General features: G+C 63.6%; 52 protein-coding genes and 1 riboswitch (2 of these 53 only partly in view). Of the genes, 34 read left to right on the forward strand and 18 right to left on the reverse strand.

The genetic code is table 11. The features are described 5' to 3' along the window. The 5 genes from I8J29_RS00275 to I8J29_RS00295 form a co-directional block, all read right to left on the reverse strand. Positions 1–5,433, reverse strand: the 5' portion of a protein-coding gene (locus I8J29_RS00275; RefSeq protein WP_240545798.1) for a DUF7507 domain-containing protein. The gene continues 1,242 nt to the left of window position 1, outside the view; only the first 5,433 of its 6,675 coding nucleotides appear in the window; it begins with the start codon at positions 5,431–5,433; the stop codon falls past the left edge of the window. Between the two features lie 108 nt (positions 5,434–5,541). Next, positions 5,542–6,180: a methyltransferase domain-containing protein gene (locus I8J29_RS00280; protein ID WP_208845597.1), complete on the reverse strand. Its 639-nt coding sequence runs from the start codon at positions 6,178–6,180 to the stop codon at positions 5,542–5,544. Positions 6,181–6,319: 139 nt separating this feature from the next. Then, positions 6,320–6,835 (reverse strand): C40 family peptidase, encoded by a 516-nt coding sequence (locus I8J29_RS00285; protein ID WP_208845598.1) that lies wholly within the window; start codon positions 6,833–6,835, stop codon positions 6,320–6,322. Between the two features lie 255 nt (positions 6,836–7,090). Further along, a complete protein-coding gene (locus I8J29_RS00290) occupies positions 7,091–7,543 on the reverse strand; it encodes a cupin domain-containing protein (protein ID WP_208846221.1) in 453 nt (150 codons plus the stop codon). A 175-nt stretch (positions 7,544–7,718) separates the two neighbouring features. After that, complete coding sequence (locus I8J29_RS00295; protein ID WP_090636250.1) at positions 7,719–8,276, reverse strand: superoxide dismutase family protein; 558 nt, start codon at positions 8,274–8,276, stop codon at positions 7,719–7,721. A gap of 202 nt (positions 8,277–8,478) precedes the next feature. Here I8J29_RS00295 and I8J29_RS00300 point away from each other — a divergent pair, with 202 nt between their 5' ends. The 5 genes from I8J29_RS00300 (at position 8,479) to I8J29_RS00320 (ending at position 13,174) form a co-directional block, all read left to right on the forward strand. Then, positions 8,479–9,450 (forward strand): Gfo/Idh/MocA family protein, encoded by a 972-nt coding sequence (locus tag I8J29_RS00300; RefSeq protein WP_208845599.1) that lies wholly within the window; start codon positions 8,479–8,481, stop codon positions 9,448–9,450. A 150-nt stretch (positions 9,451–9,600) separates the two neighbouring features. Further along, entirely contained in the window at positions 9,601–10,029 is a 429-nt protein-coding gene (locus I8J29_RS00305; RefSeq protein WP_208845600.1) for a DUF2203 domain-containing protein, read from the forward strand. A 205-nt stretch (positions 10,030–10,234) separates the two neighbouring features. After that, on the forward strand, positions 10,235–11,329 hold the full coding sequence (locus tag I8J29_RS00310; RefSeq protein WP_208845601.1) for a glucosaminidase domain-containing protein: 1,095 nt from the start codon (positions 10,235–10,237) through the stop codon (positions 11,327–11,329). A gap of 62 nt (positions 11,330–11,391) precedes the next feature. Further along, a riboswitch (purine riboswitch) is annotated at positions 11,392–11,488 on the forward strand. 105 nt (positions 11,489–11,593) lie between these two features. Next, a complete protein-coding gene (locus tag I8J29_RS00315) occupies positions 11,594–12,559 on the forward strand; it encodes an EamA family transporter (RefSeq protein ID WP_208846222.1) in 966 nt (321 codons plus the stop codon). A 75-nt stretch (positions 12,560–12,634) separates the two neighbouring features. Continuing rightward, positions 12,635–13,174: a DUF1697 domain-containing protein gene (locus I8J29_RS00320; protein ID WP_208845602.1), complete on the forward strand. Its 540-nt coding sequence runs from the start codon at positions 12,635–12,637 to the stop codon at positions 13,172–13,174. Between the two features lie 165 nt (positions 13,175–13,339). Here the strand turns inward: I8J29_RS00320 and I8J29_RS00325 are convergent, their stop codons facing one another. Next, positions 13,340–13,510, reverse strand: a complete 171-nt coding sequence (locus I8J29_RS00325; RefSeq protein WP_208845603.1) for a hypothetical protein — start codon at positions 13,508–13,510, stop codon at positions 13,340–13,342. A 209-nt stretch (positions 13,511–13,719) separates the two neighbouring features. Between I8J29_RS00325 and I8J29_RS00330 the strand changes: the two genes are divergently transcribed. Further along, complete coding sequence (locus I8J29_RS00330) at positions 13,720–14,424, forward strand: SDR family NAD(P)-dependent oxidoreductase (RefSeq protein WP_208845604.1); 705 nt, start codon at positions 13,720–13,722, stop codon at positions 14,422–14,424. Positions 14,425–14,645: 221 nt separating this feature from the next. On the opposite strand, the gene I8J29_RS00335 is transcribed toward I8J29_RS00330, so the two are convergent. From I8J29_RS00335 to I8J29_RS00345, 3 genes are all read right to left on the reverse strand, one after another. After that, positions 14,646–16,109: a DHA2 family efflux MFS transporter permease subunit gene (locus I8J29_RS00335; RefSeq protein ID WP_208845605.1), complete on the reverse strand. Its 1,464-nt coding sequence runs from the start codon at positions 16,107–16,109 to the stop codon at positions 14,646–14,648. Between the two features lie 208 nt (positions 16,110–16,317). Continuing rightward, positions 16,318–16,935, reverse strand: coding sequence for a thymidine kinase (locus I8J29_RS00340; RefSeq protein WP_090636262.1), 618 nt, complete (start codon positions 16,933–16,935; stop codon positions 16,318–16,320). A 118-nt stretch (positions 16,936–17,053) separates the two neighbouring features. Continuing rightward, entirely contained in the window at positions 17,054–17,341 is a 288-nt protein-coding gene (locus I8J29_RS00345; RefSeq protein WP_208845606.1) for a hypothetical protein, read from the reverse strand. Between the two features lie 210 nt (positions 17,342–17,551). Between I8J29_RS00345 and I8J29_RS00350 the strand changes: the two genes are divergently transcribed. The 7 genes from I8J29_RS00350 (at position 17,552) to I8J29_RS00380 (ending at position 28,116) form a co-directional block, all read left to right on the forward strand. Further along, a complete protein-coding gene (locus I8J29_RS00350; RefSeq protein WP_208845607.1) occupies positions 17,552–18,667 on the forward strand; it encodes a threonine aldolase family protein in 1,116 nt (371 codons plus the stop codon). A gap of 430 nt (positions 18,668–19,097) precedes the next feature. Next, positions 19,098–20,651, forward strand: coding sequence for a spore germination protein (locus I8J29_RS00355; RefSeq protein ID WP_208845608.1), 1,554 nt, complete (start codon positions 19,098–19,100; stop codon positions 20,649–20,651). Next, the gene (locus I8J29_RS00360; RefSeq protein ID WP_208845609.1) at positions 20,648–21,766 is read left to right on the forward strand and encodes a GerAB/ArcD/ProY family transporter; all 1,119 of its coding nucleotides are present in this window, start codon (positions 20,648–20,650) and stop codon (positions 21,764–21,766) included. The genes I8J29_RS00355 and I8J29_RS00360 overlap by 4 nt, the downstream gene beginning before the upstream one ends. After that, entirely contained in the window at positions 21,754–22,884 is a 1,131-nt protein-coding gene (locus I8J29_RS00365) for a Ger(x)C family spore germination protein (protein WP_208845610.1), read from the forward strand. Before I8J29_RS00360 ends, I8J29_RS00365 begins: the two co-directional genes overlap by 13 nt. 97 nt (positions 22,885–22,981) lie before the next feature. Then, positions 22,982–23,785, forward strand: a complete 804-nt coding sequence (locus tag I8J29_RS00370; protein WP_338112999.1) for a DUF2935 domain-containing protein — start codon at positions 22,982–22,984, stop codon at positions 23,783–23,785. 157 nt (positions 23,786–23,942) lie between these two features. Continuing rightward, positions 23,943–25,499, forward strand: a complete 1,557-nt coding sequence (locus I8J29_RS00375; RefSeq protein ID WP_208845611.1) for an ABC-F family ATP-binding cassette domain-containing protein — start codon at positions 23,943–23,945, stop codon at positions 25,497–25,499. A gap of 217 nt (positions 25,500–25,716) precedes the next feature. Beyond that, positions 25,717–28,116, forward strand: coding sequence for a glycoside hydrolase family 95 protein (locus I8J29_RS00380; RefSeq protein ID WP_208845612.1), 2,400 nt, complete (start codon positions 25,717–25,719; stop codon positions 28,114–28,116). Between the two features lie 1,127 nt (positions 28,117–29,243). On the opposite strand, the gene I8J29_RS00385 is transcribed toward I8J29_RS00380, so the two are convergent. After that, complete coding sequence (locus I8J29_RS00385) at positions 29,244–31,496, reverse strand: ABC transporter substrate-binding protein (RefSeq protein ID WP_208845613.1); 2,253 nt, start codon at positions 31,494–31,496, stop codon at positions 29,244–29,246. 147 nt (positions 31,497–31,643) lie between these two features. Between I8J29_RS00385 and I8J29_RS00390 the strand changes: the two genes are divergently transcribed. The 4 genes from I8J29_RS00390 to I8J29_RS00405 all read left to right on the forward strand — a co-directional run bounded on the left by I8J29_RS00390 (position 31,644) and on the right by I8J29_RS00405 (position 36,467). Continuing rightward, on the forward strand, positions 31,644–33,188 hold the full coding sequence (locus I8J29_RS00390; RefSeq protein ID WP_208845614.1) for a DUF4153 domain-containing protein: 1,545 nt from the start codon (positions 31,644–31,646) through the stop codon (positions 33,186–33,188). Positions 33,189–33,316: 128 nt separating this feature from the next. Next, entirely contained in the window at positions 33,317–33,697 is a 381-nt protein-coding gene (locus I8J29_RS00395; RefSeq protein ID WP_208845615.1) for an MmcQ/YjbR family DNA-binding protein, read from the forward strand. 383 nt (positions 33,698–34,080) lie between these two features. Further along, entirely contained in the window at positions 34,081–35,817 is a 1,737-nt protein-coding gene (locus tag I8J29_RS00400) for a proline--tRNA ligase (RefSeq protein WP_208845616.1), read from the forward strand. A gap of 191 nt (positions 35,818–36,008) precedes the next feature. Further along, positions 36,009–36,467, forward strand: a complete 459-nt coding sequence (locus tag I8J29_RS00405; RefSeq protein WP_208845617.1) for a GyrI-like domain-containing protein — start codon at positions 36,009–36,011, stop codon at positions 36,465–36,467. 413 nt (positions 36,468–36,880) lie between these two features. Here the strand turns inward: I8J29_RS00405 and xerS are convergent, their stop codons facing one another. Next, complete coding sequence (gene xerS / locus I8J29_RS00410) at positions 36,881–37,963, reverse strand: tyrosine recombinase XerS (protein ID WP_090637102.1); 1,083 nt, start codon at positions 37,961–37,963, stop codon at positions 36,881–36,883. A 361-nt stretch (positions 37,964–38,324) separates the two neighbouring features. On the opposite strand from xerS, the gene I8J29_RS00415 reads away from it, so the two are divergent. From I8J29_RS00415 to I8J29_RS00440, 6 genes are all read left to right on the forward strand, one after another. Beyond that, the gene (locus tag I8J29_RS00415; protein WP_208845618.1) at positions 38,325–38,696 is read left to right on the forward strand and encodes a GntR family transcriptional regulator; all 372 of its coding nucleotides are present in this window, start codon (positions 38,325–38,327) and stop codon (positions 38,694–38,696) included. Next, the gene (locus I8J29_RS00420) at positions 38,693–39,586 is read left to right on the forward strand and encodes an ABC transporter ATP-binding protein (RefSeq protein ID WP_208845619.1); all 894 of its coding nucleotides are present in this window, start codon (positions 38,693–38,695) and stop codon (positions 39,584–39,586) included. Before I8J29_RS00415 ends, I8J29_RS00420 begins: the two co-directional genes overlap by 4 nt. After that, positions 39,583–40,269 carry a hypothetical protein gene (locus I8J29_RS00425; RefSeq protein ID WP_208845620.1) on the forward strand — a complete coding sequence of 229 codons (687 nt, stop codon included), beginning with the start codon at positions 39,583–39,585 and terminating at the stop codon, positions 40,267–40,269. The genes I8J29_RS00420 and I8J29_RS00425 overlap by 4 nt, the downstream gene beginning before the upstream one ends. A 129-nt stretch (positions 40,270–40,398) precedes the next feature. Continuing rightward, positions 40,399–41,058, forward strand: a complete 660-nt coding sequence (locus I8J29_RS00430) for a cell wall hydrolase (RefSeq protein ID WP_208845621.1) — start codon at positions 40,399–40,401, stop codon at positions 41,056–41,058. A gap of 233 nt (positions 41,059–41,291) precedes the next feature. Continuing rightward, positions 41,292–42,695 (forward strand): immunoglobulin-like domain-containing protein, encoded by a 1,404-nt coding sequence (locus tag I8J29_RS00435; protein ID WP_208845622.1) that lies wholly within the window; start codon positions 41,292–41,294, stop codon positions 42,693–42,695. 140 nt (positions 42,696–42,835) lie between these two features. Beyond that, entirely contained in the window at positions 42,836–43,399 is a 564-nt protein-coding gene (locus tag I8J29_RS00440; protein WP_208845623.1) for an NUDIX domain-containing protein, read from the forward strand. Between the two features lie 98 nt (positions 43,400–43,497). Here I8J29_RS00440 and I8J29_RS00445 read toward each other — a convergent pair whose 3' ends face one another. Further along, a complete protein-coding gene (locus I8J29_RS00445) occupies positions 43,498–43,983 on the reverse strand; it encodes a C40 family peptidase (RefSeq protein WP_090636294.1) in 486 nt (161 codons plus the stop codon). Between the two features lie 271 nt (positions 43,984–44,254). On the opposite strand from I8J29_RS00445, the gene msrB reads away from it, so the two are divergent. Further along, complete coding sequence (gene msrB / locus I8J29_RS00450; protein ID WP_208845624.1) at positions 44,255–45,241, forward strand: peptide-methionine (R)-S-oxide reductase MsrB; 987 nt, start codon at positions 44,255–44,257, stop codon at positions 45,239–45,241. Here msrB and I8J29_RS00455 read toward each other — a convergent pair. From I8J29_RS00455 to I8J29_RS00465, 3 genes are all read right to left on the reverse strand, one after another. Continuing rightward, the gene (locus I8J29_RS00455) at positions 45,238–45,570 is read right to left on the reverse strand and encodes a hypothetical protein (RefSeq protein ID WP_208845625.1); all 333 of its coding nucleotides are present in this window, start codon (positions 45,568–45,570) and stop codon (positions 45,238–45,240) included. The two genes, msrB and I8J29_RS00455, sit on opposite strands and share 4 nt — an antisense overlap. 84 nt (positions 45,571–45,654) lie before the next feature. Then, positions 45,655–46,173: a Ger(x)C family spore germination protein gene (locus I8J29_RS00460; RefSeq protein WP_208845626.1), complete on the reverse strand. Its 519-nt coding sequence runs from the start codon at positions 46,171–46,173 to the stop codon at positions 45,655–45,657. Next, complete coding sequence (locus I8J29_RS00465) at positions 46,170–46,328, reverse strand: hypothetical protein (protein WP_208845627.1); 159 nt, start codon at positions 46,326–46,328, stop codon at positions 46,170–46,172. The genes I8J29_RS00460 and I8J29_RS00465 overlap by 4 nt, the downstream gene beginning before the upstream one ends. 86 nt (positions 46,329–46,414) lie before the next feature. On the opposite strand from I8J29_RS00465, the gene I8J29_RS00470 reads away from it, so the two are divergent. Beyond that, positions 46,415–47,569, forward strand: coding sequence for a glycerate kinase (locus I8J29_RS00470; RefSeq protein ID WP_208845628.1), 1,155 nt, complete (start codon positions 46,415–46,417; stop codon positions 47,567–47,569). 150 nt (positions 47,570–47,719) lie between these two features. On the opposite strand, the gene I8J29_RS00475 is transcribed toward I8J29_RS00470, so the two are convergent. Continuing rightward, positions 47,720–48,760: a hypothetical protein gene (locus I8J29_RS00475; RefSeq protein WP_208845629.1), complete on the reverse strand. Its 1,041-nt coding sequence runs from the start codon at positions 48,758–48,760 to the stop codon at positions 47,720–47,722. A 148-nt stretch (positions 48,761–48,908) separates the two neighbouring features. Here I8J29_RS00475 and I8J29_RS00480 point away from each other — a divergent pair, with 148 nt between their 5' ends. Next, positions 48,909–49,385: a MarR family winged helix-turn-helix transcriptional regulator gene (locus tag I8J29_RS00480; RefSeq protein ID WP_208845630.1), complete on the forward strand. Its 477-nt coding sequence runs from the start codon at positions 48,909–48,911 to the stop codon at positions 49,383–49,385. Between the two features lie 56 nt (positions 49,386–49,441). On the opposite strand, the gene I8J29_RS00485 is transcribed toward I8J29_RS00480, so the two are convergent. Beyond that, positions 49,442–50,104 carry a uridine kinase family protein gene (locus I8J29_RS00485; RefSeq protein WP_208845631.1) on the reverse strand — a complete coding sequence of 221 codons (663 nt, stop codon included), beginning with the start codon at positions 50,102–50,104 and terminating at the stop codon, positions 49,442–49,444. Positions 50,105–50,234: 130 nt separating this feature from the next. Between I8J29_RS00485 and I8J29_RS00490 the strand changes: the two genes are divergently transcribed. The 3 genes from I8J29_RS00490 (at position 50,235) to I8J29_RS00500 (ending at position 51,552) form a co-directional block, all read left to right on the forward strand. Continuing rightward, a complete protein-coding gene (locus tag I8J29_RS00490; RefSeq protein ID WP_208845632.1) occupies positions 50,235–50,501 on the forward strand; it encodes a hypothetical protein in 267 nt (88 codons plus the stop codon). An 84-nt stretch (positions 50,502–50,585) separates the two neighbouring features. Beyond that, the gene (locus I8J29_RS00495; RefSeq protein WP_208845633.1) at positions 50,586–50,891 is read left to right on the forward strand and encodes an MTH1187 family thiamine-binding protein; all 306 of its coding nucleotides are present in this window, start codon (positions 50,586–50,588) and stop codon (positions 50,889–50,891) included. 76 nt (positions 50,892–50,967) lie between these two features. After that, positions 50,968–51,552, forward strand: a complete 585-nt coding sequence (locus tag I8J29_RS00500; protein WP_208845634.1) for a YdeI/OmpD-associated family protein — start codon at positions 50,968–50,970, stop codon at positions 51,550–51,552. A 57-nt stretch (positions 51,553–51,609) separates the two neighbouring features. Here I8J29_RS00500 and I8J29_RS00505 read toward each other — a convergent pair whose 3' ends face one another. Continuing rightward, positions 51,610–52,491 (reverse strand): LysR family transcriptional regulator, encoded by an 882-nt coding sequence (locus I8J29_RS00505; protein ID WP_208845635.1) that lies wholly within the window; start codon positions 52,489–52,491, stop codon positions 51,610–51,612. Between the two features lie 127 nt (positions 52,492–52,618). Between I8J29_RS00505 and I8J29_RS00510 the strand changes: the two genes are divergently transcribed. The 5 genes from I8J29_RS00510 to I8J29_RS00530 all read left to right on the forward strand — a co-directional run. Next, the gene (locus tag I8J29_RS00510) at positions 52,619–53,503 is read left to right on the forward strand and encodes a DMT family transporter (RefSeq protein ID WP_208845636.1); all 885 of its coding nucleotides are present in this window, start codon (positions 52,619–52,621) and stop codon (positions 53,501–53,503) included. A gap of 316 nt (positions 53,504–53,819) precedes the next feature. Continuing rightward, positions 53,820–54,485 (forward strand): FusB/FusC family EF-G-binding protein, encoded by a 666-nt coding sequence (locus tag I8J29_RS00515; RefSeq protein ID WP_208845637.1) that lies wholly within the window; start codon positions 53,820–53,822, stop codon positions 54,483–54,485. A gap of 205 nt (positions 54,486–54,690) precedes the next feature. Beyond that, on the forward strand, positions 54,691–55,125 hold the full coding sequence (locus I8J29_RS00520) for a MerR family transcriptional regulator (RefSeq protein WP_208845638.1): 435 nt from the start codon (positions 54,691–54,693) through the stop codon (positions 55,123–55,125). Positions 55,126–55,149: 24 nt separating this feature from the next. Continuing rightward, entirely contained in the window at positions 55,150–56,613 is a 1,464-nt protein-coding gene (locus I8J29_RS00525; protein WP_208845639.1) for an MFS transporter, read from the forward strand. Positions 56,614–56,646: 33 nt separating this feature from the next. Then, on the forward strand, positions 56,647–57,145 hold the 5' portion of the coding sequence (locus I8J29_RS00530) for a DMT family transporter (protein ID WP_208845640.1). It continues 413 nt past the right edge of the window; only the first 499 of its 912 coding nucleotides appear in the window; its start codon is at positions 56,647–56,649; the stop codon falls past the right edge of the window.

Below are 57,145 nucleotides of genomic sequence, written 5' to 3' on the forward strand. Positions count from 1 at the left end.
CGGATCGGCGCCGGCCTGCGGCGCGCCGTTCACGACGACGCTGTTCGGGACGAACGACGTGCCGGCGGGAACGTTGTCCGAGAGCGTCACCGTCGCGGGGTAATTGCCGGTGTTGCTGGTGACGACGGAATAGGTGATCACGGAACCGACGCTGGCGGTCGCCGTGAGCGTGCTCTTGACGAGTCCGATGACCGGCTGATAGACCGGCGTCGTGACGGTATTCGAGAACGTGACGGCCGAGAAGGCGCCGGACGTGAAGCTGACGGACGAGCGGTTGCTGATCGCCTGGCTGTCGGGCACGGCGTTGACGGTGACGCTGAAGGCGACCGTGACCGAGCCGCCCGCCGGAATGGCGCCCAGCGAGAAGCCCGCCGCCGGGTTGGCCCCCGGCTGCGCGACGCCGTTGATCGTGACGCTGTTCGCCAGGAAGGACGTCCCCTGCGGAATGGGATCCGAGAAAACGACGTTGTCGACCGGCGCGATGCCGCCATTGGTGACGACGGTCGTGTACGTCAGCGTGTCGCCGATCGTGAGCGCCGTGCTGCCCGTGCTCTTCGCGACCCGAACGTCCGGCGGCGATACCGGGAACGACAGCGTGTTCGAGACGGCCGAGCCGGTCAGCGTCCGGTTGTCGGGGAGCGTGTACGCGTACGACGCGGTCGCCGTGTTGGACAGCTGCTGGCCGGCCGGCAGCGAATTGATGACGACCGAGAACGTGACGACGGTCGTCGCGCCGGGCGCGATGACGTTCAGCGGGATGCCCGCGACGGGATCCGCGCCCGGCTGCGGCGTGCCGTTCACGATGACGCTGTTCGGCACGAAGGACACGGACGGGTCGATCGTGTCGGTCAAGGTCGTCAGCGCGACGTAGTTGCCGGTATTGGAGACGTTGAACGTGTAGACGACCGTGTCGCCGACGGTCGCGTTCGTCGTGTTCGCCGACTTCGCGACGCCGATGACCGGCTGGAAGACGGGTATGTTGACTGTGTTCGAGAACGCGAGGCCCGAGAAGGCGCCGGACGTGAACGATACCGACGACGTATTCGTGATCGTCGGCGGGGCCGGCACGGAGACGACGGTCAGCGAGAACGCCACCGTCGCGCTGTCGCCGCTCGCGATCGTGCCGATGTTGACGCCGACGGCGGGATTGCCGCCGGGCACCACGATGCCGTTCACCGTCACGCTGTTCGGCACGAGCGCCGTGCCGGCGGGGATGCCGTCGATGAAGACGGCGTTCGCGACGGGGGCGATGCCGGTGTTCGAGACGATCGCCGTGTACGGAATGACGTCCCCGATCGACACGGCCGTCATCGTCGACGATTTCGCGATCTGGACGTTCGGCGAGGAGACCGGAATCGACAGCGTGTTGGACAGCTGCGAACGCGTCAGCAGCCGGCCGTCCGGCGGCGTGAACGTATACGTCGCCGTCGCCTGGTTGACGAGGAACTGCGGCGTGGGCAGCGAATCGATGACGACGGAGAACATGACGAATACCGTGGCGCCGGGATTGACCGTGCCCGCGTTGATGCCGCCCGTCGGCGTCGCGCCCGGCTGCGGCGTGCCGGCGACGATGACGCTGTTGGCCACGAAGGTCGTGGTCGGCGGAATCGTATCCGTCACGGTGACGTTCGCGGGCAGATTGCCCGTGTTGCCGACGGCGATCGTGAACGTCACGGTATCGCCGACGGTCGCGTTCGCCGTGTTCGCCGTCTTCACCACGCCGATGACGGGCTGCGTGATCGGCGTCGTCGTGACGTTGGACGACGACGTGGCGGCAAAGGTGCCCGACGTGAAGCTGACCGTCGACTGATTGAGAATCTGATCGGAAACAGGCATGCTAATATTCACCTCATAGGTCACGGTCGCAGAGGCGCCTGGCGCCAAGGAACCGATCAGAATCCCGGCGGTCGGATCCGCCTGGGGCCTTGCCGTTCCGTTCACCGTCACGCTGCCGGGAACGAAGGTCGTGCCTGGAATCGGAGAAGCGACGAAGACGACGTTGTTGACGGTCGCGATGCCGTTGTTCGTCACGACGGCGGTATACGGGACGTTATCGCCGGTAACGGCGTCGATGGCGGTCGTGCTGAGCACGACCGGGACGTTCGGCGCGGAGACGGGAATCGTGACGATGTTCGACGGCGAGCTTCCGTTCACGACCCGTCCGCTCGGCAGCGTGTACGCGAACGTCGCGTTGCCTTGATTCACGAGCTGCTGCGGGTTCGGCAGCGAGACGACGGCGACCTCGAACGTGACGACGGCCGAGCCTCCCGGGGAGATCGTGAAGATCGGGATGCCGGTCGGCGGCGTCGTGCCGGGCTGCGGCGCGCCGTTCAGCAGCACGGAGTTCTCGGTGAAGACCGTGCCGGCCGGAATATTGTCCGTCAGGTTGGCCTGGACGGAGATGTTGCCCGTATTCTGCACCTGCAAGGTGTAGACGACGGTATCGCCTAGGGTCGTCGCCGACCGGTTCGCGCTCTTCTGGACCGTAATGACGGGCTGGAAGACCGGGATCGCGATCGTGCTCGAGAACGACGTGCCCGTGAACGCGCCGGAGGTGAACCCGACCGCCCCGCGGTTGGTGAGCGCGCCGCCGGCGGGAACGGAGACGACGGCGACCTGGAACGACACCGTCACGGAAGCGCCCGGCGAGAGCGTGCCGACGGCGATGCCCGACGCGGGATTCGCGCCCGCGGCCGGCGCCCCGTTCACGAGCACGCTGCCGCTGACGAACTGCGAACCGGCGGGAATGGGATCCGACACGATGACCTGGGTGACCGGTTGGAAGCCGTTGTTGGTGGAGAGGAGCGTATACGTGACGATATCCCCGACGGCGGCATCCGGCTCGCTGGCGGACTTGACGATCGTCACGTTCGGCGCGGACGCGGGAATCGAAACCGGGTTGGAAGCGATGCTGCCGTTGAACGTCCGGTTATCGGGCAGCGTGTACGCATACGAAACCGTGCCCTGGTTCACAAGGTTCGGCGGATTCGGCAGCGACTGGAGCAGCACCGAGAAGGTGACGGTTGCGGACCCGCCGGCAGCGAGAACGCCGACCGAGATGCCGGTCTGCGGCGTTTGGCCCGGGCGCGGCGAACCGTTGACGGCGATGCTGCCTGCCACGTAGGCCGTGCCGGCGGGCAGCGGATCCGTCAGCGTCAGCAGCGCGGCGTAATTGCCGGTGTTCTGGATCGCGAACGAGTAGGTAATCGTGTCGCCCACGGTCGCCTGCGTGAGGCTGGCCGACTTTTGCGCGGCGATCGCCGGCGCGGCGGCCGGGACGTTGACCGTGTTCGACAGCGACACGCCGCTGAACGTGCCGGAATTGTAGGTCGTGGTGGACCGGTTGCTGATCTGGGCCGGATTGGGAATCGACGTGACGAGCACCTGGAAGACGACCGTCGAAGAACTTCCCGCGGCGATCGTCCCGAGCGCGATGCCGGCGGGCGGCGACGCGCTCGGTTTGGAGACCCCGTCGACGACGACGGAGCCGGAGACGAAGGCGGAGCCGGTCGGGATCGGATCGGTGAACACAACGCTCGTAACGGCCGCGACGCCGGTATTGGAGACGACGGTCGTGAAGGTGACCGTATCGCCGATGGTCGTGTTCGCGCGGTTCGAGCTCTTCGCCGAATTGACGTTCGGCAGCGTGACGGGAATCGTCAGCGTGTTGGACGCCGCGGAGCCGCTCAGCGTCCTGCCGTCCGGCGGACTGTACGTATACGCAGCGGTGGCCTGGTCGGTCAGCTGCGGCGGCGACGGCAGGCTGTTCACGAGCACTTGGAACGTGACCGTTCGCGATCCGCCCGCGGGCACGGAGCCGATATTGACGCCCGTCGCCGGATTGGCGCCGGACTGGACGACGCCGTTCACGGTGAAGCTGTTCGCCACGAACGTGCTGCCGGCCGGAATGTTGTCCGTGAACGTGGTGTTCGCGGCGATGGTGCCGGAGTTGGCGACCACGACCGTGTACGTCACCGTGGAACCGACGGACGCGTTCGCGGTGCTGCCGGTCTTGGTCATGCTCAGGACCGGCGCGTAGACCGGCGTATTGACCGTGTTCGACGGGATGACGCCGCTGATGGTGTCGCCGCCGGCGACGCTTTGGAACGTGAACGCGGCTTTCGCCTGGTTCGAGATTTGGCCGGAAGCGGGCAGGGACGTGACGTTGGCGCGGTATGTAAGCGTCACGGAGCTGTTCAGCGCCAAGGTCCCGATGGCCACGCCCGCCGTTATGTCGGCTTGCGGTCGCGGGATGCCCGCGACGGTCACGCTGCCCGCGACGAACGTGGAGCCTGCGGGAAGCACATCGCTGACGACGACGTTCGCGGCGTTGGCGGTGCCGGCGTTGCTGACGGTGACGGTATAGATGATCTGGTCGCCGATGACCGTCCCGGCTACGTTCGCGCTCTTGGTCACGCCGACGTTCGGCGAATTGATGTTGACCTGAATGGCAACGCCGTTGACGACGTACGCATCCCCGGACGTCGTCAGCTGAAGGACGGCGGACGACTGGTTGTTGACGAACCGGGAGGAGACGTCGACATTCGTGATGTCCCAGCCCTGCCGGCCGCCGATGATGTTGCTGCCCGGCGCGCCGTTCGTCTGGTTGCGCGTGCCGAAGGTGCCCGTGGTGTCGAGCTGGCCCGCGTCGTTGTTGATCTGCGACGCGAAGAAGTTGTTGGCGAAGTTGTTCGGTCCCGACAGCGCGACGAGCGAACCCGTGGTCGGACCGAGCAGCGCCTGGTCGCCCGACCGGTTGGCGTCGCCTTCCTGCGCGCTGAGCAGCGCTCTGGCGCCAAGCGCGCCCGACGTCGGCGTGGCAAAGCCCGTGATCGTCGTATTGACCGGTCCCGAATCGGCTTGGATGAGTACGGCGCCCGCGCGCAGCGACATGTTGCGGAACGGCAAGGACGGGTTGGCGTAAATGACGCCGAGCGTCCAGCCCGCGTGGTTGACGGTCGGATCGGTCACCGCGATCGTGCCGACGACGCCGCCGACGTTGTACGTCCCCGCGCCGCCCTGCTGAATCAGCGAGGTGACGTTCGCGGAACGGGTATAGCCGAGCGAGCCCGAGTTCAGGTCGTACGTGTTGGCGGTGGCGGGATCGGGCGTGACGCTGAAGCTGGCGCTGTTCGGCAGCGTGAGCGTGACGGGATTGTTGATGGCGGACGACAGATTGACGCCCGGCACGACGTACGTGCCGCCCCAGATCAGCTCCGCGTAGACGACGGAGCTGCCTGCGGGCATGACGAGATTCGCGGACGCGTTGTTGACCACGTAGTTGTTCGTCGTCCCGAACGGATAGGTGCCGAATCGGGAGGACGTATTGGTCGTGACGAACGCGCCGATGCTGTCTTGGGTGCCGGGAATGCCTTCCGTCGTCGAGCGGCTGAGGCCGAGCGTGTTGCCCGTAAAGGTAATGGCGCCGGTCATGTTCACGGTAGCCCGAACTACGAGAGGAATGTTTCTCACCCCCTATGTGCCAATCTCGCGGATTGCACTATAGGAGCATATGCGGGTCCCCGACGGCATATGAAGCGTTTAATCGGGAGCAACTTGTCGATTTCGCAGTTGGAGGACGGCGTGCGGCTCGGACGGTTCCAGCAGGCAGAGGCGCCGCCACTCGTCGTCGGACAGGGCATCCTTGACGATGACGAAGCGGTACAGGATTTCGTCCACGACGTTCGCCTGCAGCTCCTTGAGCAGCTCGAGCTCTTCCGGCTCGTACAGCGGCGGGGAGAAGGCCGGCTCGTAGAACAGCTCCATGCGAAGCAAGCGGAAGTCGTAAGGGAGCGGAGGGACGTAATCGTAAGGCGCGATCGGGGGACAGCGCAGCCCTTCATCGGGCTGCATGAAGCGGGGGGTCAAATAACGGGGCGTATGTTCGTCGAAGCGGTGTTTCAAATACGGGTTGGCGCCGTGGCGGAAGTGATGCGCGTACGGGCAGAGCAAGGTCAGGACGGTCCCGTGCCGGCCGATCCGGTAAAGCTCCGCGAGCGCGGCTTCCAAATCGTTCGCGTACGGCAGCATGCGGCATACCGCGATGTCGTCGACGGAATCGTCCGGGAACGGCAGCGTGCCGTTCAAGTCGCCGACCCAGTTGACGCCGGGCATCGCGATGCGGTCGATGCCGTAGTAATCGGGGCGCTTATGCGCGCCGCAGCCAATGTCGAGTTTCATCGCCCATGCCTCCTGATAGCGGATCGCCGCTTGCTACCATAGTGTATGGGGCGGCGAATTGACAGGTCTCTACGCTTGCCCATCCGCGCAAAAAAGCGGAGGCCGGTGCCTCCGCGTTTACCGTATTTATAGGAAGTTTCTACTTAATGACGCGGCGCGCCGTGACGAAGTGGCGGTCCCACGCGCTGCCCTTGAACGTCGAGACGGTTACGCCGATGCCGACCCGGTACGTATGCAGCAGCTTGCCGTTGCCGATGTACAGGCTGACGTGATTGATGACGCCGTCGCCGTTCGTGTCGGAGAAGACGAGATCGCCGGGCTTCAGCGCGCTCTTGGATACTCTCACGCCGGCCTTCGCTTGCTGCTGGGACGAACGCGGCAGGCTGATGCCGTTCTTCTTGAAGATGTACTGCGTGAAGGACGAGCAGTCGAATGCGCTGGTAATGCCGGATTTCGCGCCGAATTTGTACGGCTTGCCCAAATATTTCATGCCCGTGGCTTCGATTTTGGCGGCCAGCGACGTTTTGGACGCGGACGACGACGTCGCGGCGTGCGTCGTGTGCGGCGTAAAGGTTAATGCGCCCGTGAAGGCGATGGAAAGGCCCAAGGTCAGCGTAAGCGCGCGTTTGGCGAAGCGGGATGGCAAATTAATCATAGGAAGATTTCCTCCAGGCGGTAAGTTTGTGGTTGTCTTGGCTGTCATTGTCATGTCCTAAACCGACTATAACACGCCGAAACTTTCCACCACTTACCAATGTAAACGGAAGTCCTTGCCTGCCATGGAGAAAAGCCGGTTTCTTAGAAATAAATGAGAAAGTATTCATGAAACCGGGGTTGACAATAAGAAAAAACCAACCAGCATCTGCCTGGTTGGCGATTACGATTCCTTTTCTTCTATATTAAGGTACTGTTAACGCGCGATCAGCCGGAAATCGTCGTAATGGAAGCCCGGCGCCACCACGCAGGACACGAGCACGGGCTCGTCGCCGAGCGGCTTCGCCATCTGCCAGGCCTTCGCGGGAACGAGCGCTTGCGGGCGCTGGCCGTTCGCGATATCGGGTCCGACGACGATTTCTTCCTCGGTCGCGGGGTGCTCGCCCGTACCCCCGAGCGTCAGCAGCAGCGGGCTGCCGGCATGCCAGAGCCACAGCTCGTCCGACAGCACGGTATGCCATTCGGAGAATTCGTCCGGGTGCAGGACGAAATAAATGGAGGACGCCGCCGCGCGATCGCCGGAATACGGCTCCCCAAGCACCTCCCGCGGAATCGTGAAGCCGGCCTTCCATAATTCTTTATACCAGCCGCCCTCCGGATGGGGGGTCAAATCCAGCGCCTTGACCCAGGGCGACAGTTCCTTCGTAATCACGCCGTTGCTCATGTCTCTCCGTGCTCCTTCGTCTTCGAATTTCTCTCTTCCGCTATAGCCATGACTCGCGAAACGCAACTCTACCAATGTACCGGATTTGCGCGGGCGTGTAAACGAAAGAAACCACGGCGGGAGGATTTCCCGGCCATGGTTTCGTCGAAGCGCCTTGCTATTATTGAATGACCCCGCACGCGATCCGGTCGCCGGAGTTGCCCGACGGGTCGGTCACGTAGTCGTCCGCTTTGTCGTGAATGACGAGCGCCGTGCCGCCGTCCTTCAGCAGCGAATTCGGCTGTCCCTTCGCAAGCGTCACGACCTTGGTCTCGAATTCGGCTTTCGCGTTGCCGGCGGCGTCGACCTTCAGGTTCGGGAGGTCGCCGTTGTGGAAGCCCTTCGGATTATTGAAGCCGTGCATTCTCGCGGCCGGGTTGAAGTGCGCGCCTGCCGACGTGAAAGCCGGCGCCTCGCATTTGCCGGTCTCGTGGAAATGAAGGCCGTGCTCGCCCGGCGTCAGCTTGCTCGCTTCGACGCGCACGAGCACCTGATCGTCCTTCTGCATGAGCGTGGCGGAGCCGATGGATTCGCCTTTCGCGTCGATGATCTTCACCGTCACCGTCTGGGATTGCGTCTCGTGATGATCGCTCGCGAGCGCCCGAAGCGGGCTGACGGCCGCGAGTCCGGCAAGCAGCGCGACGGCTGCCGTTCCTTTTAACAAACGTGCGTGTTTCATGATCGGTAATCATCCTCCTGTTTGCAGCTCCGTGTAGTCGTGTTCCTTGCTTAGCTTTGCCTACAATCCCATTCGCCAAACATTGCGATTTTTGGGATGCGCGCGGCCGCAGGTTGGCGCGATATTGGATTGGTAGCGCTTGCCGATTGTGCTACGTTAAAGGAGAAAGAGCCAATTTCACGCTCATCAGGAGGCGAAGCAGTTGAACGCAATTCGCATGGGGATCATCGGAACGGGCGGCATCGCCGGCTGGCATGCGCGCCAGCTGAAGGAACTGCCAGAGGTCACGATCACGGCGCTCGCGGACACGAGCGCGGAGAATCGCGACCGGTTCATCGCGAACCAGGCGCTCGAAGGCGTCAAGACGTATACGGATTACCGGGAGCTGCTGGACGGCGGCGAAGTCGACGCCGTCGTCGTTTGCTCCCCGCATACGCTTCATTTCGAGCAGGCGAGCGCCGCGCTGCAGAAGGGTCTGCACGTGATGCTGGAGAAGCCGATGACGTGCTCGTCGGTCGAAGCCGCGCAGCTCATCCAGATCGCGGCGGATTCGGGCAAGCTGCTGCAGGTGTCGTACCAGCGCCATTTCCAGCCTGAGTTTCTGTATATCCGCAATGCCATCGCAAGCGGCGAAATCGGCAAGCTGACGTCCGTCACCGCCTCGCTGTACCAAGAATGGAAGCAGGGCACGAGCGGCTCGTGGCGCCAAGATCCGTCCTTGTCCGGCGGCGGCTTCCTGATGGATTCCGGCAGCCACATCATCGACGTGCTCTTGTGGACGACGGGCCTCACGCCGGTCGAGGTGTCCCCGCAGCTGCAAATGCACGGCACGCCGGTCGAGATCGACACCTTCACGTCGATCAAGTTCGCCGAGGGGGCGGTCGCCGGCTTGAACCTGGTCGGCAACGCGCCGTGCTGGCACGAGACGTTCGTCTTCTGCGGCGAGACGGGCGGCATCTTCTACGACAACGGCAAAATCACGCTGCGCCGGTGGAAGCAGGAGCCGGTCGTGCCCGAGCTGCCGCAGGCGACCACGAACCAGGACAAGAGCTTCGTCGACGCGATCCTGGGCCGGCACGAGGTGCTCGTTCCGGGCGAATTCGCGCTGAAGGTCGTGAAATTGTCGGAAATGATCTACGAAGCGGCCGGCTATTCGCCGCTCGCGAAGGTGTAATCCGCTTGATCGCATGCATGGCCGGAGGCTCCCGTAGAGGAGCCGCCGGCCGTTTTTCGTTCGCGGGACCGGGCCGCGCGGGACCTTCGCCCAAATGGCGTTTTGTGCCGAATTGAAGTAAACTGGCTGTAGAGGAGTGGATGTCTACACATGAAGCCGGTTACGTTTACGATCGAGGAAGCGAACGCGCTGCTGCCCGAGCTCCAGGAAGACTTGATCAAGCTGCAGCTGCTCACGCAGCAATTCGAAATGAAGTTCGAGCTGCTTCATCAATTGACGAAGCAGCGCAGGGAAGGCACGCTGCCCGAAGGTCCGGAAGCGTCGGATCCGTTCTTCGAGCTCGAGACCCAGCTGGAGTTCATGCGGATGGAAGTGGAGCTGGCCATCGGCAACTTCGAGCGCAAGGGCGTCTTGCTCAAAATGATCAATCCGGGGCTGATCGATTTCCCTTCGGTGCTCAATGGTGAGGAAATTCTAATCTGCTGGAAGCAAGGCGAGGAGCGCGCGGCCTATTACCACGGCTACGAGGACGGCTACAAAGCCCGGAAACGCTATCCCGACGCGGGTTTGGCGAATTGAAGAGGAAACCGAAAAAACATTGGAAATTTCTCATTTTCGAAGCCTGAGCAATCAGGCTTCTTTTTATTTCGCCAGAAGAGGCATGTCCGTCGACAAAAGTTCATACGATTCGTACAGAAGCTTTGACATGCTTCTCGTTAGACAGCCTTTACAATCAGACTCATATCGGAAAGGCCCCTAAAAATCCAAGGAAGAGGTGCAAGTCATGACCCGGAGTATCCAGTGGAATGCAGTGGCTTATTTGATGATCGCGGCGCTTCTCGCGTCTCTGTTCTTCTCGTTTAACCTGTTGACGAACGAAGGAAGCAACCGTTCCGCCGACATGGCGTACGGCTTCCCGCAGTGGCACGGCACGGCGTCGGCCGCGCCGGCTTCCAGGATCGCGGCGCCGGTAGCGCCGGATCAGCCCAAGTCGCTCTTTCAACCCGCGACGGTCATCCCCAAAGCTTCGGCCACGGTTCATATACAGACGGCAGCCGCTCTCAAGAAACCGACCGCTCCGGCAGCCGCTCCCTCCATCCGTACATATCGCGTCACCTCCTATTATCTGAACGTTCGCGCGCTGCCAAGCGCCGATGCCGATATTGTCCGCGAAGTGAAGCAAGACACGCGCCTCGACGTCGTCGGCGCGACCGCCGCCGGCTGGCTCGCGCTGAAGGGCGGCGGCTACGTCAACGGCCGCTACACCGCCCCGATCGATCCCGCCCAAGCCGCCGCAACCGCGGTTCCCGAGCCGGTTCCCGCCCTTGCGTCCGCGCCTGCGGAAGCGGCGAAATCGGCGCCTGCCCCCGCGCAAGCCAAAGCGAAATCCGAAGTCACCGTGCAGTCGGCCGCTCCGTTATCCGCATCCTCCGGCGATCCCGTTAAGCCGTCTTCCAAGGTCATGTCCGACTCCGGGCTGACGAAGGCGCACATCGCCCGATTGCTCAAAGGAACGAAGCTGGCGAATCAGGGACTCGAGGACGCCATCCTCGCCGTAGAGCGGGATTACGGCATCAACGCGTTCTTCACGATCGCGGTCATGAAGCTCGAGAGCGGCAACGGCAAGAGCAAGCTGGCCAAGACCAAGAACAATCTGTTCGGCTTGAACGCGGTCACCGGCAATGCGCACGCGATGGCGTTCAGCTTCGCCACGAAAGGGGACAGCGTCAAAAAGTTCGGCAAGCTCATCAACGATAATTACGTGGAACGGGGCTACACGACGATCGAGAAGGTCGCGCGCAAGTACTGCCCGGCCAACGGAAAATGGGCGGGGCATGTCCGCACGATCATGCGCGGCGACTTCGGCAAGCTGACGTGAGGCAAAAGGGCGAATTAACGGTTGACAGCGTTTCGCTTGTCAGGTAAGATTTCGATGTTGAGCGCGCAGCAGCTCGGATCGTTCGTATAGCCTCGCAGCAGGGCGAGGGTTTCTACAGGAAGCCGTAACTTCCTAACTACGAATATGGATTCATCCCCGGATGATTTCATATTTGCGGTTAGGAAGTTTTTTGTGCGTACGGCATTGTTAACCGCCGTCCGCTGCGCCGCTTCGGAAGGAGACATTATAGCTATGAAATTCGATATGAAATACGCGATCGCGGTGTTCCTCGGCGCCGTCAGCTACGGCATCCTGTCCACCATCGTCGTCAAGGCGTACGGACGCGGTTACGAGCTTGGCGAGGTCGTGGGCTCGCAGCTGCTGGTCGGCTTCGTGCTGTCCTGGCTGCTGGCCGCGGTCACCAAGCGGAACGCCATCCGCAAACGGCGCAACGCCGTCGGCTCGGGAGAGGGCGGCCGTTCGGCCGTGCCGGCGCGTCCCGCGCTGTCATGGAAGCAGCGGCTGCTGCTGATGGCGGCGGGCATGCCGACGGCGCTGACGGGCCTGCTGTATTACCAATCGCTGCGCTATATTCCGAATTCGCTCGCGATCATCCTGCTGTTCCAGTTCACGTGGATGGGCGTGCTGGTCGACGCGGTGCGCCGGCGCAAGCGGCCAAGCAATTTGATGCTGATTACGCTTGCCGTTCTCTTCGGCGGCACGCTGATGGCGGCTGGCATTCTGGATCACGGCCTGGCGAACTTCGATGCGCTCGGCGCCGCGCTGGGCCTGTCGGCGGCCGTCAGCTATACGATGTTCGTCCTGTTCAGCGGCAAAGCCGTTCCGTCCGCGGAGCCGGCCTACCGCAGCGCCTGGATGATCACCGGCGGCCTGATTCTTGTATTCGTCCTGTTTCCGCCGGCCTTCTTGTTTAACGGCCTGATCTGGGGGCCGCTGCTGCTGTTCGGCTTCTTGCTCGGCTTGTTCGGCGCCTTCATCCCGCCCGTGCTGTTCGCGGCCGGCGTGCCTCACGTCGGCGAAGGGATGGCCGCCGTGCTCGGCGCTTCGGAGCTCCCGGTCGCCGTCATGCTGTCCGCCGTCGTCCTGCACGAATCGGTGAGCGTCCTGCAGTGGGCCGGCGTCGTGCTGGTGCTCCTCGGCGTCGCGATGCCGGAGGTCGTCCGGCGGCTTCCGCATTCGCGGCCGAAAGGCGGGGCGCATCGGGCGTAACGCAACGTCTTTGTTGTCATCTCGCTTTGCGCCGGGTATAGTGGAAGCAGCTTGGACGGAGGGGAGGAAGCGGGCATGACGAATTACGCCGCGCTCGTTCGCGGCATCAACGTCGGCGGCAAGAACAAGCTGGCCATGGCGGACTTGAAGCGCGAGCTGGAGGCGATCGGCCTCTCGAAGGTGCAGACGTACATTCAGAGCGGCAACGTCGTCTTCCGGTCCGCGAAGGACGCCGGCGAGCTCCGGGACGCCATCGAGCAGGCCATTACGCGAATCTCGGGCATTCGCGCCAAGGTGATGATCCGCGAGCAGCGCGAGCTGGACGCCATCGTCGCCGGGTGTCCCTATGAGGAAGCGGCCGCGGCGGAGGGCAAGAGCGTTCACCTGTCGGTGTTGAACGAGCCGCTGAGCGGCCCGCAGCTGGAGAAGCTAAGCGCGGGCTGCTCGGAGCTGGACCGGTTTCAGGCGGACGGCACGGTCGTCTACTGCCATTACGGCCAAAGCATTCGGGATTCCAAGCTGGCGGCCAACTTCGCCAAGCTCGGCGACGTCGTGACGACCCGCAATTGGAACACGGTCGTGAAGCTGCAGGCGATGCTGCGCGCGATGGACTGACGGGGCTCGGCTCCGCGGATTGCAGGCGCCGGAATGAAGCGGCGAATCTTCAATGAACGGAAGACGAGCCGAAGACGCCGCAAAGGAAGAAACCTCCCGGGATGAGGGAGGCTTCTTTTCGCGTCGCGTGCGCGTACGAACGGCGAATCACCGCTCGCGAACCGTTTATGCTTCTTCCTCGTTCTGCGCCGAACGGTTGGCGGAAGCGCCGGATTGGAACGCTTCGGCGGCTTCTTCGGCGGAGAACTCGGTGTCGTCCTGGCCCGGAACCGGCAGCTTGTTCAGCTCGGAGGACTGTACGTCGGCTTTCGTTACTTCGTTATTCGCGTTGTTCATCTATGTACACCTCCTTGCAGCGTGCGTTGGATGGCAATGGCAGCCAATTGTAGAATGCCCCCGGAGGGCGGCATCGTATACGCGTTTACGAATTCTTTACGGCGCCTGCCCGCCAATCGAATTGGAAACGGCTACCATTGGCGTCCGCGTCCATGAAAGCGTTATAATAGAGGTCAGACTATGTTTGACGAAAGCGGGGTTGAACATTCATGAGAATCGTCATTACCGGCGCCAGCCGCGGCTTGGGCTACGAGCTTGCGGTCATCGCCGCGAAGCGCGGCCATCAGATCGTCGCGGGCGTCCGCGACAAAACGGCGGCCGAAGCGCGTTACGGCGCATTGGAAGAAGAACTTCGCGCGCGGATCGAGCTGTTCGAGCTCGACGTCACGAACGACGCGTCGATCGAGCGGCTTGCCGACGAATTGAAAGAGCGGGAAGCGCCGATCGACGCGCTCGTGAACAACGCCGCGATTCTGCTCGGCCGCGAGGCCGGCATCGAATCGCTGGCGTTCGCGGACGTGGCGGCTTCGTTCGAGACGAACCTGTTCGGCCCGATCAAATTGATCCAGGCGCTGCTGCCGGCGCTGCGCAAGGCGAGCCTGCCGTCCATCATGAACATTTCGTCCGAGGCGGGAGCGTTCGCCAATGCGTACGCGGGCGACTATCCGTACGGCTTGACGAAGTCCGCGCTCACGTTCCTGTCGGAGAAGCTGCGCAAGGAGCTGGAGCCGCAGGGCTTCCAGGTGCTGGCGATTCATCCGGGCTGGATGAAGACCGACATGGGCGGGGACCGGGCGCCGGGCGATCCCGTCGAAGCGGCCCGGCAGCTGGTCGGCATTCTGGAGCGCGTGCGTCCCCTTCGGGTCAAGAAGCACGGATTCGTCGATCCGGCCGGGCGCGAGCTGCCGATTTAAGATTCTGTTTTGAGTCCCGAACGAAACCTCAAATGACTCCCAATGGAATCCTTATTTTAAGTCCTTATGCAGTGAAGCAATAACCGCGGTTTTCCCGGGCGCGCCCGGGAACCGCGGTTCTTTTTTGCGTCCGGGAGCGGGGGCGGGCACCGCCAGGATGACGTGCCTGAAGCAAAAAAGCGTTCCGGACCCCGGGTCCGGAACGCTTTTTCATCCTGTCGTCAGCCCATGTCCACCGCATGGGAGACCGGCGGGTTCGCCGCGTCCGTCTTCGGCCGCTTCAGCGTGGCCGCGCACAGCAGGCCGAACACGGCCAGCCCGACGAGAACGTAATAGGCATCGTGGAACGCATGGGTCATCGCGTCCGGCATCGCCCTGCCGTCCGCCGCGTAATGCGCCGTCCGGTTGGCGATGATCGTCGTGAGGCCGGCGACCGAGAACGACGTCATGATCTGTTGGGCCGCGCTGGTCAGCGAGGTGACGCGGCTGACGAGGTTGCTCGGCGCGGACTGGATCAGGTGCGTGTTCAGCCCGAGGAACGACAGCCCCATGCCCATGCCGAGCATCGCGCGCGGCACGAGGAACTGCCACGGGCTCTCCGTCGGGTCGATCCGGGCGATCAGGAACGCGCCGACGCCGACGATCGTCAGCCCCGCCAGCACGAGCGGCCGCGCGCCGATGCGATCGTACAGCCGGCCGCCGATCGGCATGAACACGCCCGCGGCGATCGCCTGAGGCAGCGTCCACATGCCGGCTTTGAACGCGGACATGCCCATCAGCTTCTGCATGAAGAACGGCACCGAGAAGATGATGCCGAACATGACGAACTGAAGCACCCATTGCACGAGAATGCCGCGGGTGAAGAGCGAGGAGCGGAAGACGCGCAGCTCCAGCAGCGGCTCCTGCTTGCGGCTCAACTCGATGACGATGAAGGCGGCGAGGGCGACGACGCCGACGACGAGCCCGATGATCGTCTTGTCGGACGTCCAGCTGGTGGAGCCTTCGCTCAATCCGTACGACAAGCCGGCGAACGCGAGCGGGCCGATCAGGATGCCCAGCATGTCGAGCGACGTGTGCGATTTCTTCGGCAGGCTCGGAAGCAGCAGCGCGCATAGAATGACGCCGAGAATGCCGACGGGGATGTTGATCAGGAAGATCCACTGCCATTCGACGTAGTCGACGAGGTAACCGGCGATGATCGGGCCGAGCGCCGGGGCGAGCAGGATCGGCAGGCCCATGAGTCCCATGATCGAGCCGGCTTTCTCCGGCGGGCTCAGCCGGTACGTCATCGCGAACGCGATCGGACTGACCATGCCGCCGCCGAGCCCTTGCAGCACCCGGTAGAAAATCAGCTGATCGACGGTAGTCGCGGTCGCGCACAGGACGGAGCCGATGGTGAAGAGCACGAGCGAGACGATGAAAATCTGCTTGGAGCCGAACCGGTCCGTCATCCAGCCCGCAAGCGGAATGACGGCGGCCTGCGCGAGCGCGTAGCCGGTAATCGTCCATTGAACGGTTTCCAGCTTGCTGTGGAAGTCGTCCACGAGCTTGGGCACCGCGACGTTGACGGCCGTACTGTCCAGAATGACCATGAAAATGCCGACGATGATGGCGAGAAGCGGACCAACCAATTGACGCATGGACGTGAACGGCACGGTTGGGGGAGCGGTACGTTGGGCGGACATGTCGGGCCTCCTAAATACGATTTGTTTCCACTTTAAGCCGTTGCGAAATGGAAGTCAAAGGAAAAATTGCGGCGAAAAAGCGACGATTTTCACAGCGGAGCCTACCGCAAGCATACCCCTCGCCGGTGACAAGGGCTGTCAGTGAAAACCGCTTGTCCCGCGCTGCCGGACAAATAAAAAAGAGGCGTTCTCCGCCCCTTGCCGCCGCTTATGCTTCCGGTTCGTCCAGCGCCGTGTCGATTTCGCGGAAGGCCTGGTTGTAGCACCGCCTGCAGACCGGCTTGTAATCGTCGTTGCCGCCGATCTGGATCTGCTCGCCGGAGTTGCTCGGCTTCCCGTCGCGAAACCGGATGACCATCGTCGCTTTGCGGTCGCAGTACCAGCAGATCGTCTTGATCTCTTCGATCTTGTCCGCCTGGATCAGAAGATTATAGCTGCCCTCGAACAGCTGGTTTTGAAAATCGTTTTTGAGCCCGAACGCCATCACGGGGATGTTCAGCTCGTCCACCACGCGCGTTAGCGCCAGGATATGATGCTTCTTCAGGAACTGGGCTTCGTCGATGAGCACGCAGTAAATTTGCTTCGGGCCCGAGGCGGACAGATGCGACTTGACGTCCGCGTACAGGTCGGTATCCGCCTCCACCGGAATCGCTTCCCGCTCGAAGCCGACCCGCGAACCGACCAGCTTCGACGTGCCGCGCGCGCTGAAGGACGGCGAATAGATGAGCACCCGTTTTCCCTGTTCCTCGTAATTATGGGCGACCTTGATGATTTCGAACGATTTCCCGCTGTTCATCGTTCCGTATTTATAATACAGCTGAGCCATTGCAATCTCTCCTACGCATGATGTCTTTTACTGGTGTACCATATTTGAACGAAGCTGACAAGGCGGCGCCGGCAAAATAAAACAGCCGCCGGATTCCCGGCAGCTGTCCTGAACGCGATTACAATTTGCCTTTCAAATCCATCAGATATTTGACGACGACACCGAATGCGCCAATGTAGAAAGCCGTTTCCATGATCCAGCCGGTGCTATCGAAGACGGTCATGTTGGAAAGCATGAACAGCGGGAGCACGAACATGACGAGATCGGACAGGTACTTCGTGATGAGGTCGCTGGAGAACGCGCCGTCCTTCAGGGATTGGTAGAGGCCGACAAGGAAATTGAGGCCCATGGCGCCCATAACGACCCACATCGAATAGAGCATCCAGTCGGTGAGTGCGAATGTCATTTGAAATCACCTCCCCGCGGGAAGAGTAAGGGCATGGTACATCCTATGACGGAGGGAGGCGGGTCGTACCGGGGCCGTTGCTGATTTTGCCGGCGGGAAGGAGATCCGCCTAACGGCGGCGAATTGAACGAACGGCGAACGCTTAATCGCGACGAATCATACCCATCAAGGACGAACGGCCGGGCGGCCGTTCGCGTAAGGAGCATGCGCATGGACGACAACATCACGCTGAAGCAGGCGTTCGACAAATCGGCGTATCCCGTCGGCGGACACGGCCGGCGCAACGCGGAGGTGCTCCTGGAAGCATTCCGCGGCATCGACGGGGAGACGGAGAGCGATATGTACGGCTCGGGCGCCGTCATCGAAGGGTTCCAGACGGAGATAGCCGAATATTTGGGCAAGCCCGCCGCGGTCTTCTTCCCGAGCGGGACGATGGCGCAGCAGATCGCGCTGCGGATCTGGAGCGACCGGCGGGGCAGCGCGACGGTCGCGTACCACCCGCTGTGCCATCTCGAGATTCACGAACAGAACGGGCTGCGCGAGCTGCACCGGCTGGAGCCGATCCTGCTGGCGGACAAGAGCCGCACGGTGCTGCCGCGGGACGTCGAGACGCTGGGCGCCGACGTCGCGTGCCTGCTGCTCGAGCTGCCTCAGCGCGAAATCGGCGGGCAGCTGCCGGATTACGCGGAGCTGGAGGCCATGTCGGCGCTGTGCCGCGAGCGGGGCATCAAGCTCCATCTCGACGGGGCGCGCCTGTTCGAAATTTTGCCTTACTACGGCAAGACCGCCGCGGAGGTCTGCGCGCTGTTCGACAGCGTGTACGTCTCGTTCTACAAGGGCATCGGCGGCATTGCGGGCGCGATTCTGGCCGGGCCCGAAGATTTCGCGGCCGAGTCGAAAATCTGGAAACGCCGGCACGGCGGCGACCTGATCAGCCTGTATCCGTACATCATCCCGGCCGAGCGGTATTTCCGCGAGCGGGTGCCGAAGATGGAGCGGTACTACCGCGACGCCGTCGAGCTGGCCGGGCTGTACAACGGCTGCCGCGGCGCGAAGACGCGGCCGCAGACGCCGGTGTCGAACATGTTCCACGTCCACCTCGACGCGCCGAAGGAAGACGCGGAGCGGATCTTCGCCGGCATCGCCGAGCGGACCGGCGTGGGGCTGACCGCGTACGTCAACGCCGCCGCGGAAGGCGGAAGCCAATTCGAGGTCAGCTTGGGCGACCGGTATGCCGGCGTGCCGGCGGATAAGCTGCGCGAAGCGTTCCGGCAGCTTGATGAAGCGCTCGGCGCTCAAGCTGCCGAGCCGAAGGCGGGGCAATAGCAGCCGCTTCCAATCGTTGGATCCGTTTATGTAGAATAGGGAAATAGCGGAAGAGGAAGTCCCGCAGCGGAAGCTGCGGGACTTTTTGTCACAAAACCAATTGTACACGCTCTCCGACACCGTGAAGCACGTGACCGTTCAACGCGGCGGACGCGCAGTTGACGGCCGTCATTTTCTTTTCGTAACGGGCAAAGGAAAGAAACTGAATTGAACGCCCGGGAGCGGCCATAGCGGCCGCCGCCCCGGCGCAAGCTGGCCAGCCGGAACGTCCGGCCGGCCTGTTTGGTCTGCCCGCGAGCCTGACCGTGCGCCGATGCCGTAATCGCGCTCGCCTTGCCGCGCCGGATGCAGGGCCGCTTCGCCATGCGAATAAACCTAAGGGCCGATTGGCAAAATGAAGGAACGGATCAAGAAAAAGGAGGGCCACGCCATGTCATTTTTACGACGCCTGGTTAAGCTTGCGCTGGCCGGCGGGCAAGGCGCCGCGCGCCGGGACGGCGCTTCTCCGAACGGCCGCGCGCCGGTCGCCGCCGAGCTGGAACGGAACCTGGCGGAGCTGCGGCGCGTCTTCAGCCATACGCCCGACCTGGTCATCCGTACCTTCCGCTACGAGCAAATCGGCCGCCAAGCCGCACTCATTTATATCAGCGGCCTCTCGGACATCAACGCCATCAATAATAATATCCTGCATGAACTGATGCGCCACGTGCCGGGCGAAAGCCCGTCCGGCTATTTGCCGGTTTCGCTGGGCCGGATGGCGGTGTGCGGCGATTGGTCGCAGATCGAGCACGGACTGCTCGACGGCCTGAGCGTCCTGTTGGTCGACGGCATGGCGCACGCTTACTCCATGAATACGCAGGGCTGGCCGCAGCGCGCGATCTCCGATTCCCAAATCGAAGCTTCGCTCAAGGGGGCGCACCAGGCGTTCGTGGAAACGGCCGATTCCAACATCGCTCTCATTCGCCGCTACTTGCCCACGCGCGAGCTCAAGATCAAGGAATACACGGTCGGCGCGCGTGCGCCCAGCCGGGTATCGCTGCTTTATATGGAAGACGTAACGGAGCCCGAGCATATCGAGACGATGGAGAACCGGCTGCGTTCGCTCGACGTGGACGCCGTGCTCAACACCGGCGAGCTGGCGGAGCTGCTCGAAGACAGCGTCCTGTACTTCTTCCCGCAATTCATCACGACGGAGCGCCCCGATACCGCCGCGTCCCAGCTGCTGCAGGGCCGAATTTGCGTCGTCGTCGACCGTTCTTCCAGCGTGCTGATCGCGCCCGTCGGCATCGTCGCTTTCTTCCACGGCATCGACGATTACAGCACGCGCTGGCCGATCGCCAGCTTCCTGCGCATGCTCCGGCTGTTCGCGTGCCTGATCGCCATATTCCTGCCGGGCTTGTACATCGCGGCGATCTCGTTCAATTACGAGATCATCCCGCTCGACCTGATTCTGTCGATCGGACAGTTCCGCGCGTCGGTCCCGTTCCCGCCGTTCCTCGAGGCGCTCATCATGGAAGTGACGCTGGAGATGCTGCGGGAAGCCGGCGTCCGGCTGCCCGCGCCGGTGGCCCAGACCGTCGGCATCGTCGGCGGCATCGTCATCGGCCAAGCGGCCGTGCAGGCCGGCATCGTCAGCAATCTGATGGTCGTGGTCGTCGCCACGACGGCCGTCGCGTCGTTCATCATTCCGAATTACGACATGGCGGCGGCCATCAGGCTGACGCGGTTCCCGGTCATGATCGCGGCCTCGCTCTTCGGCATCGTCGGTCTCGTCGCTTGCTTCATGATCATCATGGCCCGGATCATTACGATGCGGTCGCTCGGCGAATCGTACAGCAGTCCGCTCGCGCCTACGCGCGTCGAGGACTGGAAGGACGTGTTCGTCCGGCTGCCGCTTCGGTTCATGGTCAAGCGGCCGAGAAGCGTCCGGTCCATGCAGAAGAAGCGCATGGGCACGGGCGGCGAAGGAGGAGGCGCGCCATGAACGGCTCGGCTTACCTGCGGCCGGACGCCAAGCATAACCGGATCACGATCACGCAGTTCATCTTGATCATCCACAGCATGCAGCTTGGCGTAACGGGGCTCTCGTTGCCGTCGGATTTGGCGAGAAGCGGCGGGACGGACGGCTGGATCGCGCTGCTTATCGGCTGGCTCGGTTCGGTCGCCGCCAGTTTGATCATCGTGCAGGTCATGAAGAAGCATCCTACGGGCACGATCATCGAGCTGATCTCCCGCTTCTTCGGCCGGTGGATCGGACGGCTGGCGACGGTTTTCTTCGGCGTCTACGCGACGTTCTACGCTTACCTGATCCTGGATCGGATGGTCCTGCTCGTGCAAAGCTGGATCATGCAGCAATCCCGAACGTACGTCCTGATGCTGCTCTTCGTCGTCCCCGCTTACATGATCGTCAAGGGCGGCGTCCGCGTCATGGGGCGGTATGCGGAAATCGTCGTGTATTCGTCGATTTGGATGTTGCTGCTCTTGGGCGTGCTAATGCGGGAAGCGAATTGGCTGCATCTGCTTCCGGTGCTGAAGGAAGGCTGGCAGCCCGTGCTGGACACGGTTCCGAAGACGCTGCTCGCGTTTCTCGGATTCGAGATCATCTATTTCATCTATCCGAACCTGGAGAAGAAGCAATATGCGTCGCTCGGCGTACTGATCGCGAATACCTATACGCTGGTCATCTATTTGCTCGTGACGCTCGTCTGCTTCCTGGTCTACAGTCCCGACGAGATTACCCAATTCAATCAACCCGTCATCTCGATCTTCAAGATCCTCGAGACGCGGTACATCGAGCGGTTCGACATCATCATGCTGACCTGGTACCTGCTCATCATCTCGAAGACCTGGATTCCGTCGCTGTTCATGAGCGTGTATTGCATGAAAAGCCTGTTCGTCGTCGGAAAACCCGGGACGTATACCGCCCTGCTCCTCGGGGGCATGTTTCTGGTCACGTGGATGTGGAACCCGGATTGGAATGCCAGCTCGAGCGCGCTAAAGGGGTTTAGTTCGTTCGGGTTCGCGATCGCGTACCTGCTGCCCGTTTGCCTCTGGTGCATCCTCTCCGTCCTTCTGAGATTCAAGCGGTGGTCGACGTGAAGCGGGCCGTGCTGCTGCTAGCCGCGCTGTCGTCGCTGCTCGTGCTGCCGGCGTGCAAGGACCGCATGAACCTGGAAGACATCACGCTCGTGCTGATGATGGGCGTCGATCTGGACAAGGACAATCGGTTGGTCGTCTACTCGGCGAGCCCGGTGTTCAGCAAGGAGGCGAAGGTGAAAAACGAAGTGACGCAGGTAAACGCGCTGACGCTTCGGGATTCCAGGGGACAGCTCGACGCCCGCGTTTCGGCGCTCATCACCACGGGAAAGCTGCAGAACGTCCTGCTCGGCAAGAAACTGCTGCAGCAGCCGGACTGGGTGAAGCTGCTCGACATTTTCTACCGCGATTCCAAGACGCGGAATAACGCGAGGCTCGTCGCCGTCGACGGCTCGGTCGCGGACATCATGTATTTCGCGCCGCCGGACAAACGCAGGCTGCCCCTGCATATCGCGAAGCTGCTCGATACGACGTACAAACGAAATCTCGTGGAGGAGACGACGCTCTGGGAGATGCACCGGCTGCTGTACGAGCGGGGCCGGACGCCGGACATGACGATCATCCGCAAAACCGAGCGCGAGGTCGTGGCCGACAGCTCGGCGCTGCTGAATCACGAAGGGCGCTACGTCGCCTCGATCGACATGAACGAGTCGATGATGCTGCAGATCGTGCAGGACGACAAGAAATCCGACCTGTCGATCACCCTCTTGCTGCCGGAGGAACAGAAGAAAGGCTCGGCAATCAACACCGGCGCCGTGAGCTTCTATGTCCTTGACGTCGACCGCAAAGTGAGGACGACCTATGCCGGCGGCAAGTTTCGCTTCGATATCGAGCTGGGGCTGCCCATTCGGCTGACGGAGCGGCTGTTCGCGTTCGACGTGGAGAAGAACGCCGCGGGGCTGCAAGCCCAAATCGACGAACAGCTGAAGGCCAAGATGGATGCGCTGGTCGCCAAGTTCCAGCGGCATCGCGTGGATCCGATCGGCCTCGGCTTGTTCGCGAGGGCCTATCAATACCGGGCGTGGAAGAAGGTGCAGGACAACTGGGGCGAAGCGTTCGGACAGGCGGAGGTCAACCTGCGCGTCCGCACCCGGATCGTCGACATGGGCGATGTCCGCTAGGCGCGATTTCAACGGCCGCCCTCCGCCGCGTAATGATCGCCGAGCCGCCCGCATAGGCTAAACGGACGAAATCAAGCCGGAAAGGTGGCGGTCGGACGTGGACGGGAAAGACGCCGTGTTGTTCGAGCATCGGTTTTGGCTCCAAATCTTGGGGGATCACAGCCGGTTTATCCGGAACGCGCTCGCGCCCATGGAGACGAAGGACATCGAGCTTGCCATGCGATTCATCCAGTCGTTCGACGGGTTGCTGGCGCGTGCGCGCGGCGCGCAGACGGACGCGGAGGCCGCGGCCGTGACGGCGGAGGCGCGTCCGCTGACGGAAGAGCTGCGGAATTTCAAGCTGCACCTCCTCGAACGGATGCTGCTCGGGCAGCTGACGTTCGGGCTGACGCCGTCGTTCATCAACCATATGGTCAACGAGCTGGAGGAATATTTGCGCATTCTCGCCGAGCTGGAGGCAGGCCGTCCGGTGCCGCTCTTTCCCGCGCTGCATCACGATCTGCTGTGGTTGACGGACGCGGCCTTCCACGCCGCGACGATCGTGGGAGATCTCGATCCCGTCGAGCAGCGGCTGCAGCAGCGCGGACGGGAGTTCATGAAGCATTTTCACGACCTGTACTTGAAGAGCATCGAGCTCGCGGGCTACATGCGCACGCAGCTGCGCGACTTCCCGGCGTTCCGGCGTTTCCACAAGGACGTGGACCTGGAGATGAACCTGTTCCGGAGCTTCCTCGCGGAATTGGAATCGTGGGAGCTGACCGACGAGGTGCTCGACAGGCTCGCGCCGCTCGTGCCCGATCACATGCTGCGCGAGGAATGCTATTACTTGCGCAAACTGGCGGCGCTCGGGCTGGTGCCGAGCCCGAACTGCGATCCGGACCGGCCTCGGGCCGGTTCCTGACGCGATCGACCCTACGCTTGCGGAAGGCGGCCTATATCGGCCGTCTTTTTGTTTGGGAGCGGAGCCTCCGCGCGGGGCGGCGATTTTTCATTGAGTTGGGAGAAGCGGAACGCTATAATAGTACGGAGTATAAAGTCTAACAGAAAAGGTGTCATCGATGAGCATATTAAACGTAGAACGGCTTAGCCACGGCTTCGGGGACCGGGCGATTTTCAACGACGTATCCTTCCGGCTCCTGAAGGGCGAGCATATCGGACTGATCGGCGCCAACGGCGAAGGCAAGTCCACCTTCATGAACATCATCACGGGCAAGCTTCAGCCGGACGACGGCAAAGTGGAATGGTCGAAGCGGGTGCGCGTCGGGTATTTGGACCAGCATGCGGCGCTGCAGCGCGGATTGACGATTCGCGACGTGCTGAAGGGCGCGTTCCAATACCTGTTCGACCTGGAGCAGGAAATGAACGACATGTACGGCCGGATGGGCGAGGTCACGCCGGAGGAGCTGGAGCAGCTGCTCGAGGACGTGGGCACGATCCAGGATACGCTGACGAACCAGGACTTCTACATGATCGACGCCAAAATCGAGGAGACGGCGCGCGGCCTCGGGCTGACGGACATCGGCCTCGACAAGGACGTCACCGACCTGAGCGGCGGTCAGCGCACGAAGGTGCTGCTGGCGAAGCTGCTGCTCGAGAAGCCGGACATCCTGCTGCTCGACGAGCCGACCAACTATCTGGACGAACAGCATATTACGTGGCTGAAACGCTACTTGCAGGAATACGAGAACGCGTTCATTCTCATCTCCCACGACATCCCGTTCCTGAACGACGTCATCAACCTGATCTACCATATGGAAAACCAGGAACTGACCCGCTACGTCGGCGATTACGACCACTTCCAGCAGGTCTACGAGATGAAGAAGCAGCAGTTGGAATCGGCGTTCAAGCGCCAGCAGCAAGAGATCGCCGACCTGAAGGACTTCGTCGCGCGGAACAAAGCGAGCGTCGCGACCCGCAACATGGCGATGTCGCGCCAGAAGAAGCTCGACAAGATGGACGTCATCGAGCTGGCGAAGGAGAAGCCGAAGCCGCAGTTCGGGTTCAAGGAAGGACGGACCTCCGGCAAGCTCATCTTCGAGACGAACCAGCTTGTCATCGGCTATGACGAGCCGCTGTCGAGACCGCTCGACCTGCGCATGGAACGCGGGCAGAAGATCGCCCTCGTCGGCGCGAACGGCATCGGGAAGACGACCTTGCTGCGCAGCATCCTGGGCGAGATTCCCGCGATCTCCGGGACCGTGCAGCGCGGGGAGCATTTGCAAATCGGCTACTTCGAGCAGGAAGTGAAGGATGCCAACTACAACACGTGCATCGAGGAAGTGTGGAAGGAATTCCCTTCGTTCACCCAGTTCGAGGTGCGCGCGGCGCTGGCGCGCTGCGGCCTGACGACGAAGCACATCGAGAGCAAGATCGCGGTGTTGAGCGGCGGCGAGAAGGCGAAGGTCCGGCTTTGCAAGCTGATCAACCGCGAGTCCAACGTGCTCGTCTTCGACGAACCGACGAACCACTTGGACGTCGACGCGAAGGAAGAGCTGAAGCGGGCGCTGCAGGCGTACAAGGGCAGCATCCTGCTCATCTCCCACGAGCCGGAATTCTACCGCGACGTCGTGACGGAGACGTGGAACTGCGAATCGTGGACGACGAAGGTGTTTTAATCCTACGGCCGAAAGCGGGCCGCTTCGCGCGAGAGGGCATGGGCCCGATCCGCGAAGCGGCTTTTTTGTCGCGCAGGGGGGCGGCGCGGCGGCGCGGCGCGCATGCGCCGGCTCCGCTCCGCCCGCGGCCGTCGCCGAGCCTTGCGCTTGACGGGCCTCGTCCCGGCGCGCTACATTGGATTATGCATCCAGTATGAGTTGGGAAGGGCGTGTCGATTTGAAACTGAAGTACGGCAGACCCGCGCGCGTATGGACGGAAGCGCTGCCGGTCGGGAACGGCCGGCTCGGCGCCATGGTCTACGGCGGCGTGGAGAGCGAAGAGATTCAACTGAACGAGGATACGCTGTGGTCGGGTCATCCGACCGACGGCAGCAACCCGCGCGCGAAGGAAGTGCTCCCGGAGGTGCGCCGGCTGATCATGGAGAAGCGGTTCGTCGAGGCGGACTTGCTGTGCAAAGAAATGATGGGCCCGTACACGCAGGCGTACATGCCGCTCGGCCATCTGCGGCTGACGTTCGAGCACGGCAGCGTCCACTCCGATTACGCGCGTTCGCTCGATTTGACGCAAGCGGTTACAACCGTGACGTATAAAGTCGGCGGCGTGGTCTACACGCGGGAGCTGTTCGCTTCGCATCCGGACGGCGTCATCGCGCTGCGCCTGCAGGCGAGCCAAACCGGGAAGCTCAGCTTTCACGCCCGTTTGGACAGCCCGCTGCGCTATAAGACGTTCGCGGCCGACGGGCGGTACGTCATGCACGGCGTGGCGCCCGAGCATGCGGCCCCGAGCTATTACCCGGTGGACGAGCCGCTCGTCTACGGCGATCCGTTCACGTCGGAGGCGATTTCGTTCGAAGGCGGCCTGACGGTCAAGGTCGAGGACGGCGACGGCTTCTCTTGGATCGACGGCGACGGCTTGCACGTCATCGGCGCCACGGCGGCCGTCTTGTATTGGAGCGCGGCAACGAGCTTCAACGGCTTCGACCGGATGCCGCGCAGCGAAGGCAAGGAGCCGGGACCGATCGCGGCGGCCGCGCTGGAAGCGGCCGCGGCGCTGCCGTACGAGACGCTGCGCGCCCGTCACGTCGACGATTACCGCGCGCTGTACGACCGCGTCGGGCTCGAGCTCGGCCCTTCGGCGGCGCCGGACGCGATGGATACGGACGCGCGGGTCGCGGCTTACGGCGCGAAGGATCCGGGCTTGGCGGAGCTGATTTTTCACTACGGACGCTACCTGACGATCGCGAGCTCGCGCCCGGGCACGCGCCCGACGAATTTGCAGGGCATCTGGAACAAGGAAACGCGGGCGCCGTGGAGCAGCAATTATACGATCAACATCAACACGCAGATGAATTACTGGCCGGTCGAGAGCTGCAATTTGGCGGAGTGCCACGAGCCGCTGCTCGGCTTCATCGGAGAGCTGGCCGAGAAGGGGAAGCGGACGGCGTCCGTCAACTACGGCACGCGCGGCTGGACGGTGCATCACAATACCGATCTGTGGGCGCAGACCGATCCGGTCGGCGATTTCGGCAACGGCGACGCGATTTGGGTCAGCTGGCCGATGGGCGGCGTCTGGCTGTGCCAGCACCTGTGGGAGCACTACGCGTTCGGCCGGGACAAGACGTACCTGCGGGAGCAGGCCTATCCCGTCATGAAGGAAGCCGCGCTCTTCTGCCTCGACTGGCTGGTCGACGACGGCCAGGGCCGGCTGATCACGATGCCGTCGACGTCGCCGGAGCATAAGTTCCGCACCGCGGACGGGCTGGCCGGCGTGACGAGCGCGTCGTCCATGGACCTCGAGCTGATCTGGGATCTGTTCACGAACCTGATCGAGGCGTCCGAGACGCTCGGCGAGGACGAAGCGTTCGCGGCGGAGCTCGCCGCCGCGCGCGAACGGCTGCTGCCGCTCGCCGTCGGCCGGCACGGGCAGCTGCAGGAATGGGCGAGCGGCGACTACGAGGACGAGGACGTGCACCATCGCCACGTCTCGCACCTGTTCGGCGTGTACCCGGGCCGCCAGCTGACGGCGGACGCGACGCCGGAGCTGTTCGAAGCGGCGAAGACGTCGCTCGAACGCCGCGGCGACGAAGGCACCGGCTGGAGCCTCGGCTGGAAAGTGTCGCTCTGGGCGCGCTTCGGCGACGGCGACCGGGCGCTCGGCCTGCTCGACAACCTGCTGAAAATCGTGCGCGAGGACGAGCCGGACAATTACCACAAGGGCGGCGTCTACCCGAACCTGTTCGACGCGCATCCGCCGTTCCAAATCGACGGCAATTTCGCGGCAAGCGCCGGCATCGCCGAGATGCTGCTGCAGTCGCACTTGAACGAGCTGCGGCTGCTGCCCGCGCTGCCGTCCGCCTGGCCGGAAGGCCGGGTCTCCGGCCTGCGCGCCCGCGGCGGCTTCGAGGTGAGCCTGCGCTGGTCGGGCGGCAGGCTGGCGGAAGCCGAGATCGTCTCGCACGGCGGTGAAGCCTGCGTGCTCGCGGCGGACGGCCCGGTCGCGGTGTCGGCCGCGACGCCTGGCGGCGAAGCGGCGCCGGTCGAGCTCGAGCGGCTCGAAGACGGCCGCGTCCGGTTCCGGACGGAAGCCGGCGGCCGGTACGCGGTCGCGCGGGCGTAGGGGCATAGCGGTTGCTTGTGTTGTAGCTCTTGGCGCCGCCGGCGGATCGTGAGATACGCCGCGCGGAGTTAGTAAAGTGAGACCGTCCCATCGGCCGTTGGCCGGCGGGGCGGTTTTTTTGTTATCGGGAAGGCGGGATCGGCGCGTGGCATCCTCGACTCCCGGGCCGGGGAGCCCGGCATGCCGGAAGCGTGAGACAGGGGAAAGAGGTGGAGGGGTGTTTGCATGCGGCGAAATCTCGGGGTTATCAGGCAAGAAGGGGGTGGGGGCGCCTACTTGTTGGGAAACCCGGGTGGTTTCAGGTCAAGAAGGTGGGAAGGGCGCCTACATGATGGGGAACCCGGGTGGTTTCAAGGGAAGAAGGTGAGGAAGGCGCCTACATGGGGCGAAATCTCAGGTGTTTCAGGTCAAGAAGGTGATGTGGGCGCCTACATGGGGGGAGAGCCGGGCGGTTTCAGGTGAAGTAGGTGAGGAGAGCGCCTACATGAGGGGGAAGCTGGGTGGTTTCAGGGGAAGAAGGTGAGGAAGGCGCCTACCTGGGGCGAAATCTCAGGCGTTTCAGATCAAGAAGGTGATGTGGGCACCTACATGAAGGGAAACCCCGGGTGGTTTCAGGGGAAGAAGGTGAGGAGAACGCCTACATGGGTGAAATCTCAGATGTTTCAGGTCAAAAAGGTGATGGGGGCGCCTACATGGGGGGAGAGCCGGGCGGTTTCAGGTGAAGAAGGTGATGGGGGCGCCTACATGATGGGAACCCCCCGTGGTTTCAGGTGAAGAAGGTGATGGGAGTACCTACATGATGGGAAACCCGGGTGGTTTCAGGTCAAGAAGGTGAGGAGAGCGCCTACATGGGGTGAACGTCGGGTGGTTTCAGGTGAAGAAGGTGATGGGGGCGCCTACATGGGGGGGAGAGCCGGACGGTTTCAGGTGAAGAAGGTGATGGGAACGCCTATTTGAGCGTGGGAACCGGTACGGGTACAATGCCAAGGAAGACCGGTTCCGGACTAATTGCCGCAAGCTATTCGATACCCTCTTCCAATGCCTATAAGGATCGCCGATGGTCAAAGAATCGAAAATTGTCAAAGAATCGCGAATTGTTGAAGATTCTGCGAAGCTTTCGTTCTCGCCTACTCCGCTTCGGGCCGCTGCCGCTCCTCTTGGAGTTCCTCCGGTTTAAACCACAGGTCGCGGAACCGCACCCAGCCCAAGGAATCCAGCGAAATGCCGCGGACCGACGGATGGAAGGCGGTTTTCAGATGTTTGCGGTAGAGGAACAGCAAGCTCCGCGACGCGCGCAGCTCCGCTTCGATGGACCGCAGCGCCGCGTTGCGCCGGTCCCCGTCACGTAAGGTCATCAGGTCGTCGATTCGACGCTCCAAGTCCTGTCTGGTCCCGGGCAGCAAGTGATGCAGCATGCTCCTGAACAGCTCGATGAGCCTCAGCTCGCGGTGTTCGTCCAGCATGACCGCGAAGAGCAGCAGGTCCGCCCTCAAACGGGACTCTCCCTTGAACAGCTCGGCGGGAATCAGCTCGATGCGCATCCGGATGCCGGCTTTCAGGCATTCGTCCCGCACAAGCTCGGCGTCGTTGCGATACTGCGGAATAGTGGCGAGCACGATGGGGGCGTCATCGCCGTTCGCGGTCGCGAGCCGGGAAGCGGCAGGCACCGACGTAAAAGCTCTTTCGTTGTCGGGCTCGCCGGTAGCGTCGGCGGCATCGATTCCGTTCCTCGCTCCGTCAGCATCGATACCGTTCCTCACTCCGATAGCATCGACAACGCTCTTCGCTCCGATAGCATCGATAACGCTCCTCGCTCCGTCAGCATCGCCGAGGGTCCGCGCCCCTTCGACATCGACATCGGGATCGGAGGCCTGTCCCGAACGCCGGCTAGCGCCGCCTTCGCCATCTCCGGATTCCCATAGAGCCGCAAATCGGTCCGCATTCACCGAATCGGCCATGCCGCCAGCGGAAAATAAACCTCCGAGTCCCTGCGCGCCGCCGCCCCAACCGGCCGCGTCATCCGAGGCCGGCTTCGGCCAGAAGCTGTCCGCGGCTTCGATGACGTCGCCGGACAGCCGCTCGATCAGCCGTCCCCGGTCGAGCGCCGCGTCCAGCGCCGCCCGGGCGGCGGGATCGCGCAGCGGACCGTCGCGCAGCTCGTTGACGGTCAGAAATTTGCACGTCGTGCCGGACTGCCTGATCTGCTGGAGCCGCTCCGCCGCCGGTCCCGTCAGCCTCACGTTGTGCATGACCTGAAAGGCGGGCGCTTCGGCGCCGTCCGCGGCATCCCCGGCATTTCCAACCGTCCTGCCGTCCGCTTCCTCCTTGCCCTCGCCATAATTGCCCACGCCATCCCTGCCTGCGGCTTTCCCGACAGAAGCCGCCTCGCGACGCTCGGGATCGGTCCACACCTCCACGACGTCCAGAAAGCCCCTGCCTTGAAAATACGGCGCGAACGCCTCCAGCGTGAAGATCCCATGGCTGCTCCCGGCAAGCCGGAACGGACCGGTCCCAATGGGGTGCAGTCCCAATAAGGCGCCGTTCTCGAGCTCGGGAAGAGCCGGCACGATCGACGCGCGGTTCGTGGCCAGAAACGGCAGGAACAGCTCGTTCGGCGACCGCAGGCGGAAGGCGACGGTGCGTTCGTCCGGCGTTTCGATCGCGGCGATTGCCCGGTACACCCGGCTGAACAGCCCCTTCGGCGCCAGCCGCAGAAGCCGCTCGAAGGAGAACTTCACGTCCGCGGCGGTCAGCTCCCGGCCGTTATGGAACAAGACGCCCTTGCGCAGGTAGAACGTCCACGAGCGCCGCGACGCGTCCGTTTCCCAGGCATGAGCCAGATGCGGCAGCGGTTCCGTCCCGCCGGGTCCCATGCGGACAAGGCCGTCGAAGAGCTGATTGACGAGGTGCGACTCGCCGGCGAAATGCATCTCCGCGGGATCCAGCGAAGCGATGCGCTGGGGCAGCGGAAAGCGCAGCAGATCGAGCCGCCGCTCGCCCCGCACCTCGGACCGGAAGCCGAACCGGCCCGACAGCCAATCCTGGAACCGCGCGCGAAGCCCGGCGCCGGCATCGTCCTCTTCGCCGAGGTAGGCGGCGGCGCGGGCCAAATCCTGCCGTTCCGCGATTTCCTGCGCCTCCGCGAGGATCAGCTCGTCCTTGGCGGCCAGAAACCGCAGGACGGAACGGTTGCCGCGCCCGCGCTTCGGCTCCCAGCCGAGCCAACCTTCCCGCTGCATGCGCCGCAGCAGCAGCACCATGTTGCGGTGCGTGCAGTCGAGCGCCTCCGCCAGCTCCTGCGTCGTCACCTCGAGCGGTTCCCGCTCGCGGACCTGCGGATACAGCTTGCGCAGCGACAAGTAGTGCCGCCTGATTTTCATCCCGTCCGCCTCCGCTCCGTCATTAAAATAGGAAAAGCCGAAAAAATAACTTTCACTTTTTGTTCTTATTTTATCGGCTACAATAAATGGAAGCAAGGTATGCAAGCAATTCGCGCCAACACCGGCGCCTGATCGGAGCGTGACACGATGCGCCACCCGGCCCCGTGGCAGCGGCGGTACGACAACCTCGCGCTGCTGTCGCTGCTGTTCGGTATCGTCAGTCAATATGTATTCGTCGGGAACGGCTTCAACGTCTCCGTCCCGATTTTCGTCGCCGCGTTCTACGGCTTGTTCTTCTACGCGGTCCGCGGGCGGATCGGCGGATTCGAGCGGTGGCGCGGACAAACCAAGTCCGGCTGGCTGCTGGCCCTGCCCGTGGGCTTGCTGTCGTTAACGTTCGCGATCTTCGCGGACGAACAATTCCGCACGCTCAACCTGTTCGTCCTCCCGGCGCTCGCGGCCGCCCAAACCGTGCTGCTGACGCGCAATAGCGAGAAGCCGTGGTTCCGTCCCCGCTTCTACGGCGACGTGCTGATGCTGGCGCTCGTTCAGCCGTTCGCCTACATAGCGGTGCCGTTCGGCCTGCTCGCGAACCGGCTGCTGCCGAAGCCGGAGGGAGGCGGCCGCCGCGCGGCCGGCAAGGCGCGCCGGATCGCGCTCGGCCTGCTGCTCGCGGCGCCGCCGCTGCTCGTCGTCATCGTCCTGCTCGCCACCGCCGACCGGATCTTCGGCGATCTCATCTGGCGCTTACCGAGCCTGCTCCTGCGGGCGGATTTGTTCGAAGGCGTCGCCCGAATCGCCGTCGGCGCCTGGTTCGCACTCTACGCGTTTTGCTACTTGTGGGCGTTGCTGTTCAATCGGAGCGACCCGCAGGCCGCGGAGCTCAAACGCACGCTTTGGCTCGAGTCGGAGACGGAGACGGCCGGCGCGGCGGAGAAGCGCGAACCGTTCGGGCTCGATCCGCTGACGGCGAACACGCTGCTGATCTGCTTCAACGCCGTCTATCTCGTCTTCGCGGCCATTCAGTTCTCGTACCTGTTCGGCGCGGCGAACGGCCTGCTTCCGGACGGCGCCGCGTATGCCGATTACGCGCGGCAGGGCTTCGCGCAGCTGGTGGCGGTCGCGGTCATCAACCTGCTGCTCCTGCTCGGCGGCCTGCATGCCGTGAAGCGGGGCGGGCCGCTCGAGCGCCGCGCGCGCCGGCTGTCGCTCAGCCTGCTCGTCGGGTTCACCGTCGTCATGCTCGTCTCGGCGTTCAGCCGGCTCGCGCTGTACGAGGAGGCCTACGGCTTTACCCGCACCCGGCTGCTCGTGCACGGCTTCATGCTGGTGCTCTCCTTCGTCCTGGCCGTATCGCTGATCCGCATTTGGCGCGACCGGTTCCCGCTGGCGAAGACGTATATCGCGATCGGACTTGCGGCTTACGTCGCGTTCAACTATGCTAATCTCGACAGAATGATCGCGGCGAAGAACGCCGAGCGGTACGAGGCGAGCGGAAATATCGACATGGCCTACATGATGACGCTGTCCGCGGACGCCGTGCCGCCGCTGCTGCTGCTGCGGGACCGCCACCCGGAAGGCGTGGAAGGGCTCGACGTCGTCTTCGCGAGCATTCGCGGACGATCGGAAGGGTCGGGCGGCTGGCCGGCGTGGAACCGGTCGAAGTCCCGGGCGCTGCGGGAGCTGCGCTGACGCGGAATCATGTCGCACAGGTTTGGCGGCGGCAGCCGACGTCATTCGCCATGCACGCGCCTCGGCCTAAGTCGCTCGCGCGCGATCCGGATCCCGATGCATGAAAATCGCCGGAAAGGAGCCATGCCATGACTGTCGAACACGAACCGTTTTTGGCGGAAACGCGGGCGCACTGCCTGTCGCTTCCGGGCGCGGACGAACGGGAGAGCCACGGGTCGCCCGGCTTCTTCGTCGACGGGAAGAAAGCGTTCGTCCACTACCGGAACAATCATCACGGCGACGGCATCGTCGGCTTATGGTGCGCCGTGCCGCCGGGGATGCAGCAGCTGCTCGTATCGGGCAACCCGGAGCTGTACTACGTGCCGGCGTACGTCGGTCCGCGCGGCTGGGTCGGCGTTCGTCTGGACCGCGGGGCGGAATGGGGCGAGATCGCCGCCGTGATCGGCGAAGCCTACCGGCACCGGGCGCCCAAGAAATACGCGAAGGCGCTGACGGAAGGCAAGGACTGACGCCGGCGGCAATCGGCCGCTTGACACGGGTGCCGGGACTGCTGTAAGGTAGGAAACAATCATCGAACGACCGTCATCAAGGACATGCCGATCCGCACAAGCCGCGTTCAGAGAGGGAGCCCGCCGGCTGAGAAGCTCCCCGCCGCCGCGAATCGCGCCCCGCCTTGTAGTCGCTGCAAGGAATTCAGTATTTGCAGCCGGGAACTCCCCGTTATCCGATCCAGAGCGCCGCCCGGCTATCGCTGCCGCGCGGCTGAATTTGGGGTGGTACCACGAGCGCGCACTCGTCCCTTAACCGGGAACGGGTGCGCGTTTTTTGGCGTGATCGGGCAGTCGAGATCCGGCGCCGCGCGCGCCGACGACCAATCAAGGGGGTTATGTTCATGCGGCAACAATCAGCGTTCATCCCGACGATGCGGGAAGTGCCGGCAGACGCGGAAGCGGTCAGCCATCAATGGCTCGTCAAGGGCGGCTTCATCCGCCAGCTCTCCGCCGGCGTCTATTCGTTCCTTCCGCTCGGGCGGCGGGTGCTCCGCAACGCGGAACGCATCGTCCGCGAAGAGATGGAACGGACGGGCGCGCAGGAGGTGCTGCTTCCCGCGCTGCAGCCCGCCGAGCTGTGGCGGGAGTCCGGCCGGTACGAGGTATACGGGCCGGAGCTCGTACGGCTGCGCGACCGCGGCGAGCGGGAGTTCGTGCTCGGACCGACGCACGAGGAGGTCGTGACCGCGCTCGTCGGGCAGGAAATCGGAACGTACCGGAAGCTGCCGGTGACGCTGTTCCAAATCCAGACGAAGTTCCGCGACGAGCGCCGGCCGCGGTTCGGCCTGCTGCGCTGCCGCGAATTCGTCATGAAGGACGCCTATTCGTTCGCCGCCGACTGGGAAAGCCTCGACGCCGCGTACCGCGCCATGTACGCGGCGTACGGGCGGATCTTCGCGCGCTGCGGCATCCGCTACCTGGCGGTCGAAGCGGATCCGGGCGCCATCGGAGGCGAGGGCGGCACGCACGAATTCATGGCGATCGCGGAGTCCGGCGAAGACGACGTCGTCACCTGCAGCCGCTGCGACTATGCCGCCAACCTCGAGAAGGCCGCCGGGCGCAAGCCGGCCGGGCGCCATGCCGGCGAAGAGGCGGCGGACATTCCGGCGCCCGAGCGCTTCCATACGCCGGGGCTGCGATCCATCGACGATCTCGCGTCGGGGCTCGGCCTGCGCGAAGACGAGCTGATCAAGACGCTGATCTACGCGGCGGACGGCAAGCACGTCGCCGTGCTCATCCGCGGCGACCGCACGGTGAACGAGACGAAGGTGAAGAACGCCCTCGGCGTCCTGGACCTCGAGCTGGCGGATAGCGCCGCCGTGAGCGCGATCACGGGAGCGGCGACGGGCTTCGCCGGGCCGGTGGGCCTGTCGATCCCGCTGCTGGCGGACGACGAAGTCGCCGCGATGCGGCAGGGCGTCGCCGGCGCGAACGAGACGGATTACCATCTCCGTCACGTCGTGCCGGGCAGGGATTTTCCGCTTGCGTCGACCGGGGATTTCCGCAACGCGGCGGAAGGCGAAGCCTGCCCGAACTGCGCGGACGGAGAGCTGCGCGTCATCCGCGGCATCGAGATCGGCCACGTGTTCAAGCTCGGGACCAAATACAGCGAGAAGCTGGGGGCCGCGTTCGCGGACGCCGGCGGCGAGCTGCGGCCCGTCATCATGGGCTGTTACGGCATCGGCGTCACGCGGCTGCTGTCGGCGGCGATCGAGCAGCATCACGACGAGCACGGGATGGTCTGGCCGGCGGGACTGGCGCCGTTCCATGTCCATATCGTGCCGGTCTCGGACAAGGACGCGGCGCAGACCGAGGCGGCGAACCGGCTGTACGGCGAGCTGCGGGCCGAAGGCGTCGAGACGCTGCTCGACGACCGCGGCGAGCGGTTCGGCGTGAAGCTCAAGGACGCCGACCTGATCGGCATTCCGATTCGAATCGTCATCGGGAAAGGAATCGCCGAGGGCGAGGTCGAATGGAAGGAGCGGGGCGGCGGCGGACCTGCCGAACGCATGGCGCTGGCGGACGTTCCGGCCGCCGTCAAGCGGTGGCTGAGGGAGAAAGGGCAGGGTCAAGTCTAGGCGGGGTGTAGAGGCAGTGCACGCCCCTAGGAACTTCATCAGAATCCGCGGCATACCCGAAGAATGGCCGACGGCATCGCCTTAACGCCGACAATCGGCGCCGCCCGGACGCGCATTGCCGCGCGGACGCTGCGGGAGGCCCGCGGGCTCGCGCCGCCGCCGACGCTGATCTCGAGAGGGGAATCGGAAGCATGAGCCTGGAATGGAAGATGGTCGATGCGCCGTATCGCGTCACGTTGTACGGCTTCTCGAGGCTCCGTCGTCCGGAGGAAGCGGTCGGCGCGGTCGCGATGGAACTCCTGGGACGCCTGTGGGAGGAAATCCTCGGCAAGCATGTGACGAACCGAGGGCTGAGCCATCTGATCTACGACGCGGACGGCACCGTCTTCGCGGGCGTGGAGCTCGCGGACGGGCCGGCGGAAGAAGGGCAGCCGGCCGGAGGCATGTCGCGCCGAACGCTGTCGCTGGGCGCGCATGCCTACTGCGTGCACCGCGGCCCGTACGCCGGTCTCGGCGCGACGTATGACGCGCTGCTCGCGGCCGTCGCCGAAGCGGGACGCTCGTGCCGCAAGCCTTTGCTCGAGAAATACGGGCACTGGCAGGAAGACGAGTCGCAGCTGGAAACGGAAATTTATTTCTCGCTAACCTGACGCGCCGCAGACGGGCGGCGGGCAGCGGCGGAAAGCCTCGGACCTAAGGGTCCGAGGCTTTTTTGCCCGCGAACGGCCTGTTCCGCCGGCGACTCCAGCTTGATGACGAGCTTGAAGAAGGTGCTCTTCAAGTAATCCAACGAATCGAACAGGGGCCGGTCCTTTTCGTCGTAATGCAGCTGCTTGAGCAGCAGGATCTAGGGACCGAGCAGGTCGACGGCGTTCCGGTCCAGCGGATCGTCCAGGACGGCGAGCCTCGACCTGTGCCATATCGCGTCCGGCCGGCTGACCGGCTTCTGGCACGACGGCCGCGACTAGACCAAACCTGCCTGCCAAACCTGTAAAAAGAGACGGCCCGAAGCTTAGCTTCGGATCGTCTCTCTGCTCTTTTTTGCCGTGACGGCGCTGTCCCGTTACGCTTCCTTCGGCCGGTCGATCGCTTCCGCCATCGTTTTGTCCGTCAGATGCGCGTAAATCTGCGTCGTCTCCGGCGACGCGTGGCCGAGCTGCTCCTGCGTCTTGTACAGGTCGTTGCGCAAGTAATAATCGGTCGCGAAGGAGTGCCGCAGCTTGTGCACGGACAAATACGGCTTGCCGAACCGTTTGGCGTACTTGATGACCATTTCCTGAATGGCCCGCTTGGTCATCCGCGAGCCTTCGCGCTTGCCGTTCGGGAGCGCCAGGAAGAGCGCCTTCTCCCGCTTGGGCGCCTTGTATTGCGATTCCCGCCGGGACAAGTAGTGCTGCAGGTCGCGCAGCGCCTCCTGCCTGAAGTAGACCGGCGTCTTGAACGTGTCGTCGTTTTTCCCTTTGCGGTAGACGTAGAGCAGCCGTTTTTTCAGATCGAGGTCGTCGACGTTCATATTGTACAGCTCCGATACCCGCAGCCCGGAATTCAAAATCAGGCTGACGATCGACGTGTCGCGCGCGCGGTTGTTCGCGTACGCGTACAGCGCCTGCTTGTTGTCCGCGACTTCCGCGCCGTAGTCCTCGTTGATGTAGCGGATGAACTCGTCGATCTCCCGCTCCTGCAGCAGCTTGCCCTCCAGCTTGGCCGCGGTATCTTTCGGCTTCGCCGTGCGCTTGATCGAGACCTTCGCCATGACGTTGCGCTTCAGAAGCGGATAGAAGTCCTCGTCCTCCGCGATCTGGCTCAAATAATGAAACAGCGACCGCAGCGAGCTGAGCTTGCGCGAAATCGTCGTCCGGCTGTTGCTCTGCTCGGCGCGCGTCATCAGGAACATCCGGAACGCGTCGATGCTGTCCATGTGCAGCTTCTCGAGCTCCTCCAGCTTCACGTCGCGGATCGCCGGTCCTTCCGCCAGCCCTTCGGCCAGCAGCCAGGAGAGGAAGGCGTCGTAATCCCGGACGTACTCCAGCAGCGAAGAGGGGGAGAGGTCGGGCAGCTTGTAGTTGATGAATTTCTCGATGTACCAGGGCATGGACGGCGTTCTGCGGTCCAGCTCCTGCCGGTCTTTCGCCTTGATCAGGTTCATGCCGTTGTCCACCTCCAAGTAGCTTTATTGTAGTGCAGCGCGCGCGCAAAGTAAATCCTGGAAAGGAACGTCCGTTCGCCGCTCCTTGCAGGGAGCGGTCGCCCGCGGTCGGTCCGCCGGCTGCACGCGCAGCCGCTCCGCGCAGTGCCGTCCTGTCGAACCGCGCCGCGCGCTGCCGCCCCGTCAAGCCATGCCGCATACCGTCGTCCCGTCAGTACGCGCCAATCGAAACGCGGCGAAGCGCGGAGCGGCCGCCCGCGAAATTAGGCCCGAGCGGAAATTTCGCGCCGCGTGTTGACAACGAACCTCATTGCTTATATAGTTAGTTACATGAGTAACTAACCAATATGGTGGTGAAGCGATGGGCAACCAAATCGACGACAGCCGTCCCATCTTCGTGCAAATCGCCGAACGAATCGAGGACGACATTCTCCAGGGCGGACTGCCGGAGGAATCGCAGGTTCCTTCCACGAACCAGTTCGCCGCGTTTTACGGCATCAATCCGGCGACGGCCGCCAAAGGCGTGAATTTGCTGGTGGATCAAGAGATTCTGTACAAGAAGCGAGGGATCGGGATGTTCGTGTCAACCGGGGCGAAGGAGAAACTGACGGAGAAGCGGAGGGAACAGTTTTTCGAGCAGTACGTGGTGACGATGATCCGCGAGGCGGAGAAGCTCGGCATCACGAAGGAACAATTGACGGACATGATCCGCGAAAGGGGGGGCCGCGCATGAACAAGGTCGTGGAAGCGAAGGGGCTGACGAAGAGCTACGGCAGCTTCACCGCCGTCGACAACGTCGACTTCTCGATCGAGGCGAACAAGATTTACGGCCTGCTCGGCCGCAACGGCGCCGGCAAGACGACGATCATGCACATGATTACCGCGCAGCTGTTCGAGACGGGCGGGGAGCTGCTGGTGTTCGGCGAGAAGCCGTACGAGAACGACAAGGTGCTCCGGCAAATCTGCTTCATTAAGGAAAGCCAAAAATATCCCGATACGTTCCGGGTCGTCGACGTGCTGGAAACGGCGGCGCTGCTGTTCCCGAACTGGGACCGGGCGTACGCCGAACGGCTGCGGGGCGACTTCAACCTGCCGCTCAAGCGCCGGGTGAAGAAGCTGTCCCGCGGGATGCTGTCCTCGGTCGGCATCATCATCGGCCTGGCCAGCCGCGCGCCGCTGACGATCTTCGACGAGCCGTACCTCGGGCTCGACGCCGTGGCGCGGAACATTTTCTACGAACGGCTCATGGAGGACTACACGGAGCATCCGCGCACGGTCATTCTGTCCACGCATCTGATCGACGAGGTCAGCCGGCTGCTGGAGCACGTCATCGTCATCGACAAGGGACGGATCCTGCTCGACGACGAAGCGGATGCCTTGCGCGGGCGGGCTTATACGGTTACCGGTCCGACCGCGAAGATCGACGCGTACGCGGCCGGCAAGCGGGTCATTCACCAGGAATCGCTCGGCGGCAGCCGCGCGGTCACGGTTTACGAGGCGCTCGGCGCGACCGACCAGCGGCGGGCGGAGGAGCTCGGGCTGCATTTCTCGCCGGTCACCATCCAGCAGCTGCTCGTCTATCTGACGAACCGCGGGCCGGAAACGAAGGAGGCGTTCGCATGAATACCGTTCAAGGCATCGTAAGAATGCATTTGCGCGACAAATGGTCCTGGATCTATTTGCCCTGGGTCATCGTCCTGTCCAGCTTCGCCGTCAATCTGCTGATCGCCGGGCTGATGGCGGACGACGAGCGGATCATCACCGGCGGCCTCATGTCGATCTTCGTCTACATGCTGGTCAGCGGCATCGTGGCGGTGCATCACACGTTCCCGTTCGCGCTCGGCCTCAGCGTCCGCAGACGGGATTACTTCTCCGGCACGCTCATCATGATTCTGTCCGTCAGCGTCGCGTCGTCCCTTATTCTGATGCTGCTCTCGTATATCGAATCCTGGACCGACGGCTGGAACACGGACCTGTTCTTCTTCCATCTCCCTTACGTCAGCGACGGCAACGCCCTGCAGCAATTCATCGTGTTCGGCTCGTTCATGCTGTTCATGTACCTGCTCGGCTTCGCCATCTCGTCGCTGTTCCGCCGGTTCGGCAAAACGGGCCTCTATTCGGCCTCGATCATCGGCCTGCTGCTCGGCACGCTGTTCGTCTACGGGCTGATCTATTGGGGATGGTGGAACGGCATCCACGATTTCTTCGACGGCCGTTCGGCCTTCAACCTGGCGCTGCTCCTGCTTCCGTTATCCGCGGTGCTGGCCTTGGCCGGGTATGCCTTCCTTCGCAGAAGCACCGTCTGATGAGGGGGCCGCGAAGGCCGGATGAGAAACATTTAAGTTCATTAAAAATCGCCTTTATTCCGCATAAACGCCCCTCCGGCATGCTATGATCGTCTTCCAGACTTTCGCTTTGGAGGGGATTCGGGCTTCATGAGAAGAAAGAAAACATTGACTGCCGTCCTTGCGGGCGCGATCGTCGCGGCCGGCTCGTTAGGAGCCTTCGGCGGATCGGCCTCCGCTTCCGCGGCGCCGGTCCTGCGGCCGGGCAGCACCGGCGGGGACGTGGCGGACCTGCAGTTCCGGCTGCAGACGCTCGGTTATTTCAAAGGCGCGGTCACGACGACCTACGGTATGGCGACGCGCAACGCGGTGTCCCGCTTCCAGCGCGCCAACGGGCTCGCGCACGACGGGATCGCGGGACCGGCTACCTGGAGCAAGCTGAAGAAGCTGTCCGTCAACAAGCCCGAGCTGGCGAAGCTGGCCCGGGTCATCTATTCGGAGGCGCGCGGAGAGGTCTACAAAGGCCAAGTCGCCGTCGGCGCCGTGGTCATGAACCGGCTGCGTTCGCCGCTCTTCCCGAAGACGGTGACGGACGTCATCTTCGAGCCGTACGCCTTCACCGCCGTCGCGGACGGCCAATACTGGCTGCTGCCGAACAACACCGCTTTTCTGGCGGCGAAGGATGCCGTGCGCGGCTGGGACCCGACGAAGAAGGCGCTGTATTATTACAACCCCGTGACGGCCAAGTCCAAATGGATTTTGACGCGCAGAGTCACGGCGAAAATCGGGAATCACGTGTTCGCCATCTGACGCGCGATGACGCGCGCGATCGCGCTTCAGGAAAAAAACCGCCTCCGGGCGGTTTTTTTGGCGTTCGGCTGCAACATTCGCGCAACCCGGCGCGTTTGAGAACATAAGGAGAACGAACGGAACCACGAACGACACATCCTGCCGGCGGCGATCGTTCCCGACGCGCGGGCGCCCGGGCCGCTGCTTAGCGCCCGGCGCGCATCGCCCATTCCAGGTAGCGGGGAGAGAGGTTCATGAAGAAGTGGCCCATCATCATGCTCGTCTTAGCGCTGTTCGCAAGCGGCGGCACGGCCGCGTTCGCGCACGGCGGCGGCTCCGGCGGCTCGAACGACGCCAAGCGCCAGCAGCAAGCCTGCAACGAAGCGACGGCCCGGCTCAACCAGGTGCTCGCGAAGACGAAAGACGAACGCGCGCGCTCGCTGCTCAAGTCGATGATCGCGTCGTTCAAGGCGCAGTGCGCAGCTTCGAACGCCGCGTCCCAGGATGCCAAGAAGGTGAATGCCGACAAGGACGCGCTCGCCATCCAGTTTCTCGGCGGCAATAGCGCGAACAACGTGACGCTGCCCGTGATTCTGCCGAGCCGGGGGAAGAACGGCTCCGCCGTCGTCTGGACGTCCAGCAATCCGAACGTCATCTCGAACGACGGGCTGACCGTCCGCCGGCCTACGCAGGGAGACGTCGCGGTGAACCTGACCGCCGCGCTCCGGTTCCATAACGCGACGGCTTCCCGGACGTTCCGCGTCGTCGTGAAGGCGGACTATCCGCAGCTCTCCGACCGCGACCGCGTCGCGAAGGACAAAGCCGCGCTCGCGATCGATTACGGCGGCTCCGACAACGCGGGCAGCGTGACGCGGGCGTTCGACGCGCTCCCCGCTAAGGGTCCGAACGGCTCGAGCGTGAAATGGATCTCCTCGCTGCCGGCCGTCGTCTCGAATGACGGCAAGACCGTCAACCGGCCCGCGAACGGCAGCGGCGACGCCGTGGTCGTCCTGACCGCCTTCATCCAATCGGGCGCTTACACGGACGTGAAGGTATTCACGGTGACCGTGAAGCAAAGCATGCCGGACGCGCAGCGGGTCGCCGCCGACAAAGCCGCGCTCGCGATCGATTACGGCGGCTCGGACGACGCCGGCCGCGTGACCCGGCCGCTAGACGGCCTGCCGGCCAGAGGCGCGAACGGCTCGGCGATCGTCTGGACGTCCAGCGCGCCGGGCGTACTGTCCGCCGACGGCAAGACGCTCCGCCGGCCCGCGGCCGGTACGGGCGACGCGACGGTCGTCCTGACGGCCATCCTCACGAGCGGCTCCGCCAGCGACGTGAAGGTGTTCGTGCTGACCGTCAAGGACGACTTCACGAGCCAGGAGCGGGCGGCCGCCGACAAGGCCGATCTCGCGATCGCGTATAAGAGCGGCGACGGCGCTTCGAACGTGACCCAATCGGTCGGCTTGCCGGCGAGAGGCTATTACGGCAGCACGATCGCGTGGTATTCCAGCAATCCGTCCGCGGTGGCCGCGAACGGAACGGTCTATCGCCCCGCGCGGGGCAAAGGCGACGCGGCGGTCACGCTGACGGCCGTCGTCAGCAGCGGCGGATCGGCGGAGGTGCGCGCCTTCAACCTCGTCGTAAAGCAGCAATAACGCGTATGACGGCCGGCCGCCCCAAGCCGGTTTCGTCCCGTCCGATATTTGAAGTTGATCTTTAGGCGGCGATGGCGCTATGATTTAAAAGTAACGTCGCTATGTCAGCATCAACATATCGGACAGATCGGGTGAAGCGAATGGGAGCGAATTATTGCATGTCATGCGGAGCGCCGCTGGCGCCGCGGGACGTCGACGGCACGATGCGCCACGCCTGCACGGCGGAAGGCTGCAGCTTCGTGCATTGGGGCAATTACAGCATCGGCGTCGGCGCCCTCGTGCTGCGGGAAGGCAAGGTGCTGCTGGTGCGCCGGGCCCAGGAGCCGGGCAAAGGCTACTGGACGAATCCGGGCGGCTACATCGAGCAGCTGGAAATGATTCACGACACCATCGTCCGCGAGGTGAAGGAAGAGACCGGCGTGGAAGCGTCCGTCCGCGGGATCGTCGCGCTGCGCGACCTGCCGCGGAACATCCACAACGTGTACGTCGCCTTCGCGATGGACTACATCGGCGGCGAGCCGGTGCCGGACGGCGTCGAAGTGGACGCGGCGGGCTTCTACAGCATGGAGGAGCTCGAGACGATGAACGTGGCCGGGTTCACGCGCTGGCTGATCGACGTGGCGCTGAAGTCGGGCGGGGACGGCTTGATCGAAGACCGCGAGCCGGTCGTCAAGCTGGACGGACACGGATTGTTCCGGCTGTAAGGCCGGCGCGGAACGAAGAAGAGCCGGGCAAGCGGAGGAGAAATCCTCGCTTGTCCGGCTCTTCGCGTATCGGGCGTTGCTTCGCGCGTAATCGCGCGTTAATTGAGCACGCGGCGGGCGGTGACGTATTTGGACGACCAGTAGTTCGAATCCATGTCGGAAATTTCGACGCCGTCGTTCGCGCTGTGCAGAATCTTGTTGTTGCCGGCGTAAATCGCCACGTGGCTGATGCCGTAGCCGTTCGTCTTGAAGAAGACGAGGTCGCCCATGCTCAGGTAGCCTTTCGCGACCTTTTGGCCTTTCAAAGCCTGGTCGATCGAGGTGCGCGGCAGCGTGATGTCGAAGTTGTCGAAGACGTATTGCGTGAACGAAGAACAATCGAAGGCGTTGGTCATGTACGGCACCGCGCCGTACAAGTAAGGCGTGCCTATGTATTTTTCGCCGTAGTTGATCAATTCTTTGGATTTCGCCGTCGCCGCGTTCGCGGTAGCGGCCGTTCCGGCGACAACCGCCGTGATGCCGATCGAGGCGCAAAGGCCCACGTTAAGGATGCTTTTGAGTAAGCGTTTATACGAAACTCTCATGTCTTTCCCTCCAGCTCTTCAAGGTGTCCGTTGGTCTGGTTAACACTATAGCACACTTGAAACAGGGGTTTTTTGGCCGATGAGGAACAAAATGAAGCGCGTTTTTGGCGAAATTCGACTTTATGAGAATTAAGTGAGAAATTTCTCATATGAAAGCGCTTGTCTTCGCTTGTCTTGTCGAAACGCGAAATTTGGAAAGCGGAACCCTCTCTGCTATGATAATCGTATGAAGACCCGATAGGATGTTCAGAGAGGAAGGACGTGCGAAAACATGAGCGACAGCAATGCAAATACAGCCGGCGGCGCCGGCCAAAAATTGGAAAAAGCGACCTTCGCGGGAGGCTGCTTCTGGTGCATGGTAACCCCGTTCGACGAACAGCCCGGCATCCATGCCGTGGTATCCGGATTTATGGGCGGGCACAAGGCGAATCCGACGTACGAGGAAGTATGCTCCGAAACGACGGGCCACGCGGAGGTCGTGCAGATCACGTTCGATCCGGACGTCTATCCGTACGAGAAGCTGCTGCAAACGTACTGGATGCAGATCGACCCGACGGATGCCGGCGGACAGTTCCACGACCGGGGCGAATCGTACCGGACGGCGATTTTCTATTACGGCGAGGAGCAGCGCGCCGCGGCGGAGCGCTCCAAGGAAGAGCTGCGGCGGAGCGGGCGCTTCGACAAGCCGATCGTGACGGAGATCGTCCCGGCGACGGAATTCTATCCGGCGGAAGATTATCATCAGGGCTATCATCATAAGAACCCGCTTCGCTACAAGATGTACCGCAAGGGCTCGGGCCGCGACGCGTTCATCGCCGAGCATTGGAACACGCCGAAGGACCGCGAAGCCCGCCGGAGCAAGCTGACGCCGATCCAGTACGAAGTGACGCAGAACAGCGGGACGGAACGCCCGTTTACGGGCGAATACTGGGATTTCAACGGGGAAGGCATCTACGTGGACATCGTGTCGGGCGAGCCGCTGTTCAGCTCGAAGGACAAATTCGATTCGAACTGCGGCTGGCCGAGCTTCACGAAGCCGATCGTCGGCGCCAACGTGAAGGAGCATCTCGACCTCGCCCACGGCATGGTCCGCACGGAAGTGCGCAGCCGCGAGGCGGACTCCCATCTCGGCCACGTCTTCGACGACGGTCCGGGTCCGAACGGGCTGCGCTACTGCATTAATTCCGCGTCGCTGCGGTTCATTCCGAAGGCCGACATGGAGAAGGAAGGATACGGCCATCTGCTGCCGCGCCTCTAATTCGGCGCGGCAGTCCGGGCGAACCGGTTGAATTCCTCCTCGAGGCGCTTCTCGACCTCGGGGAGGTTCCGGTTCAGCACGGTCACGGCGCTTTGCTCCACCATCGCCATGATTTTGAGGCGGAGCTTCACCGTCGGCACGGCGTCCTTGGAGACGTCGACGTGACGGGACGCTCTATTGATGTCGACGACGAGCCGCTTGCCTTCGAAATCGATGGCGAGCCCCGATTTGGCGAAGGCGTTCGCGCTGAGGTTGTACAGGCTCGTTTCGGCCTCGGAGAGCTTCAGGCGGCGCTCTTTCGATTTGTCCAGCAATGAAAGCCGTTCCACGACGTACGAGTCGCCGTCGAAGCGGATGGCGGGGAAATACGGATCGAGCCCGATCTCTTCGAAGCGCCGGAAGCTGTCGAACAGCTACTCGGTGACCGTGTACGGCGACACGGTCCCTTCTTTGCCGAACGTCAGGAAGAACGCGTTGCCGGCGATCCGTTCCGTCGTCGGATCGGCTTCGAGCAGCTTCGCCGCGCTCGGCTCCGCGGCCGCCGCGTAGGAGATCAGCTGGATGTCGCGGCGCCGGCCCATCCAATTGAGCGGCTCCTCCATGGAGTGCTTGACCAGCCTGTCGCCGAACAGGAACACGCGGCATTGGCCGAAGTCCAGCTCCTTGTCGACATGCGGCTTGAGGCTGCGGACGGCTTCCGCGATGCTGGGCGATTCCACCCGTTCGACCTGGCTCTCGGCGAGTCGTTCGCCGATTTTGGCCGCGGGAATGGCGAGCCGCAGCGTGACGAGGTACGGATTGTCCGGCTTACCGGTCCAATCCACGCCCATCGCCATGACGAAAAACCGCTTGTCGAGGTTCTTGAACCCGCATCCGGCGCAGACGAGCGCCATACCGGCAAGCAGCAGCAGAGCAGCGGCGATTCGTCTCAATGGGCCGCCTGCTCCTTTTTGTGCTTCCAGACGAAGAAGAGCAGCAGCGCGAGCGTTTCGAATTCGGCGAAGAAGCGGATGACGAGCACATGCTGCTCCACGCAGAAGGTAGGTTCGTTATACCGCACCCGGACGAAGCTGATGTTCATGCCCAACGCGAGGCAAACCACGGAGAACGGAGCGTTCAACCGAATTCATGACAATCAACCGAAGCAGAAACGCGAAAAAAGGAGCAATCGGCATGAAAATCGTGGTAGCACCGGATTCGTTCAAGGAAAGCATGACCGCCCGCGGGGCGGCCGCCGTCATGCGGGCGGCGATCGAAGCGGCGGCGAAAGAAACCGGGACGGAAGCGGACGTCGTCGAGCTTCCGATCGGAGACGGCGGGGAAGGGACGCTGGAGGTGTTGACGGCCGCCATGGCGGGACGCTTGGTCGAGATCGACGCGACCGGACCGCTCGGCGAGCCGGTGAAGGCGACGTACGGCTTGTCGGGCGACGGAGCGACGGCGATCGTCGAGATGGCGCAGGCGAGCGGCCTGCAGCTCGTGCCGCCGGAGGCGCGCGACCCGCTGACGACGACGACTTACGGCACGGGGGAACTGATCCGGCACGCGCTCGGTCATGCTTCCGTGCGCCGGCTGATCGTCACGATCGGCGGCAGCGCGACGAACGACTGCGGCGCCGGGATGCTGCAGGCGCTCGGCGCCGCGGTGCTGGACGAGGCCGGACGGCCGATCGGCCGCGGCGGCGGCGCGCTCGCGCAGGCTGCGCGCGTCGATCTGGCGGGCTTGGACCGCCGGCTTCGGGAGGTAAGCGTCTCCGTCGCGTGCGACGTGACGAATCCGCTCGTCGGACCGCGGGGCGCTTCGCGGGTGTTCGGGCCGCAGAAAGGCGCGACGCCGGAGACGGCGGATGCGCTGGACGCGGCGCTGGCGCATTTCGCGGACGTGCTTGAAGCCGCGAGCGGCGAGCGGCTGCACGACGTGCCCGGCGCCGGCGCGGCGGGCGGAATCGGCGCGGCGCTGCTGCTCTGCGGCGGCAAGCTGATGCCGGGCATCGAGCTCGCGCTGGACGCGATCGGCTTCGACGCGGCATTGGCCGGCGCGGATTATGTGTTCACCGGGGAAGGGCGCATCGACGGCCAGACCCCGGACGGCAAGGCGATCGCGGGCATCGCGCGGCGCGCCCGCGCGGCCGGCGTGCCGGTCGTGGCGTTCGCGGGCAGTCTGCAGCCGGGCTACGAACCGCTGTACGGGGAAGGCCTGCTCGCCGCCTTCGGCATTACGCCGCGGCCGGTCGCGCTCGCCGATGCGCTGCGGGAGGGAGAAACGAATTTGTACCGGGCCGTGACGAACGCGGTTCGGCTGCTGGCCGGCGCAAGGCGGCGGGAATAGGGCGGGAGGCCGACGGGGGTAATTGCGACCGCGAGGCCCGTTTGCGATAGGCCAAAGCCGTCACGGGGCGGCAGCCCGACGGGAGTGCGGCGCTCTGGCAAGCGACGTGCCAAGGGTTCGGGTTCGCGCGACGGGCGAACGTGGCGCAGGTTACGATTCGCGGTATCGCGACGCGAGCCGTCCGAACGCGGCCTTCGGTTCCCACGGCATTCCGGGGTACGCATCGCCGGACCGGCCAATCAAGGGCTTGACGACGCCGTAGCTCGCGATGTCGAGGTCCAGCGCCGGTTCGCCGCGGTGCGGGTAATACGGCATGACGAACGTGAACCAGAACGCGGCGTCCGCGCCTTCCTCCTCGAAGACCGGCAGCAGATCGTCCATGTACCGGACCTGCTCGTCTTCGTCGCGCGCGTAATCGCCTTTCAGCCGCGGGGGCGTCTGCTTCCGGTCGACGATGGCCCAGCCGTAGCCGCCTTTGTCCGCGGCGCCCGCGTACGTGCAGCAGCCGAACTCCAGAATCGCGACGGGCTTGCCGTGCTTGAAGTAGCCCCGCAGCTTCTCGCGGTAGCTGCCCGCGTTTCCGCGGTCGCGGTAATAATCGACGCCCACGAAATCGAACGGCGCCCAATCGACCTGCTCCCAGGTTCCGGATGCATAGGTGACCGGGCCGCGGAAATGACGGCGGACGACGGCGGCGGCTTCGGCCAGAAACGCGTTCAGCCGTTTATGGAACGAGCCTTTGCGCGCCGTGTTCAGCAGCAGCTTCCACGGGCTCATGAACGTCCCCATGCGGTCGAACGCGGTTTCGCCGGCGACGAGTCCTTTCATGAAGATCGTCAGTTCGCAGCCGGCGACGAACACGACCGACGGGTACTGCTGCCGGAGACGCTCCGCGGCGTCCGCGCACGCTTCGAAGTAGGCGAGCGTCCGCGCTTCGTCGGCGTCGACGAAGGCCGGCGAGAACCAGACTTCGAGGCCCTGCTCGAGCGCGAAGCGCGCGGCGGCCGTCAGCCGCTCGAGGTCCTGGCCCGAAATGCGAACCGCGGTGCAGTGCAGGTCGCGGCGGATGATCTCCATCTCGCGCCGCACGACGTCGGGCTCGAACGCTTCGCGCGAGGAAGAAGCTTGCCCCCGGGTATGCGTCCCGACGTCGTAGTTGATGCCTTTCCGATTCAATGCGCGTCTTGTCAATTTGGCGGCCTCCCGTTCTTGAGTGGACGGCTTACTTTGTGGTAAAGTAAACAAAAATGAACTAAAGTAATTATAATTAATCTATTTGTTGGATATAAGATAAATAATTGTGAACCGATTGTCAACCTGAGAGAAGGATGGAAGCAGCATGGGGAACGATAGCATCGGATCGATCGCCTCTAGTTACATGCAGCTCTTACCGCTGCTGTACCGGGCGATGGACGATCCGCAGCGGGGCAGCGGGGGATGGAAGGCGCCGGCGGACATCACGCATTTGCAGATTCATATTTTGGAGGAACTGTACCGGAACGAGGAGGGCATCGCGATGACGCCGCTGTCCCGCGTCATCCGGGTCTCCAAGCAGCAGCTGACGCCCTTGATCGCGAAGCTGGAAGAGAAAGGCTACGTCGGCAAGCGGGCGGGCGAGACGGATAAGCGCCTCGTGCTGCTGCGGCTTACGGACAAGGGGCGGGCGATGGTCCTCGAGCGCTGGGGCGGCTTTCACGCCTCGCTTCGCGTCCGGCTGGAACGGCTTGGCGACGAAGACCGGACCGACCTGGCGTTCGCGATCGACAAGATGGCGCGCATTCTCGGGCGGCTGCCGGATCCGGAAGCGCAGGCCTAATAAAAGCCGCGGCAGGCGCGGCTATCGAAGCTTATTCGCAAGGCAAGTTCAATAAGCTATACGCGAAGGACGAGGTCGAACGCGGACGGCGGGCGGAGCTCGGCGAAGTAGAAGTCCTCGGCGGGATCCCAGCGCGCGTGCCAGTCGCGCTCGTCGCCGGGCTCGCGCTCGTCGTGCCGCCTGCGCCGGACGTCCGTCGGCGCGTCGACGAGGACCGCAAAGCCGATCAGATCCGCCAGCTCCGGCAGCGTCGAATAGATGCCGTCGAGCAGGATGATGTCCGCCGGCCGCACGACGACGGGGATCGGCGCTACCCGGTCCGCGGTCTCGAACGAGAACGGGCGATAGCTCGCGGCTTCGCCGGCCAGCAGCGGCAGCAGCGCTTCCCGGCGCGCGCGTCGCCAATCCATGCAGCGCCGGCATTTCTGCCCGGACGTGCAGCGGTCCCATTCCTCGTCCGCGACCGACGCGTCGAAGAAGTCGTCGTAATGGACGACCGCCGCGCCGATCAGCGGCGCGGCCAGCAGCGCGAGCGTCGATTTGCCGGCGCCGCTGCCGCCGTCGAGCGCGACGAGGAGCGGCTTGCCGGGCGGCGAATGCCGGCGGCGCAGCCGGACCGCATCCGCGAGCGAACGCGCGGCGGCGCAGACGGCGTCCGGCGGAACCGGCACGCCTGGCTGCGGTGAGGAGAACGGCGAATTCGGGTCATTACGATCCATGGGCGGCACTTCCTTTCTCGGGCGGGTTGTCCCCATCTATTCGCGCTTCGCGCCGCATATACCTGCTAACGGGAGGCCGGAAGCGGCTCGCGACCGGGCCGCCCGAGCTTCGAAAGGGGAGAGGCTGCTCATGCATGGTCCGGGATATATCCTGCTGTGGCTCGTATTGCTTCTTGTGCTGTTCGCCGCCGGCTGGCGGAGACGGTGGTGGCCGTTCGCCGCGTACGCGGCCGGCTGCGTCGTCTTCTTCGTCGAAGTGAACCGCGGCAACGGCGGCTGGGACGATTTGGCCGATTTCGCCACGTTCCTCGTATTCGTCGTGCCGCTCTATCTCATCGGAACCGCCGCGTGGCTGATCATGCTGCTCGCGGAGCGCAGGCGGAGAACGCGCCGCTAGCGGACGGCGTCGCGCGGCGGTATTGAAAGTCCGCTGTTTATCCAGGTTAATCCTAGTCATCTACAATAGGAGGGTGATGCAAGCATGGCGATCGTACAAGTCACGGTCGTGCCGCTCGGCACGGAAACCCCGAGCCTCGGCGCCTATGTCGCGTCCGTCGTTCGGGTGCTGCAGGAAGCGAAGGAGCCGATTACGTACCAGCTTACGCCGATGAGCACCATTATCGAAGGCGAGCTGGACGACCTGCTGGCCGTCGTCCGTCGCATGCACGAAGCGCCTTTCGGGAGCGGCGCGGCGCGGGTGTCGACCTCCGTCACGATCGACGACCGGCGGGACAAGAAGGGAACGATGGCCCAGAAGCTGCATTCCGTGGAAGAAAAGCTGAAGTAGGACGGTTTTCCCGCGGTCGGCTGACGGCGGCTGTCAGCGAAGCCGGCGTAAGCTGGAGGAGAAAGGAGGCGGCGGCATGGAAGAGCGATTCAAGGAGCTCCCCGTACTCGGATTTGCCGACACGGCGGAACTCGAAGACTGGCTGGCGGAGCATCACGCGACCTCGTCCGGCTTCTGGCTGCTGATCGCGAAGAAGGGATCGGGCGAGGCTTCGGTGACGTACGGCGAAGCGCTGGAAGCCGCGCTCTGCTACGGCTGGATCGACAGTCAGAAGGAAAAGCGGGACGCGTCGCATTGGATCCAGCGGTTCACCCCGCGCGGTCCGCGGAGCATCTGGTCGAAGGTGAACAAGGAGAAGGCGGAGCGCCTCATCGAAGAAGACCGGATGAAGCCGGCCGGCCTGCGGGCGATCGAGGCGGCGAAGCGCGGCGGCGAATGGGACAAGGCGTACGCCTCCCAGAGCAGCGCGGAAGTGCCGGCGGATTTCGCGGAGGCGCTGGCGGGCAGCCCGAAGGCGAAGGCGTTCTTCGACGCGCTCGACAGGCAGAACCGCTACGCGATGACGTTCCGGATCCACGGCGCCAAGAAGCCCGAAAACCGGGCCAAGCGGATCGCGCAGTTCGTGGAGATGCTGGAGAAGGGCGAGAAAATTTATAATTAGCCGGCGGTCTCCGGACGGTCGGCGCACGCGAAAGAGGAGGCCGCCGGCCTCCTCTTGTCATGTCGCGGCTTCGTCGTTGACGGGCGGCTCGGCCGGAATCATGGCCATGAACGCCGTCAGCGCGCTGCTCGCGAACGCGTCCTTGCGCGTGATGAACGCCGTCGTCATCAGGCGATGCCGTTCGTCGAGGGGGAAGACGCGGATCAGGCCGTCTTCCCGCTGCTTGCGGACGACCGACAAGGGCAGAAGCGAGATGCCGAGCCCGGCCGTCACGCCGCCGATAATGGCTTCCAGCGTGCCGAATTCCATGACGGGCGTCCGCGCCGGCGCGTGCTCGCGCATCCAAACCTCCAGGATGTCGCGGTACGAGCAGCCGCGGGCGAACACGAGAATCGGCCGCTCGACGGCCTCTTCCAGCGTGCCGACCGACGGGTGCGCCCCGATGGCCAGCTCCTCCGTGAAGGCCGGCACGGATTGCAGCTCCGGGTGGTCGCAGTCGGCGCCGATGAAAGCCCCGTCCAGCTCATAGCGCAGCACCCGCTCGATCATGTCCTCCGTATGGCCCGTCGCCACCGAGAGGCGGACGTCCGGGTAGCGCGCGTAATAGGCCGTGAGCAGCCGGGGCAGCCGCACGGCGGCGGCCGTCTGGGTGGAGCCGATCGCGAGCGGGCCGGCGGGCTTCTCGTTCGAGGTCAGCGCCTTGACCGCTTCGTCCAGCATGCCGACGATCCGCTCCGCGTAGGCGAGCAGGGTCGTTCCCGCGGAGGAGAGCAGCATGCCGCGGTTGTGCCGGTGAAAGAGCGGGGTGCCGAGCTCCGCTTCCAGCTGGCGGATGCGCGCGGTGACGTTGGACTGCACGTAACCGAGCCGCGCGGCTGCTTTCGTGATGGATCCTTCGCGGGCGACGGCTTGGAACACCCGCAACTCTCCGCTTTCCATTTGCGATCACGCTCCCATTCTTGGACATCATTATTTATGATTGCCGGTATCGTTAACAATCATTATACATAAAACCAGACCTCCTCTACAATAGGGTACATCGCTCGCATACAGAAGGAGGAACACCATGAATAAAGTCCGCTATTTCGGTCTCGTCGCGATCACGACGTTCATCATGGGGCTGGCGTTTCCCGTCGGCAAAATCGCGCTGCGCTACGCGCCGCCGTTCTTCATGATGAGCATCCGGTTCGTGTTCGCCGGCATATTGCTTGCCCTGATCGTCCGGCTGCTCGGCAAGCGGCAGCCGAGGGGAGGCCGGCAGTGGCTGCAGGCGGCGGTCATCGGGCTCGTCCAATCCGGCGCCGTCATGGGCTGCGCGTATTATTCGATGCGTTGGATCACGTCCGGCGAATCCGCGATCATCACGTGCTCCAATCCGCTGATCGTCATCGTGCTCGGCACGCTGTTCGGCGGCGCTACGTACCGCGCCCTCCAGTGGCTCGGCGTCGCGGTCGGCCTCGCCGGCGTCGCGTTCGCGTTCGGCTTTCAGCTCGGCTTCCAGCCGGGGACGTTCATCGGCCTTGGCGGGGCGTTCAGCTTCGCCGTCGCGACGCTGCTCATCAAACGGTGGGGACCCGGCTTCGACATGACCGTTCTCGCCGCTTATCAAATGCTGGCGGGCGGCCTCGGGCTGCTTGCGCTGAGCTTGATCACGGAGCAGCCGCGCTTTACGTTCTCGACCTCGTCGGTCTTGGTCACGCTCTGGCTATCGCTTATCTGCTCGATTCTGCAGTTCGCGCTGTGGTTCTATCTGCTGCGCACCGGCGATCCGGCCAAGACGAGCTCGTTCCTGTTTCTCGTGCCCGTCTTCGGCGTCCTCTCCAGCTGGTTGCTGCTCGGCGAGCAGGTCCATTGGTACGTCGGCGTCGGCGGGGCGTTCATCTGCGCCGGCATCGTGCTCGTCAACCGGGAGCCCCGGAAGCGCGAAGCGGCCGCCGCGCTATCGGCCTGATCCCGCGCGAGCACGGGCGCAAGACGGATAGAAGGCGGGAGAAGCCGGCCCCTTGCGATCGGTTCGCATGCCCTTCGGCGAATTGCCAGATCGGCGGGCGGCTGATATACTGGACACATCTTTTGGCAAGGGGGCTGGTACGGATGGCAATACGAGATTGCCGGACCGGAGCAACTCATGCAAAGCCCGCATCAGGGGCGATACTTTGCATGGGGCCTAACGGAGCAATGCCGATCGCCCGCATACGTGATCGCGTCTCATGATGGGCTTTGCACCTTATGGAACGACCAATCCAAAATAAGGGGCTGACCATCCAATGCCGACGCCATTCATTCGCAACCATCAATTCAACGCCATTCGCAGGCAATCCGAGCTGCTGATCCAAGCGCTCCGCACGGTCGCCGACCGCAACGTGCTGAAGGCGGTCCGCGACAACGCCGCGTATAAACTCGACGAACTGTTCCCGGAGCTTCCGGACGAGCGGAGACGGGAGCTGGCGGCGCTGTCCGAGCTGGATACGGCCGAACAATTCCAGCAGTATCTCGAAGGGCTGGAGCCGTGGCGCGAAGCCTTTCCGCCGATGTCGAACAATCAGCTGCGGAAGCTGTTCCCGAAGACCAAGAAGCTGAACGCGCCGGACATGGCGCTGCTGGATTTCCGCCGGCTGACCTATCTCGGCTGGACGGATATCGCCGCGAACCGCATGTACCTCGTCTACCCGAGCGACGGTCGGTACATCGGCATCGCGGGCCGGTTCACGGCCGTGAACAAGAAAGGATACTGCCTGATCTGCAACGGCTACGAGGAGATCGCGCTCTTCACGGTCAAGACGCGGCCGGCCAATTCGCCGCCGGACTACTACAAGGCGTTCGGCAACTACATTTGCCTCGACAGCCAGGCGTGCAACCGCCGCATCGCGGACACGGCGGCGCTGGAGCAATTCATTCAGACGATTCGCGAAGGCAAAGCGGCCGACGCCTAATGGCGCGTCGCCGGCTCGCTAACGCGGAGTCCCGGGTGCGGGCATCGGAAACGCAGGTTTCTCCGATGCCCGATCCGGGCTTTTTTTTGCGCGCGGAAGGCGGTCCGGGCGAATTTAATTTTTCTAAACTTACGTTAACGTAACCTGAAATTTCTGCTATGATAGCAGAAGCAAACCGAAAACCGCGAGAGGAGGAACACGGGACATGACGGCTGCGGCCAGATTAACGATGGAAGAAGTGACGGAGCGCCTCGGGATCACCTCGCGGACGCTCCATTATTATGAGGAGATCGGCTTACTGCCGGACGTTGCGCGGACGGAGGGCCGCCATCGGGTGTACGACGAGGAGACGGTGGACCGGATCGCGCATATTTTGCGGCTGAAGCAGGTGCTCGGCGCCTCGCTGCAGGAGATTCGCGACATACTGGATGCCGAGGAGGAGCTGGAGCGCATCAAGGCGAGTTATCGCGGCGAATCCCGGCTCGAGGAGCGCGACCGGCTGCTGGACGAAGCGGCGGAACGGCTGCGATCGATCATCGCCCATATCGACGAGAAGATGGAGAAGCTGCAGGCCATGCGGCAAGGATTCCAGGCACGGCTGGAGCGGGCGCACCGGCTGAAGGGCGGCCAGTCCGAGTAGGAAGAAGAGAGGAAGAAGTCCGAAATGAACGATTCCCGAAAATGGTGGATTTTATCGGTGACGAGCCTCGGCTCGCTGCTGTCGGCGCTGAACTTCAGCACGCTGATCATCGCGCTGCCGGACTTGCTGAAGGGCCTTGAAGCATCGCTGCTGCAGGCGATGTGGGTCATGCTGTCCTACATGGTGGCGCAGACGGTCATGGTGCTCATGGCCGGTTCCCTCGCGGACCGGTTCGGACGCAAACGCATCTATATCGGCGGCATGCTCCTATTTACCGTCGTGTCGCTGATCGCCGGCTTCGCCGGCAACGCCCCGCTGCTCATCGTGCTGCGGATTCTGCAGGGGATCGGCGGCGCGATGATCATGGCCAACAGCACGGCCATCGTCGCGGACGCGTTCCCGAGGGAAGAGCTCGGGCGCGCGCTCGGCGTCAACATCATGGTCGTCGCCGTCGGCCAGATCATCGGCCCGGTGCTCGGCGGCTGGCTGACCGAGTCGTTCGGCTGGGAATGGACCTTCTGGTTCAACGTGCCGTTCGGCCTGATCGGCGTCATCTGGGGCATGAAGGTGCTTGGCCTGAAGGACGACAAGCTCGCCGCTCCGAAGACGGGCGGCCTCGACCGCGGCGGCGCCGTGACGTACGTGCTGTCCATCACCGGCCTGCTGATCGCCCTCACCTGGGGGCCGATCCAGAGCTGGACGTCGCCCGTCGTCTGGATTTCCGGGCTCGTCTTCGTCATCCTGTTCCCGGCGTTCCTGCGCTGCGAGAAGCGCCATCCGAACGCGCTGCTGCATCTGCCGCTGTTCGCGAACCGGGTGTTTTCGTTCGGCATCATCTCGGCGACGCTGAACGCGCTCGCGCGGATGGGCATCATGTTCATGCTCATCTTTTACTTCCAGGGCGCGCTCGAGAAGGATGCCCTGGTCGCCGGCATCATGACGATTCCGCTCGCGGCCGGCATGCTGGTCGTCTCGCCGCTCGCCGGTTACCTGGGCGACAAGTACGGCGAGACGATGCCGGCGACGCTCGGCCTGTTCCTGAACATCTTCGGCATGGCGGGACTCGCGCTCGATACGGAGCTGTCGACGCCGTTCTGGCACCTGGCCTTGTACATGACGATCATCAGCGTCGGCGCGGGGTTGTTCAATTCGCCGAACTCCAGCAGCATTATGAACGCGGCCGGTCCGAAATACCGCGGCGAAGCGTCCGGCATCCGGTCGCTGACGACGAACATGGGCATGATGCTCAGCATCGCCTTCTCCATGCCGATCGTCACGCACAGCATTCCGCACGAAGCGATGCTGGCGATTTTCTCCGGCACGCAGGTCGGCATGGACGATAAATCGTCGCTTCACGGGTTCATTACCGGCCTGCACGGCGTATTCTGGTTCATGGCGGCGCTGATGGCGATCGCCACCGTCATGTCCTATCTGCGTTCGCACCGGGGCTCTCGCGCGGCCTCCGGCGCCACGCTGCCGCATAAGTAACGCATTCGAACGACCAAGGAGACCTTACCGAAGATGCCTGACCGGTCCGTATTAAGCAAACTATGGGGCGTATCGCTCCTTTGGGGCGGCAATTACGTCGCGAGCGCCTATCTGCTGCGCGAATTCTCGCCGATCCTGTTATCGTTCTCGCGGCTTGTCGTCATGTCGCTGTTCCTCATCGCCGTCGCGCTCGTCAACCGCTCGATGCGCCGGCCGACGAAGCGGGAATGGCTGCTGCTGCTCTACGCCGGCATCACCGGCACGCTGATCAACCAGCTGTTCTACTTCACGGGCCTGCAGCATTCGACGGCGGGCAACGCCGCGCTCATCGTGGCGCTGTCGCCCATCATGACGACGATGCTCGCACGCGTGTTCCTGAAGGAAGTCATTACGGGCCGCAAGCTGACCGGCTCGGTCCTCGCGCTGGCCGGCGTCATCTGCATCGTGCTCTACGGCGGCAAATCGCTCGGCATCTCGCTCGGCGACATTTACCTGCTGCTCGCGACGCTCGGCATGTCCGTCAGTCTGCTGT

Origin of the sequence: Paenibacillus artemisiicola, from assembly GCF_017652985.1 — a bacterium.
Taxonomy (GTDB): domain Bacteria; phylum Bacillota; class Bacilli; order Paenibacillales; family Paenibacillaceae; genus Paenibacillus_Z; species Paenibacillus_Z artemisiicola.

Excerpts from the sequence above, each read along its gene's own strand:
- I8J29_RS00445 (WP_090636294.1), bottom strand. The coding sequence starts at position 43,983 with ATGAGAGTTTCGTATAAACGCTTACTCAAAAGCATCCTTAACGTGGGC.
- I8J29_RS00510 (WP_208845636.1), top strand. The coding sequence starts at position 52,619 with ATGAATAAAGTCCGCTATTTCGGTCTCGTCGCGATCACGACGTTCATC.
- I8J29_RS00295 (WP_090636250.1), bottom strand. The coding sequence starts at position 8,276 with ATGAAACACGCACGTTTGTTAAAAGGAACGGCAGCCGTCGCGCTGCTT.
- I8J29_RS00320 (WP_208845602.1), top strand. The coding sequence starts at position 12,635 with ATGACGAATTACGCCGCGCTCGTTCGCGGCATCAACGTCGGCGGCAAG.
- I8J29_RS00340 (WP_090636262.1), bottom strand. The coding sequence starts at position 16,935 with ATGGCTCAGCTGTATTATAAATACGGAACGATGAACAGCGGGAAATCG.
- I8J29_RS00305 (WP_208845600.1), top strand. The coding sequence starts at position 9,601 with ATGAAGCCGGTTACGTTTACGATCGAGGAAGCGAACGCGCTGCTGCCC.
- I8J29_RS00285 (WP_208845598.1), bottom strand. The coding sequence starts at position 6,835 with ATGATTAATTTGCCATCCCGCTTCGCCAAACGCGCGCTTACGCTGACC.
- I8J29_RS00415 (WP_208845618.1), top strand. The coding sequence starts at position 38,325 with ATGGGCAACCAAATCGACGACAGCCGTCCCATCTTCGTGCAAATCGCC.
- I8J29_RS00360 (WP_208845609.1), top strand. The coding sequence starts at position 20,648 with ATGAACGGCTCGGCTTACCTGCGGCCGGACGCCAAGCATAACCGGATC.
- I8J29_RS00490 (WP_208845632.1), top strand. The coding sequence starts at position 50,235 with ATGCATGGTCCGGGATATATCCTGCTGTGGCTCGTATTGCTTCTTGTG.
- I8J29_RS00330 (WP_208845604.1), top strand. The coding sequence starts at position 13,720 with ATGAGAATCGTCATTACCGGCGCCAGCCGCGGCTTGGGCTACGAGCTT.
- I8J29_RS00390 (WP_208845614.1), top strand. The coding sequence starts at position 31,644 with ATGCGCCACCCGGCCCCGTGGCAGCGGCGGTACGACAACCTCGCGCTG.
- I8J29_RS00400 (WP_208845616.1), top strand. The coding sequence starts at position 34,081 with ATGCGGCAACAATCAGCGTTCATCCCGACGATGCGGGAAGTGCCGGCA.
- I8J29_RS00495 (WP_208845633.1), top strand. The coding sequence starts at position 50,586 with ATGGCGATCGTACAAGTCACGGTCGTGCCGCTCGGCACGGAAACCCCG.
- I8J29_RS00345 (WP_208845606.1), bottom strand. The coding sequence starts at position 17,341 with ATGACATTCGCACTCACCGACTGGATGCTCTATTCGATGTGGGTCGTT.
- I8J29_RS00440 (WP_208845623.1), top strand. The coding sequence starts at position 42,836 with ATGGGAGCGAATTATTGCATGTCATGCGGAGCGCCGCTGGCGCCGCGG.
- I8J29_RS00280 (WP_208845597.1), bottom strand. The coding sequence starts at position 6,180 with ATGAAACTCGACATTGGCTGCGGCGCGCATAAGCGCCCCGATTACTAC.
- I8J29_RS00500 (WP_208845634.1), top strand. The coding sequence starts at position 50,968 with ATGGAAGAGCGATTCAAGGAGCTCCCCGTACTCGGATTTGCCGACACG.
- I8J29_RS00425 (WP_208845620.1), top strand. The coding sequence starts at position 39,583 with ATGAATACCGTTCAAGGCATCGTAAGAATGCATTTGCGCGACAAATGG.
- I8J29_RS00315 (WP_208846222.1), top strand. The coding sequence starts at position 11,594 with ATGAAATACGCGATCGCGGTGTTCCTCGGCGCCGTCAGCTACGGCATC.
- I8J29_RS00505 (WP_208845635.1), bottom strand. The coding sequence starts at position 52,491 with ATGGAAAGCGGAGAGTTGCGGGTGTTCCAAGCCGTCGCCCGCGAAGGA.
- I8J29_RS00355 (WP_208845608.1), top strand. The coding sequence starts at position 19,098 with ATGTCATTTTTACGACGCCTGGTTAAGCTTGCGCTGGCCGGCGGGCAA.
- I8J29_RS00395 (WP_208845615.1), top strand. The coding sequence starts at position 33,317 with ATGACTGTCGAACACGAACCGTTTTTGGCGGAAACGCGGGCGCACTGC.
- I8J29_RS00430 (WP_208845621.1), top strand. The coding sequence starts at position 40,399 with ATGAGAAGAAAGAAAACATTGACTGCCGTCCTTGCGGGCGCGATCGTC.
- I8J29_RS00350 (WP_208845607.1), top strand. The coding sequence starts at position 17,552 with ATGGACGACAACATCACGCTGAAGCAGGCGTTCGACAAATCGGCGTAT.
- I8J29_RS00520 (WP_208845638.1), top strand. The coding sequence starts at position 54,691 with ATGACGGCTGCGGCCAGATTAACGATGGAAGAAGTGACGGAGCGCCTC.
- I8J29_RS00335 (WP_208845605.1), bottom strand. The coding sequence starts at position 16,109 with ATGTCCGCCCAACGTACCGCTCCCCCAACCGTGCCGTTCACGTCCATG.
- I8J29_RS00435 (WP_208845622.1), top strand. The coding sequence starts at position 41,292 with ATGAAGAAGTGGCCCATCATCATGCTCGTCTTAGCGCTGTTCGCAAGC.
- I8J29_RS00480 (WP_208845630.1), top strand. The coding sequence starts at position 48,909 with ATGGGGAACGATAGCATCGGATCGATCGCCTCTAGTTACATGCAGCTC.
- xerS (WP_090637102.1), bottom strand. The coding sequence starts at position 37,963 with ATGAACCTGATCAAGGCGAAAGACCGGCAGGAGCTGGACCGCAGAACG.
- I8J29_RS00420 (WP_208845619.1), top strand. The coding sequence starts at position 38,693 with ATGAACAAGGTCGTGGAAGCGAAGGGGCTGACGAAGAGCTACGGCAGC.
- I8J29_RS00470 (WP_208845628.1), top strand. The coding sequence starts at position 46,415 with ATGAAAATCGTGGTAGCACCGGATTCGTTCAAGGAAAGCATGACCGCC.
- I8J29_RS00515 (WP_208845637.1), top strand. The coding sequence starts at position 53,820 with ATGCCGACGCCATTCATTCGCAACCATCAATTCAACGCCATTCGCAGG.
- I8J29_RS00525 (WP_208845639.1), top strand. The coding sequence starts at position 55,150 with ATGAACGATTCCCGAAAATGGTGGATTTTATCGGTGACGAGCCTCGGC.
- msrB (WP_208845624.1), top strand. The coding sequence starts at position 44,255 with ATGAGCGACAGCAATGCAAATACAGCCGGCGGCGCCGGCCAAAAATTG.
- I8J29_RS00385 (WP_208845613.1), bottom strand. The coding sequence starts at position 31,496 with ATGAAAATCAGGCGGCACTACTTGTCGCTGCGCAAGCTGTATCCGCAG.
- I8J29_RS00485 (WP_208845631.1), bottom strand. The coding sequence starts at position 50,104 with ATGGATCGTAATGACCCGAATTCGCCGTTCTCCTCACCGCAGCCAGGC.
- I8J29_RS00405 (WP_208845617.1), top strand. The coding sequence starts at position 36,009 with ATGAGCCTGGAATGGAAGATGGTCGATGCGCCGTATCGCGTCACGTTG.
- I8J29_RS00325 (WP_208845603.1), bottom strand. The coding sequence starts at position 13,510 with ATGAACAACGCGAATAACGAAGTAACGAAAGCCGACGTACAGTCCTCC.
- I8J29_RS00310 (WP_208845601.1), top strand. The coding sequence starts at position 10,235 with ATGACCCGGAGTATCCAGTGGAATGCAGTGGCTTATTTGATGATCGCG.
- I8J29_RS00375 (WP_208845611.1), top strand. The coding sequence starts at position 23,943 with ATGAGCATATTAAACGTAGAACGGCTTAGCCACGGCTTCGGGGACCGG.